We start from the raw sequence: 57,671 nt of genomic DNA, 5'->3' as shown, positions 1-57,671 counted from the left end.
TTCAACATCATTATTCTATCTGTGGATGATTTGTTTTACAGCAATGGCCCGCTGCTTGTGCACGTCGATGCTAGCCAAGCGCTGACCGCACTCACCGCTGTGATGATGAGCGCCCTGGTGGTCGTGGGCTTGATCTTCCGCTCGCAAAGGTATGCCGTGATGGGGCTGACCTGGGTGAGCTTGGGGCTGTTTCTTATGTACATCCTCAACACTTGGATTCTCTTTCAGCATGGACATTGACAATCGCCTCTGGCACACCTTGGTAAGACCACTATGACCGACGCTTTTCAGGAAATCGCTCTGCTGCTCGCCGCTGCCGCCAGTATCGGTGCCTTGGCGATCCGACTACGCCAGCCTTTGATCTTAGCCTATATTATGGTGGGTATTCTGGCCGGGCCGGTAGCTTTGGGCTGGATCACGGTGCATGATCCGCTCGACCTGCTGGCTCAGGTCGGAGTGGCAGTACTACTCTTTACAGTCGGTCTCAAGCTCGATCTGCATCTGGTGCGCCGTTTGGGCGCTGTGGCGCTGGCCACGGGACTGGGGCAGCTGTTTTTCACCATCCTGTTCGGTTACCTGCTGGGGCTTGCTTTGGGCATGGATCACCTCAAGGCCATTTACATAGCGGTGGCGCTGACCTTCTCCAGCACGATCATCATCGTCAAACTGCTGTCGGACAAAAAGGAACTGGACTCCCTGCACGGGCGCATCGCTGTGGGCTTCCTCATCGTGCAGGATATCGCCGTGCTCATTGCCATGATGACCATGAGCACCCTTAACATGGCGGAAGCAGACGGTATAGCCGCAACTCTGGGCATGATCACGCTGAAACTCGCCGTTGCCGGTCTGCTGCTGACCGCCGTCATGCGCTATGTGCTGCCGCGCCTGCTCGATCTGGTGGCGCGTTCGCAGGAACTGATGCTGCTGTTTGCCATCGCCTGGGGCGTTGCACTGGCGAGCCTGGGAGAAATGTTCGGATTCAGCAAAGAGGTGGGTGCTTTTCTAGCCGGCTTCGCGCTCGCGACTTCACCCTACCGCGAGGCCATGAGTGGCCGGCTCAACCCGGTGCGTGATTTTCTGCTGTTATTTTTCTTCCTCGATCTGGGGGCGAGGCTGGAATTCGAGGCCTTCGAGGGTCAGATTGTGGCGGCGCTGGTACTGTCTGCTTTCGTGCTGATCGGCAATCCCATTATTGTGATGGCTATCATGGGTTATATGGGCTACCGCAAGCGCACCGGTTTCATGGCGGGCCTCACGGTGGCGCAGATATCCGAGTTTTCCATCGTCTTCGTCGCCATGGGCATGAGCATGGGTCACGTTGGCGGCGATACCCTGGGCCTGGTCACCCTGATCGGTCTGGTGACTATCAGCGTCTGCACTTATCTGGTGCTTAACAGTCAGAGCTTGTACGAAAAACTCAAACTCTCATTGAGTGTGTTCGAGCGTCGGATACCGTTCCGCGAACAAATGACAATATCAGAATCGGAGCCGATGCCTACAGTTATTGTGTTCGGTCTCGGGCGCTACGGCGGTAGGCTGATGCAGCGCCTGAGCGATCAGGATATCAGTACGCTGGGTGTGGATTTCGACCCCGAAGCCGTGCGGCGCGCCCGCCATCATGGCCTCAATTCCCGCTTCGGCGATGCTGAGGATGCCGAATTTCCCGCCAGTCTGCCCCTAGCCGAGGTGCGTTGGGTGGTCAGCACCTTGCACGACACCAGCATCAACTGCGCCCTGATTAATGCCCTGCGCGAGCACGGCTACACCGGTCCGGTTGCGATCACTGCGCACAGTGAAGAAAGCATTGATATGCTGAACAAAGCCGGGGCGGAACTGATCTTTCATCCCTACTTTGACGCCGCTGAATACGCTGCTGATAAACTCCAACACATCCTACGAGAAAAGGAGACTCCCGTATGAAACCGATCACCACTTTCCTGGCCGCTACCGACTTTTCCACTACCGCCGGACGTGCTGAAGAACGCGCCGCGCTGCTGGCGGCAGAGCACGGTGCTTGTCTCACGATGCTGCACAGTTTGAGCGGCCTAGCGTTGGAACACCTACGCGGTCGATTGCTGCACGGTTACGCCAGTGCTGAAGCACAGTTGATCAGACATTACGAGGACGCTTTGCGCCTGTTGGCGGAAAATCTAGCCGAGCGCTGGCAGATCGAGGTGACGCCATTGATCACGGTCGGTCAGACACACTGCGAGATCAGCCGTGCCGCGCAGGAAATAGGCGCAGACATGGTGATTTTGGGCGCGATGGGCGAACATCCAGCCCGCGAATTCTTCCTCGGTGCTACCGCTGAACGGGTGATACGGGAAGCCGCCATACCCGTCTTGGTGGTGCGGAACGAACCAGACGGGCCCTACCAGCGCGTACTGGTGCCGCTCGATCTCTCAGCCCACAGCCTTGCGGTAGCCGAGCTTGCCCGTCGCGTTGCGCCCGAGGCTCATCTCACCCTGGCGCATGCTTTCGATGTGCCATTCGAAGGTAAGCTGAATTTTGCCGGTGTTTCCAATGAACACATTCATCGCTTTCGCCAGGAGGAACGCCAACACGCCCAAGATGCGCTACAAACGCTGGCGAACAGCCTGAAAAACGAGGAGCATTACGACATCCGCGTGAAACACGGTATGCCGGAAATTGTCATCCCAGAACTTCTACGTGAAAAGGCAGCGGACATGGTGGTGGTGGGCAAACATGGCCAATCGGAAATCGTCGATCTGCTCCTGGGTAGCATGACCAAGCATCTGTTACTGGAGGCACCATGTGACGTGTTGGTGATGCCGCCAGGCCAAAAGGCGAAGCCATGATTTCTGGCCGCAACTCGCACCCTGCTTCAATATTTGGCTGTAGTATCAACACGGACACTGAATAATGGACACTGAAACCCGTTCCTGGCTCACCCTGACACCCGAAGCCGCGATAGCGGCGCTTGATGTGAATCACCAGTAAGAAATGAAATGAACGCTTGGACTACAGCCGGAGGCTTGCTCGGCGGTATCGGCCTGTTCCTGCTCGGCATGGGGCTCATGACCGATGGTCTCAAGCTTGCCGCCGGCCCGGCGCTGGGGCGCATCCTTGCCCATTCCACCAAGACCCGGATGCGCGGGCTGGCTTCGGGTGTACTGGTGACTGCCTTGGTACAGTCTTCCAGCGCCGTGACAGTGGCCGCCATCGGCTTCGTCAATGCCGGTCTGCTCACACTGGGGCAGTCCATGTGGGTGCTCTTCGGTGCCAATGTTGGCACCACCATGACCGGCTGGTTGGTAGCGCTGGTGGGGCTGAAGTTCAAAATCGAGGTATTGGCGCTGCCGCTCATTGGTGTCGGTATGGCGCTACGCCTTTCCGGCGAAGGAAATCGGCGCGGTGCGCTGGGACAGGCTCTGGCAGGCTTTGGCGTACTGTTCCTGGGCATAGACATGCTAAAAGAGTCCTTTTCCGGGCTATCTACAGATTTCAAGCTACCAGAAGGAGATGGTTTCAAGGACACTGTGGTACAGGTGCTGATCGGCATCGTTCTCACCGTGCTGATGCAGTCCTCCAGCGCTGCCCTGACCATTGCGCTGACCGCCGCCCAGGGTGGACTGCTTACGGCTCAGGGCGCTGCCGCTGTGGTTGTCGGCGCCAACATCGGCACCACCGTCACCGCGCTAATCGCTTTCATCGGCGCCACGCCCAACGCCAAACGGGCCGCTGCCGCCCATATTCTGTTTAATCTCCTGACCGGTGCCGTGGCGCTGGCGCTGTTGCCCTGGCTGGTACCGGCCATCGGCGCGGCAGGCGAAGTACTGGAACTCGGCTCGGCACCCGCCGCCAAACTGGCCCTGTTCCACACCGCTTTCAATCTGCTCGGTGTGATGCTGGTCTGGCCTATCGCCGACCGCATGGCTCGGTTCCTCGAAGGGCTCTTTCGCACCGCCGAGGAGGACGAGGCCAGTCCGCGCTATCTGGACGCCAATGTCGCAACAGTACCGGTCTTGGCGCTGGATGCCATGGAACAGGAAGTGCGGCACATGGGCGGCATCGCCCTGCGCATGATGCGTGAGGCTATGACTGGCGCCTCTCAGGGCAAACTGGCGAAAGACCAGCAGATCGTGGCCCGATTGAATCAGACTGTCGCGAATTTTATCGCTCGCCTCAACCAGGCCGGCATGTCGCAGGACAGCGCCCGGCGTCTGCCGCATATCCTGCGCGTGGCTCGCTACTACGAGGCGATGGCGGAACTGGCCATGGAGGCTGCGGCCGCCGCGCGCGAAACGCCCCTGCCGGTGCTGATCGAAACAGGCGGCACTTTTTTCGATCAGGGAACACGGCTGCTTTCCCGTGTTGACCCCGAGGGGGTGCTGGCGCATGGCGCAGATGTCGAATCAGACTTACAGAGCCTGGAAGGGGACTATCAGATCCTGAAAAAGGAACTCCTGGAGGCGGGCGCTCAGGGTCGTTTGTCAGTGACGGACATGGATGCCCGCTTGCGCGCTGCGAGCGCCATTCGACGTGCTGTGCAGCAGGCCGTCAAGGCGACGCGCCTGCTCGACGGCGAAGCGACGGCAAGCGGAGCGGAATAAGTACCGCCAAGAACAACACGGATGCAAATGTGAAAGACCATCTGAAACTCATCCACGTCAGCGTCAATTAGATTTCACAGCGGTAGACAGTGACATTGGATTCAGACTTTACAAATCAATAACCTGGCCTGGATCGGGCACTGTGACGGTCCAGCCGTAGTCAGTTTGCAGGCGAGCAGCCAACGTTTGTGCTGCACTTTCTTCCCCATGTACTACAAACGTCTGGCGTGGTGGCCGCCGGAAACCGCCAGCCCAGGCGAGCAGTGCCGCCTGGTCGGCGTGTGCCGAGAAACCGCCCAGGGTGTGAATCGAGGCGTGCACCGAAATCTCCTCGCCGAAGATTTTTACTCGCTTTGCACCGTCCACCAACCGTCGACCGAGTGTGCCCTGTGCCTGAAAACCGGTGATCAAAACACTGTTCGCGGCATGTCCAAGATTATGGTGCAGATGGTGCTTGATGCGCCCCGCGTCGCACATTCCGCTGGCGGAAATGATGATGGCTCCTGAGCGAATTTGATTGAGGGCGATAGACTCCTCTGTACTGCCGATGAAGCGCAAGTTAGGCAGGCCGCGCCCCGCCGCTTGCCACTGGGTGAGTTGCTTCGCCTCGTCATCGAATAGCGCCATATGCTGCATGGTGACCTGGGTCACAGCCGTTGCCATCGGAGAATCTACGTAAATATCAAGATTGTGCAACCGCCCCTGACGTGTCAGCTCATACAGGTAATAGATGACCTCTTGCGTGCGACCGACCGCGAATGCCGGAATAATGACGTTGCCGTGCTTGACATTAAGCGTGTGCTCAATTACCTGTACGAACTCTTCCAAGGTAGCTGGTAAGTCCTTATGCATGCGATTGCCATAGGTGGACTCAATGAACAATATGTCCGCATTCTCAATCACTGTTGGGTCGCGCAAAATCACCCGATCCGGCTGACCGAGATCTCCCGACATAACGAGCTTCGTGGTCTTGCCGCCTTCCGTGATCTGAATTTCGATAATCGCCGAACCGAGGATATGGCCGGCATCTCGAAAACAACAACGAACATCAGGATGCGGTGTCAGCCACTCGTCGTATGCTACAGGGCTTAATTGTTTCAGGCAGGCTTCCGCATCCTGCAAGGTATACAGCACAGGCAGCGCAGCTTTGGTACGTGCAGAAGTTTTTCCACGGCGCTTTACGGCTCGAAGGGCATCCATTTCCTGAATGTGAGCACTGTCGGGCAACATGATGTCCAACAGTTGGGCTGTCGCCGTAGTGGTAAAGATTGCCCCATCGAATCCCTCGCGCGTAAGCCGGGGCAGCAGTCCACTATGGTCAATATGTGCGTGGGTGAGCAATACGAAATCGAGTGAGTGCGGGTCGAAATTAAATGTTTTTCGGTTGCGTGTTGGTGCTTCTCGTCCACCCTGAAACATTCCGCAGTCCACTAGGAAACAAACAGCATTTGTCTCAATTAGATAACACGAACCGGTGACTTCACGAGCTGCACCAAGAAAAGTGACTTTCATGATCTCATGCCTTTTGCAGCACAAATGGCGCATATTTTCCGGCCTCGATGCGCGCTGTATTGTCGCTGAAAAGGTCCGAGCTGCCTGTTTTGAGGATCAGCCGCCAGAAACCGATTGCAGCCAGAGAAATTGCACGGATAAAAAATCTGTTTTGTTGTGTCTGATTATTCATAAAATTGTTCCTGTGCTGTTAGACACGAAATCAAAGTGGATCACTGAGCTGCGTTATTCTTATCATAGAAACGCTTCGCGAACGGCTTGCGGAATTCTCTGTGGCAATTGTAGCAATTGGTCTGGTGTTTATGGCAGTAGTATAGCTATCTCATCAACAAAGGCGACAAACTTTAGGAAATGTCGGCATTTATATCGGCCCCACCATCGCACACAAAAGCCTTACGATCGTTGTTTGAGTTGCCATGTCGCGCCTCATTGCAAGTTTTTTTAGGATTGGTGGCCGCTCCGGTGACAGGTTCGTCGTTACAAAAAAACTGGGCAGTACTCCTATCCGGGTAATTCAAGGCAAATAATGGCCAGCATCTACACTTGTGTGCCAGTTCTAAGCTGGTCGCTACCAATAGTGGTATTCTTAATGAACATATTCTGATTTTAGGCATAGCGCGATTTGTATGGCACAAATACTGTGGCTAATTCAACGGACAGCTGTCAAATTTTGCGGTTTTTCGATGTAAATGAACTGCAAATTTTAGGTTGATAAAGCCAATGCTTGGCGAGTCCCTGGCAAAGCTGGGGGCTTACCTCACTGAATTAGCGGACTTATCATGAAGCCAATACACCCTTTAACACCCGATCACACACCCGCCAGGCACGCCCAACCCATAAATGAGGTGTTGCACACCTTGTCGGTTTCTGCCAACGCTGGCCTGAGCCACCGGGAGGCCACCCAACGTCTTGAACAATATGGCCGCAACAGCCTGCCGGCATCAAAACGACGCGGCCCTTGGATGCGCTTTGCGTTGCAGTTCCACAATCCGTTGATCTATGTGTTGCTGGTGGCTGGTGCCATCACATTCGCGCTCGAAGATTATGTGGACGCGGGGGTAATAGTTGGCGTGGTGCTCATCAACGCTGTGATCGGTTTTATTCAAGAAGGCAAGGCGGAGAAAGCGCTGGAAGCAGTGAGCGCCATGCTTGCCAGCCATGCTACGGTGCTGCGCGAAGGCGAGCGACACGAGATCGACGCCGCTCTCTTGGTGCCGGGCGATATCGTGCTGTTAGAGTCGGGTGCCCGGGTGCCTGCCGATCTGCGTCTTTTGCGCGTGAAGAACCTGCGCGTCAACGAGGCGGCCCTCACCGGCGAGTCTGTGCCCGTGGAAAAGAGCGCAGAGCCGGTGGCCAAAGATGCGTCCATCGGCGATCGGTCCTGCATGGCCTATGCCGGTACGGTAGTAAGCTTTGGCCAGGCGCAAGGTCTGGTGGTCGGCACTGGTCAGGCGACTGAGATCGGTTGCATCGGCAAGCTGGTCGGCGAGGTGCAGACGCTGGTCACGCCGCTTACCCGACGGCTTGATCAATTCGCTCGCCAGATCACGCTTTTCATCTTGGCGATGGGAGTGATCACGTTTTTCTATGGGCATTTCGTGCGCGAGATGCCGCCGCTGGAAATCTTTCTGGCGGTGGTGGGGCTGGCGGTAGCAGCTATCCCCGAGGGCTTGCCGGCAATCGTGACCATCGTACTGGCCATCGGTACCCGCGCCATGGCCCGTAATCACGCCATCGTGCGGCGGCTGCCGGCGGTGGAGACGCTGGGTTCGGTCACCGTGATCTGCTCGGACAAGACCGGCACGCTTACCAAGAACGAGATGACCGCCGTGCGGATCATGCTGCCCGCGCATACATTGGACGTGAGCGGCGCTGGCTATGCGCCCGAGGGCGGCTTCCATTGCGACGGCATGACTGTGGACTTTGTTCAGGATGTGGCACTGCAAGGGCTGGTTCGCTGCGCTCTGTTGTGTAACGACGCCCATCTCAAACACGATGACGCGACAGGCTGGCAGCTCGTGGGTGACCCTACCGAAGGGGCTTTGTTGACCCTTGCCCGCAAGGCCCGACTGGATCTTCTCGAAGTTGTTGCGGCAATGCCCCGGATTGATGAAATTCCTTTTGAATCGGAACATCGATTCATGGCCACACTGCATCACGATCATCAGGGTAACGCCTTCGTTCTGCTCAAGGGCGCGCCTGAACGCATACTCGACTTGTGTGAACGAGATGCCGGTGGCCAGGCGCTCAATCGCGCCGACTGGGAAGCACGCATGGAAGAAGCGGCCGGTGCCGGACAGCGCGTGCTGGCGTTGGCGCGCTGCGATATGCCTGCTGGTACCACAGCGCTCTCCATGGATGACATCATGCGGTGTTTCACCTTGCTGGGGTTGATTGGCCTAATCGACCCACCACGCGAGGAGGCGATCACAGCTGTGGCCGAGTGCCAGCGCGCAGGGCTGCGCATCAAAATGATTACCGGTGACCATGCCATCACCGCAGCGGCCATCGGCCGTCAATTGGGGCTGAACGCTGACAGCGTGCTGACCGGCGAAACTGTGGAAACGATGGACGACGAGGCGCTACGGCCCCGCGCTCTCGAAACTGACATAATTGCCCGCGCCAGCCCCGAGCACAAACTGCGACTTGTGGCCGCTTTGCAAGCCCAGGGTGAACTGGTCGCCATGACCGGTGATGGCGTCAACGACGCCCCCGCGCTCAAGGCCGCCAACATTGGCGTAGCCATGGGACAAAAGGGAACGGACGCCGCCCGCGAAGCCGCCGATCTGGTGCTCACCGATGACAATTTCGCCACTATCGCCCATGCCGTGCGCGAGGGTCGCGTGGTGTTCGACAACATCAAAAAATCGTTGCTCTTTATCCTGCCCACCAACGGCGGCGAGGCGGGCGTAATCCTGATCGCGGTGTTCGCCGGTCTGGAACTGCCGATTACCGCCGCCCAGATTTTGTGGGTCAATATGATTACAGCGGTAACGTTGGCATTGTCGCTGGCATTCGAGCCGGCCGAGCCAGGCGTTATGCTCCGCCCGCCACGCCGCCCCTTGGAACCCTTGATTACACGGGTGCTGGCTGCGCGTATCGCCTACGTCAGCTTGCTGATGATCATGGCGATCTTCATCGTGTTCGAATGGGAGCTCGCGCGCGGCAACAGCATCGAAGTGGCGCGCACAGCAGTGGTGAACATGTTGGTTGTCGGCGAACTGGCATATCTGTTCAACGCGCGCTACTTTACCGCTGCGGCCTTTACCCGGGACATCCTTACCGGCAATCCTGTGGCGTTCTGGATGAGTGTGGTGTTGATTGGTTTCCAGCTCCTGTTCACCTACGCACCCCCGATGCAGCAGATGTTCCACACTTCCGCACTAGACGCCGCGTCTTGGCTGGCCATCGTCGCATTGGGTTTCTTCATTTTTATCGCAGTCGAGGCGGAAAAGACCCTCCTGCGGCGTCTGCATGTCCGGAGTATGTGAATGAGTTTACGAGAACATTTACAACGCTATATACCGAGTCGGGAACAGATTTTCGGCAACCGCTGGCTCGTCTGGCTAAGCCCTTGGCTGCACGATCCCAAGTTATGGCATTGGTCGCGTCGCGGAGTCGCCTTGGGTGTGGCGTTAGGCGTATTTTTCGGTCTGCTTGTTCCTATCGCGCAAATTCCACTCACAGTGACTGCAGCCATAGTGATGCGAGCCAACGTCCCGGTTGCTGCAGCGAGCACCCTTATTACCAATCCGATCACCTTCGCCCCCATTTATTACGGCGCCTACCGGCTGGGCGCCTGGGTGACCGGCGAAGAGGTGCCAGTGACTTCAGCCGACAAACTAAGCGCACAGAAAATCGGTGCCGTCGAAGATGATGCGAATCTTTGGCAGCGCTTTATCGGTTTAGGTAAACCGCTGCTGGTAGGTCTGTCCATCACGGCCACGCTGATTGGATTTTGTACTTACGGGTTGATCTCCCTGATCTGGCGATGGCGAACCTTGTTTAAGCGGCGCGGCAGGATGCACTTATGAATCGACTATTCACCACTTTGATCTTCTCGGTCCTAGCTGTCGTCATGTTGTTTCTGCGTGGCTTTCAGCATTTTCCGAAGATATCGCGCACCCTGCCTCAACACTTGGCTGTTGAATCAAAACGGGCACTGAAAAATGGACATTGAAACCCGCTCTTGGCATACCCTGACGCCCGAAGCCGCGACAACGGCGTTTGATGTGAATGCGACCCGCGGTCTGGCCACCCCTGAAGCTGATGCACGCCTCGCCCGCTATGGCGAGAACAAGCTGATAGAGGCCAAACCGCGCCCGCTGTGGTTGAAGTTTTTCGACCAGTTCAAGAACATTTTGGTAATTGTGTTGTTATTCGCCGCCACTCTGGCTTGGGTGATCGGCGATCTCAAGGACGCAGTGGTAATTCTCGTCGTTGTGCTGTTCAACGCCAGCTTGGGTTTTTATCAGGAGCGGCGGGCGGAACAAACGCTGGCGGCGCTGAAAGACATGCTGGCGGCACGTACCCGGGTGCGCCGCAACGCGCGCATGGAGGAAATCGACGCGGCGTTGCTCGTTCCCGGCGATATCGTGCTGCTCGAAGCGGGTGACCGAATTCCTGCTGATGGTCGAATACTGGACGAGCACAGTCTCGAAATAGAAGAAGCGGCACTGACCGGCGAATCTCATGCCGTCTGCAAGTCGGTGGCAGCATTGGACCAAGCCGAACTACCCTTGGGCGACCGCGTCAACCTGCTCTATATGAACACGGTGGTAACGCGCGGTCGCGCCGAAATGCTGGTAACCGCCACCGGCATGACCACTGAAATGGGCAAGCTCGCCAGTATGATCGCCAGTGCCGAAGAGTCGGAAACCCCACTGCAAAAACAACTCGACACGCTGGGAAAAAAGCTGGCAGTGATTGCAGGTGTAGTGGTGACTGTCATCTTTGCGCTTGATTTTGCGCACGGCCTGCCTTGGATGGAGGCCGCGATGACTGCGGTAGCGTTGGCTGTCGCTGCCATTCCCGAGGGACTGCCAGCGGTGGTAACGGTGACGCTGTCCATCGGCATGTGGCGCATGGCACAGAACCGGGCCATCCTCAAGAAACTTTCAGCCGTGGAAACGCTGGGTTCTACCACGGTAATCTGCTCAGACAAGACCGGTACTCTCACCCTGAATCAGATGACCGCTCGCGCCGGCTGGTTCGCCGGACGGCGCTTTGCGGTCAGCGGCGAGGGCTATCGGGCGGAAGGCACAATCACGTTTAACCCCCTCACCCCTCCTTCGACAAGCTCAGAGCAGGCCGAGCCCTCTCCCGCCTGCGAAAGAGGGGAGCTTGAGCATTTACTATTGCCGATGACGCTCTGCACCGATTCACGTGTACGTGACGGGCAACTGATTGGTGATCCCACCGAGGGCGCATTGTGGGTGCTGGCGGAAAAAGGCGGTCTCGACCCGGAAGCGAAGCAGGAAAAGCAGCCGCGCATCGCCGAGATTCCTTTCGATTCCGGCCACAAGTTCATGGCCACGTTCCACCAAGTCGGCGCAACGGTAGAGATGTTCATCAAGGGTGCGCCCGATGTGCTGCTGGAGCGTTCTACCCTTAATCTGGCGGAAAATGGAGAGCAGCTTCTGGATGTGTCAGCGCGCGCCGCAATCGAGGCCGAGAACGAGTATCTCGCTGCACAGGCGCTACGTGTGCTGGCTGTGGCGCGCAAGATTATCCCCGCCGCCGACTTCGACCCGGCGGGCGACCTGTGGGCATGGGCAGAAGGCTGGACTTTCCTGGGGTTGGCCGGACTCATGGATCCGCCACGGCCCGAGGCGAAGGCCGCCATCGCTCACTGCGCCCGAGCCGGCATCCAAGTCAAGATGATTACCGGCGACCATAAAATTACTGCTACCGCCATCGGTCGCGAGTTGGGACTTATCGGCGAGGTAATCGAAGGCCGAGAACTTGATGTCATGAGTGAGACGGAGTTATCGCGCCGCATTAACGACATTTTCGTGTTCGCGCGCGTTGCCCCCGAGCACAAGGTAAAAATCGTCCGGGCGCTGCAAGTCGACGGCCACATCGTCGCGATGACCGGCGATGGCGTGAACGACGCGCCAGCCTTGAAGGCTGCCGATATCGGCGTGGCGATGGGCATCACCGGCACGGCCGTCACTAAAGAGGCGGCCGTCATGGTGCTGACCGACGATAACTTCGCCACCATTGTAAAAGCCGTGGAAGAAGGCCGTGTGATCTACGACAACATCGTTAAGTTTGTGCGTTTTCAGCTCTCCACCAACATCGGCGCCATTCTCACCGTGCTCGCCGCCACTTTGTTTGGATTGCCGGCACCTTTTACAGCGATCCAACTATTGTGGATCAACATCATCATGGACGGCCCGCCCGCGATGACGCTGGGGGTAGAACCGGCACGCGTCGGCATCATGCACGAGCGTCCGCGCCGCCAGGCAGCGCAGATACTCACTGGCCCGCGCCTCGCCAGACTAGCATTGTATGGGGTAACCATGATGGTTGGAACGCTTTACCTGTTCTGGCACGGCCTGGAAACGCATGGAAAAACTTATGCCCTGACCTTGGCCTTTACCACTTTCGTCTTATTCCAGTTCTTCAACGTGTTCAATGCGCGCGCCGAAACTGGCAGCACTTTCAATATGCACTTTTTCCGCAATGGCAAGCTGTGGCTGGCGCTGATCGGGGTAGTGGGGTTGCAGGTCGTGGTGGTGCACTGGAATCCGGCTCAAACCCTATTCAGCACCGTAGACTTGAGCCTGCATGATTGGGGCTTGGCTGCGTTGACCTCTTCTAGCGTGCTGGTGTTGGAAGAGGCGTACAAGCTCATCCAACACCTCAAACGCACGCAAACAAGATTCAATCCATGAACGAACCCCTTTATCTGGCCTCAGCGTGGGCGGTAAAACCATGATAGCCTCTCCGCATATGGCATGCTGGCTGAACAAGGCACGCTGAGCCATGCAAAATCCTCTGAATACTCCCCGGAAATATCCAATTAAAGTATTGGTTTGGCGCGCTACCTTATTCACCGCGCTGTGGTGGATTCTGACAGAAGGCAATTTCGTTGCTTGGGGCGTGGGGCTGGTGAGCGTCATTCTGGCCTTGGTGGCCAGTCTCATCCTGTTCCCACCTGGCACATCCCGACTGTCCTTGACCGGACTTGCGGGCTTTCTCGGTTTTTTTCTGGTGCAATCAGTAAAGGGCGGCGTTCAAGTGGCCCTCATAGCCCTGCGTCCCCGCCTCGACTTGCGCCCCGCCGTGCTCGATATTACGATGCGCTTGCCGGAGGGGCGTTCGCGCGTCTTACTGGCCAATACTCTGAACCTGCTGCCCGGCACTTTGAGTATCGGCTTGGAGGGCAGATATTTGCGGATGCACCTGCTGGACAAACGGATCCCGGTGGAAAGCGGAGTGCACGAGGCCGAGGTGTGCATCGCGCGCATGTTGAGCTTGCCTCTGGAGGAACTGTGACTGACCTTTATTTGATCCTTGCCGTATTCCTGCTCATAAACCTGCTGGCGGCGCTGTGGCGAATCGCGCGCGGGCCGACACCCGCCGATCGCTTGCTGGCCGCACTGCTGTTCGGCACCATGGGCGTGGCGGTGCTATTACTACTGGCTTATGCGGGGGGAGGGCAGACACTGGTAGATGTGGCACTGGTGTTCGCCCTGCTGGCTGTCATCACCGGCGCCGCCTTCGTTCGACGGGTATGGGGGAGGGAGAGCAATGGACATTCTTGATTTATCGAGCGCGGTGCTACTGATTATTGGCGCCGCATTTTTCCTGGCCGGTACGGTGGGCCTGCTGCGCTTTCCGGATGTGTACACCCGGCTGCATGCTCTGGCCAAGGCGGACAACCTGGGTCTGGGTTTCACTGTGCTCGGACTGGTGCTCCAGGCGCCCGGCGTGGCGGCGGGATTAAAGCTGATCCTGGTTTGGCTGCTGGCCTTGGCCGCCAGCGCTACGCTGAGTTTTCTGATCGCCCGACGCGCTTTCGCCAAGGGTATCTCACCTTGGAAACCCGAGGAGCACGAGCTGTGATCTTCGACCTGTTGCTGGTCGCCGCCCTATTGTGGAGTGCTGTGCGAGTGCTTACCACGCCAGACTTGTTTCGTGCAGTGGTGTTGTTTATCGTCTTCGGACTGCTCATGGCGCTGGCCTGGGCGCGCCTGGACGCCCCCGATATCGCCCTGGCCGAAGCAGCCATTGGCGCAGGCCTCACTGGGGCGCTACTGCTCGATGCAGTAGCGCATCTGCACAAGAAACGGCAGGAGCAGTCTCCATGAAAACCCTGTTGAATGTCGCGGTACTGTTTTTGGCCGGTGCGTTCGGCTTGGCCCTTGGCTGGGCAATACTGGACCTACCGGTTGCCGCCGTGAACCTGCCGGAACAGCTAACGGCGCAGCTCGACATGAGCGGCGTGGTGCACCCGGTGACTGCGGTGCTGCTCAATTTTCGCGGCTACGATACATTACTGGAGATAGCCGTATTGCTGCTGGCTCTGTTAGGCATTCTGGCCTTGCCGCGTCACGTGTCCGACCACCAACATCGCCCTTTCACCGCCAACCCGGTGCTGCAAACCCTGGCCCGGGTGCTGGTTCCACTGATGCTGCTGGTAGCAGGTTATATATTGTGGGCGGGGGCGCACCGGCCAGGCGGCGCATTCCAAGCTGGGGCGGTGTTGGCTGGGGCAGGGGTGCTTTTGCATCTGGCCGGCCTGCTGCCAGCTTGGGTCACGCCGGGTCGGACATTGCGCGCCGGGCTCGCGGTTGGCTTGTTGGTCTTTATCGCGGTAGCGGTAGCGCTCATGGCGCAAGGCACCCTATTGCAATATCCGCCCGGCTGGGCCGGTGCGCTGATCTTAATGATCGAGGCAAGCCTGACTTTTTCGCTTGGCCTCATACTGGCCGGGCTTTATCTCATACTGGCCGATTCGAGGGCTCAGGCATGAACGCTGCCTTGGTTTACGCCCTCACCGGCACGGCGCTGTTTGTCCTCGGCGTGGCTGGCTTAATACTACAGCCACATTTGTTGCGTAAGATTCTTGCCTTTAACATCATGGGCAGCGGTATTTTCTTGGTGATGGTTGGTCTGGCCCAGCGCGCCGGCACCCCCGACCCCGTACCTCAGGCTATGGTGCTGACCGGTATCGTCGTCGCTATCGCCGCCACTGCCCTGGCCTTGGCACTGGCGCGGCAACTGCTGGATATGAGCGGCGAGATGCGACTGCCGGAAGAAAAGTCGGGAAAGGACAGGCTGGATGTTTGATCCCATTCCCTGGCTGATCCTGTCGCCCTTGATCTGGGCGACCCTGGCCTTTGTGCATGGACCGGGGCAGGGTGGCCGACTGCCTGTGGCGGGCCTGATACTGCAACTTGCCTTGGCGGCAATGCTGGCGCAGCAGATCGTGGCCGGCGGCGTGCGCGTGTACGCCGTCGGCGGCTGGGGCGCGCCGCTGGGTATCGACCTAATGGCCGACGGACTCAGCGCGGTGATGCTGTTGCTGACCCAAACAGTGGCTTTGCCGCTCGTTTTTTACGCGCGCGCCTACTTCGCAGGTCATGCCAATTCCCTGCGATATTTCTGGCCGCTGACCGGTTATCTGTTGGCAGCCATGAACGCGCTGTTCCTGTCTGCCGATGTGTTCAATATTTACGTTACGCTGGAGTTGCTCGGTCTGGCAGCGGTGGGGCTGGTGGCATTGGCGGGCGGAGCAGGGCCAATCACGGCGGCCATGCGCTATCTTCTGGCCGCCTTGCTCGGTTCCGGCGCCTACCTTCTGGGTGTAGCGCTGCTCTATGGCGTTTACGGTAGCGTATCACTGGCGGCGCTGATACCCTTGATCGCTGCGGATGCGCCCGCAGTGGTGTCGCTGGCAGCGGCACTGATGCTACTTGGGTTGATGCTCAAGACCGCACTGTTTCCCTTCCACATCTGGTTGCCGCCCGCTCATGGCGGCGCGCCGGCGCCGGTGTCGGCCCTGCTCTCGGCCCTCGTAATCAAGGCCTCGTTCTATCTCATCTTGCGGTTGTGGTTCGATCTGTTTGAACCCATCACCAGCGTTGCGGCGGCACAGTTGCTAGGCGCGCTGGGTGCTGCCGCGATACTCTGGGGTTCGTTTCTGGCGCTACGGCAGACCCATCTGAAGATGTTGGTGGCCTATTCCACAGTGGCGCAGATAGGCTATCTATTTTTGCTTTTCCCGCTCGCTACAGGGGTATCGGCGGAGGTAGCGGCAAGCGCCTGGCAGGGTGGCGTGCTGCAGGTGGTTGCGCACGGGCTGGCGAAAGCTGCCATGTTCGCGGCGGTAGGGGCGATGATCATCGCCACCGGGCGCGACGAGATATCAGGCATCGCCGGCGTGGCTGCGCGCCTGCCACTGACCCTGTTCACCTTCGCGCTAGCCGGCGTGACGATCATGGGTCTGCCACCGTCGGGCGGTTTTGCTGCGAAGTGGCTGCTGCTGGGTGCGGCGCAGGCCAGCGGGCAATGGTGGTGGATCGTGGTGATGGTGGTGGGCGGCCTGCTCTCCGCAGCCTACATATTCAAGGTGTTGCGCCAGGCCTTTCTGCCAGTCGAGGAGACAGCGAATTTCAAACTTTTGCCGCGCATGTTGGAGTGGCCCGTTTTACTGCTCGCCCTGGCCAGTCTCGTTTTGGGGCTAGGCGGCGGCGAGGTATTGAGCTTGCTGGGGGCAACATGAGTCTCAACGAAACCCTGCCCCTGCTGGTGCTGGTCAGTTCTCTACTGCCAGGCCTGATCATCTTCACTTTGCCCGAGGAGCGGCGCGGCCTGCGTAACCTGTTCAACATGGTCGGCGCGACCTTGAAGTTACTGCTCATCTTTTACATACTGAGAGGTGTAATGCTCGGCGAGGAATATATCTTCCGCCATACCATCCTGCCCGGGCTGGATCTGGTTTTCAAGGCCGATGCGTTGGCTATGCTGTTCGTTACCCTTTCGGCGGCACTGTGGTTCCTGACCACGCTGTATGCCATCGGCTACATGGAAGGCTCGCCGCATCGCAGTCGTTTCTTCGGTTTCTTCAGTCTGTGCGTCACCGCCACCATGGGGGTGGCGATGGCAGGCAATCTGTTCACTTTTTTTGTTTTCTACGAACTTTTGACCCTGTCCACCTATCCGCTGGTGGTGCATCGCGGCACTGAACAGGCCATGCGTGCGGGACAGGTCTATCTCTCCTACACCCTCGGTGGTGGCGCGCTGCTCCTGATCGGCACCGTCTGGCTGTACGGCCTGGCCGGACAGGTGGAGTTTACCCAGGGCGGCATGTTAGCGGCTTTGGGGCCGGAATACACCGGCCAGTTGCAGGTCATCTTCTTTCTGCTCATCGCCGGGTTGGGGGTGAAGGCCGCTCTGGTTCCACTGCATGGTTGGTTGCCCCTGGCGATGGTGGCGCCGGCGCCGGTATCGGCGTTGCTGCATGCTGTGGCAGTAGTGAAAGCTGGTGCTTTCGGTATCGTGCGCGTGGTGTACGACGTCTATGGCGTGGAATTCGCCCAGTCGCTGCATTTGCTGATGCCGCTGGCCGTAATGGCCTCGGTTACCATCATTTGGGGGTCGTTGTGCGCGTTATTTCAGGACGATCTAAAACGGCGCCTGGCCTATTCCACCATCAGCCAGGTATCTTACATCGCTCTGGGAGTGGCCATCTTCGGCCCGATGGCCACCATCGGAGGCATGGTGCATCTGGTACATCAGGGCATCATGAAGATTACGTTATTCTTTTGTGCTGGCAATTATGCCGAGACCTTGGGCATCCACAAGATCAGCGAGATGGATGGCGTCGGCCGGCGCATGCCGTGGACCACTGCCGCCTTCACGATCGGCGCCTTCGGCATGATCGGCTTGCCGCCGCTCGCCGGCTTCATTAGTAAGTGGTATCTGGGCTTGGGTGCTCTGGAGGCGCAGATGCCCTGGGTGATTGCGGTGCTGCTGGCATCGAGCCTGCTCAATGCAGCCTACTTCCTACCGGTCTTGTACCGGGTCTGGTTTCAGCCGCGAACGGAAGCGTGGCCGGGGGAGCACATACCGATGCAAAACGGACGTGAGACCGCCTGGCTGCTGCTCGTCCCGCCACTCGTCACCGCCGTTGCCACAGTGCTTGTGGGTTTGTTCGCCGCCAGCGCGATGTCGCCTCTGAACTGGGTCAAGCTGATCGCCGATCGTGAATATCTGTATTGGCTGCCATGAACCTGTCAATTGTCCTCATTCTCCCACTGCTGCTAGCCGGACTGGTGCTGCTCCCGGCTACTCGGCGCATGGGTATGCTGCTGGCGCCTTGGGCAGCGTTACCGGGCCTGGCATTTTCGCTGGTGGCACCCGATGCTTACACGCTAGATATACCCTGGCTTCTGCTGGGCAGTCGTTTCGGTTTGGATGAAACTGGGCGCTTGTTTCTGTTTTTCACCGCCTTGTTGTGGTTGACGGCAGGGTTATATGCCCACAGCTATCTGGCCAAGGATCCGCGCCGACATATCTTTATCGCCTTTTTTCTGGCCACCCTGAGTGGCAACCTGGGGGTATGCCTGGCGATGGATGCGGCCAGTTTCTATCTCACCTTCGCGGTAATGACCTTCGCAGCTTATGGATTGGTGGTGCACGAGGGCGATGCCGAGGCGCGGCGAGCCGGGCGGGTTTATCTCATCATGGCGGTGCTCGGAGAAGCACTGCTTATCGCTGGTTTGCTCCTGCTGGCAGGGGCGGCGCAAACTCACTTTCTGCCGGAAATGGCGCGGGCAGCGGCAATGGAGATGCCCAATCTTGCCTATGCCTTATTGTTTCTGGGCTTTGGCGTCAAGGCCGGGGTGCCGTTGCTGCATATGTGGCTGCCACTTGCGCACCCAGTCGCGCCCACGCCGGCCTCCGCTGTGCTTTCCGGAGCCATGATCAAGGCAGGTTTGCTGGGTTGGCTGCGTTTCCTGCCTCTGGGCGAGGCGACCGTGCCAGCATTGGGTGCGGTGATACTGGGCCTGGGTCTTTTTGCGGCGTTCTTTGGGGTCGTGGCAGGGCTGGTACAGCGACAGCCGAAAACACTACTGGCCTATTCCAGCATCAGCCAGATGGGCCTCATGACCCTGGCCGTGGGTGCCGGCCTGTTGCTGCCGAAGGCATGGTCTCTGCTGCTGCCGGCGATTGGCCTATATTCCCTGCATCATGGTTTGGCCAAGGGCGCATTGTTCCTGGGCGTGGGGGTGGCGCAGCGGTTCGGTCGCAACGGCTGGGTGATGGCAGGCCTGCTGCTGCCCGCCCTGGCCTTGGCAGGCGCGCCGTTCACCAGTGGTGCGCTCGCCAAGACGCAATTGAAGGCTGCCTTGGCGGGACTGCCCACGCCCTGGCCGGAACTACTGGCCTGGACCTTACCCCTGGCCGCCGTGGGTACAGGTATGCTCATGGTCCGCTTTCTGCTGTTGACACCTAGTGGAGGCAAGCAGGATGACGGTATCGGCCTGTTGCCACCTTGGCTGGTGGTGCTGACGGCGGTAGCGGCACTGGCCTGGATGCAAGCCGATGACAGCACCGTGGTAGCAGTGCTGTCTGGCTCGGGTCTGGTATCTGCGGCTTGGCCGATGCTCGTGGTCGCACTTCTCGCCTATGCCGCTTGGTGGCGCGGATGGCGTGGCCCGGCCATCCCGCCGGGGGATGTGTTGGTGTGGCTGGAACGGGCGGCGGCTACCCTGCGCCGTGTTTCCTTACCCTATTCATTCCGATCAAAAAGAGTCTTTCCCGCTGCGCTGGTATATATCTCCAGAATCTGTCACTTGGAGAAAATTCTGTGCAACTGGCCGCTGGTTGGGGGCTTGTGGTTGTTTGTGCTTGTCGCCCTGGCATGTGCGCTGCTGCTGGTGGCGCACTCCCCGACAGTTTGATAGCAACACCGACAATATTTCGATTCAAAGAATACAAATAACGGAGATTGAATATTTGAATTTAGGATAAATTAGCTGCTGCCTGCCGCGCTTCTTCCGCCTGCTTGTTAATCTGCGTTATCAAGTCATCTGCCTTTGACGGATCAATGCCCAAAGCTTGCCACTCTCCAGGACTGATTTCGGTTGGCCCATGCTCTGGAATGCCGAAGGCGACTAGCACTTTTTCCGCGATGTTAACCATGCTGACCAACGGTTGGCCAATAGCCGCAAGCTCATTGTCAGGGTCATGGTGGTAGCGCAACACTGCAATGATGCTTTCCGGTAGATTCCAAAAGCGGGCTAGCTCGGCACCCAGTTCACAGTGGTTCATTTCCAGCAGTTCGGCTTCGATTTCAGCGGAAGGTCGATCCGGTTGAGAAATAAATTGGGTCTGTAATTCATCACTACGTTTCTGGTCGAGATAATTCAGCACCATATAGCCGATATCATGCAGCAGTCCCGCCAAAAATATTTCGTCGTCGAGAGGGCGTGTGTTGCGCGGCATAGCTTGTGAAATGATTCTCACAGCCAAAGAAATAGCCAAGCTGTGTAACCAGAGACCTTGAGCATCCAGCTTACCCACAGGTTCCTTTATCATTGATGACATCACCGCAATACCCAAGGTGACAGCTTTGACGCGTGTAATGCCAAGTAACATCGAAGCGTCTGTAACAGAGGAGACACGTCTGGAGGCACCGAATAAAGGCGTGTTTGCCAAGCCGATAAGCTTCGCAGCGATCTGTGGGTCTTTTTCAACTAGTTTGAGCATTGTCCGTTCACCCTCGTCGCTTTCAAGATCAAGGGCGAGAATCTTCTGAGCGATAGCTGGCATAGTTGGCAGCGTGTCCAGGCGTTGTATAGCGTCTTTCAGATTAACTGGTGAACTGCTGGCACTCATGTCGCCTCCTAATGGATTAATATTTAATAATAATTGTTCAAATGCTGCTACCGCAACTCTAGATCAAACAACTTGCTGGTCGCGTACATTGTGGATCTTCACGACAATCCGGTTTCAGACAGCGCACTTTCAACCATGAATAAAGGCTTACAGCAATAAGCGGAAATTGCAGATAGTAAAGCAACTGCTTTTCATTGCCTAGATTTAGTTTTTTGTGATCGCCAACAGCTCATCAGACGAAAACAAAAGGGAGCAAATTTCAAGTCCCGATTTTAACGGTAAGTGCTCAATTGAACAAAACTATCTGATGTCAAAATGAACGCAGCAAAGATTAAAGATATGGGAGCTACTTGAAAAGCCACCCGAAGATTGCACGGTTCAAGACGTGCGCTATCATCAATGAGTTACGTTTTAAAAATATTCGACCTTACGGCACAAGTCTCATTCTTGCTACAATTAGTTTTTGTAATACATACGGAATTAATCATGTGCGGAATAATTGGTGCAATAGCGCAACGTAATGTCGTCCCTATTCTTCTGCAAGGCCTGCAGCGCTTGGAATATCGGGGTTATGACTCGGCTGGATTGGTGGTCGTTGAGGACAATGCGTTGCAACGCATTCGCAGTATCGGACGAGTTGCGGAGTTATCCACGCAAAGCACGGCTACCAGCGGTTTTATCGGTATTGCACATACACGCTGGGCTACTCACGGTGTGCCCAGTGAGCGTAACGCGCACCCGCACTTGAGTAGCAATCTCATTGCCGTGGTACACAATGGCATAATCGAAAACTATGAAGCACTACGTACACGCTTGGCTGCGCAAGGTGCCGTATTCACGTCCGACACTGACAGCGAAGTTATTGCTCATCTTATTAACCATCACTATGCGCGCGGTAATAGCTTGTTGATTGCAACTCAGGCGGCGCTTGCCGAATTGGTGGGCGCTTACGCCATTGGCGTGGTGGCAGCAGACAATCCAAACCAGCTTATTTGTGCGCGCAAGGGTAGCCCGTTGTTGTTGGGTGTGGGAATTGAGGAGCATTTCGTCGCATCGGATGTATCAGCGCTGTTGCCGGTGACAAATAATGTGGTGTATCTGGAAGAAGGCGATGTGGCAGAAGTCAGCTTGAAAGGTTACCGGATTTTCGATGCCAAGGGACAATCTGTGGAGCGTCTGATGCACGTCAGTAAACTGTCTAGCGCAAGCATGGAGCTGGGCGAATATCGTCACTACATGCAGAAAGAAATTCACGAGCAGCCGCAAGCGCTTGCGGATACGTTGGAAGGTGTATGTAACAGCCAGTCGCTGATACCCGGCATTTTCGGTGCCGAGGCCGCAGCTGCATTCGCACAAGTTGAAAGCATCCTCATTCTCGCCTGTGGTACTAGTCACCATGCGGGGCTAGTGGCACGCTACTGGCTCGAAGAAATCGCCGGCATTCCATGTGTCGTGGAAATCGCCAGCGAATATCGCTACCGTGTGAGCGTGCCCAATCCCAAAGCGCTAGTAGTTACCATTTCTCAATCAGGTGAAACCGCCGATACTCTGGCTGCACTCAACCACGCTATAACATTAGGGCACCCACATACGCTTTCTATCTGCAATGTGCCGGAAAGCGCGCTGGTTAGACTCTCAAAGCTACATTTTTTGACGCGCGCTGGACCGGAAATTGGGGTCGCCTCAACCAAGGCATTTACCACACAATTAGCGGCTTTGTTCCTGCTTACTCTGGTTTTCGCCAAGTTGCGTGGCAAATTGAGTGTAGAAAAAGAACAGTACCACTTGCAAGCGTTGCGCCATTTGCCCAGCGCGGTTCAATTGGTATTGACACTCGAGCCTGATATTGCGCTGATGGCCGAGCGTTTTGCCAGCAAGCATCATGCTCTGTTCCTCGGGCGCGGGCTACACTATCCCATCGCACTGGAAGGCGCGCTTAAGCTTAAAGAAATATCTTACATTCACGCCGAAGCCTACCCCGCTGGTGAATTAAAGCACGGACCACTAGCCTTGGTGGACAAGGACATGCCGGTTATCGCCGTTGCCACTAACGACGCATTGCTGGAAAAACTCAAATCCAACCTGCAAGAGGTGCGCGCACGAGGTGGCGAATTGTATGTATTCGCCGATGCGGACACGCGTTTTCATTCGGGCGAGGGCGTACATCTAATGCAAATGCCCGAGCACGCCGGATATTTAAGCCCTATTCTGCACACCATTGCATTGCAACTGCTGGCATATTACGTGGCATTGCAAAAGGGAACTGATGTCGACAAGCCGCGCAATCTGGCCAAATCTGTCACGGTAGAGTGATAGGGCAGCTCGTTATGCTTGTTTCGCATCTGCCCATTACCATGGAGTTTTTCCAGAATGGCGGTTATCGCTGTATTCAATCAAAAGGGCGGGGTGGGCAAAACCACCACCTGCCTCAATCTTGCCGCTGCGCTGGCCAGGGGGCAGCGGAATCCCATCGTTCTTGATCTTGACCCCCAAGGACATTTAAGCTTGGCATGTGGGCTGAAGGATGTCACTTTAGCTGATGCCGGCATGGCTGCTTTTTTTAGGTTGAATACCCCGCTTGCCAACCTTCTGCGCGATACACCAGCTGGCTGGCAGATCATTTCTTCTTCGCTCGAGTTATCCAAGATCGACGTGCTTTATGGTAGCAATCCCAAGGCTGCAACCATGTTAAAAAAAGGCTTGAGTGAAGATTTGGCACTCACTGGCGCGCCTATCCTGATTGATTGTTGCCCTATGTTAGGCGTGCTAACGCTTAACGCGCTGCTCGCATCTGATCGAGTGTTGATTCCGGTTTCGGCGGACTTTCTTTCGCTACACGGCGTACATCTCCTGGATTCAGCACTTAATGTGCTTGAGGTCAAACTCAAACGTATATTCGAGCGTCGCATTGTGGTGACCCGCTTCGATGCGCGGCGTAAGCTTTCGTATGAAATTTTCGACAAACTTCGGGATCGTTATGGTTCATTGGTATGCAATACGCGCATTAGTGAAAACGTTGCGCTTGCCACGAGCCCAATGCATGGTAAAGATGTCTTTACTTACGCTCCGCACAGTCCCGGTGCAGCGGATTACAAGGCGTTAACAATAGAGTTGATTAAAAGCGGATTTTTTGAAGAAAGAGTGGCAGTTTGATTTTCAAACAGGACGCCTTAACCTGAAATAGAGTACCACTGCTTGCAGGTTGTTAGCTCACAATTTCACTCTACCAGCTTCCACTTCACCATTTCACTTGCTCTCAATGGCACTAATTGATGCTCTCCAAACCCAACTGTCGCAGGCACTTGCCATTCCTGCTTACGCAAGGTAATGCTTTGAGCGTTACGCGGCAGACGATAAAAATCAGCGCCATAAAAACTGGCAAAACCTTCTAACTTATCTAGCGCCCCAACCTGCTCGAAAACTTCTGCATATAGCTCGATGGCGGTGTGGGCGGTGTAAATGCCGGCGCAGCCGCAAGCAGACTCTTTGGTATGTTGTGCATGGGGGGCACTGTCGGTGCCGAGGAAGAATTTTTTGTTACCACTGGTAGCCGCTGAAAGCAATGCTTCACGATGTGTTTCGCGCTTCAACACGGGCAGGCAGTAATAGTGCGGATGGATACCGCCGCTGAGCATGGCATTGCGATTGTATAGCAGATGGTGCGCGGTGATCGTGGCGGCGACATTTTCTGGCGCGTTCTTCACAAACTGCGCGGCGTCTATCGTGCTGATATGTTCGAAAACTACGCGCAAATCGGGTAGGTCGTGCAGCAGTGGTTGCAGCACGCGGGCTATGAATACTGCCTCGCGGTCGAACATATCTACCGCTGTATCTGTTACTTCACCATGCATAAGCAACGGCATTCCACAATGCTGCATTTCTTCCAGAGCGGGATAGGTCTTACGAATGTCAGTGACGCCCGAATCGGAGTTGGTGGTGGCGCCTGCAGGATAATATTTAACTGCATGCACTATGCCGCTTTGCTTTGCTGACCGAATTTCTTGCGCAGTAGTGTTGTCGGTTAGATATAAAGTCATCAGCGGTTCGAAATGCGAACCTATAGGTAACGCGGCGAGGATACGCGCGCGGTAGGTCTGCGCCTGTTCGGTGGTTGTAATCGGTGGGCGAAGGTTGGGCATGACGATGGCGCGGGCGAATTGGCGTGCGGTGTCAGGTAGCACGGCGTGCATTAACGACCCATCGCGCAAATGCAGGTGCCAGTCGTCGGGTCGGGTTAGTTTTAGTTCCATGGCAGATATTTTATCCGATTGTCAAAATGATACTGAGTCCTGGATTAAGCTGAGGACTTGAGTGAAAGTGCGCGTTGATATAGTTCGTTACGTCCTGCCCCAGTAATACGCACAGCGAGCTGTACCGCCTGCTTAAGCGGTAATTCGTGCAACAGCGCCGCCAATACATGTTCAACGTCTGCATCCAACCCTTCCTGTCGCGCTACCGCGCCGGAAACCAGTAATACGAACTCACCCCGTTGACGGTTGGTATCACCATTCAGCCAAACCAGTGCCTCGGCGAGGGAACATCGTTGAATACTTTCGAAAAGTTTGGTTATTTCGCGCGCAAATACAATTTCCCGATCACCGCCGAAAATGCCTTGCAGGTCAGTCACGCATTCCAAAATGCGATGCGGAGCTTCATAAAATATCAAGGTATAAGGTAAGGCGATCAGCTCTTGTAACGCGCGGCAACGTGCAGCTGATTTGTTAGGCAGGAACCCATAAAACAGGAAGTGCGGTTCAGCCAGGCCGGCGGCAGACAGGGCTGCTAATGCGGCGTTCGCTCCAGGGATGGGGATCACGCGATAACCGGCGGCGCGCACTTCTGCCACTAATATCGCACCGGGGTCGCTTATCGCCGGCGTGCCGGCATCGGATACCAAGGTAACTGACTGACCTCTGGCCAGCAGCGAGATCACTTTTTCTGCCGCCCCCCGTTCATTGTGTTGGTGCAATGCCATTAACTTATTTGCCGCTATGGAGTAATGCATCAGCAGATTTGCAGTATTACGCGTGTCTTCAGCAGCAATGAAATCGGCCGATATCAGCACATCCAATGCGCGCAAACTGATATCTCGCAAATTCCCAATTGGGGTGGCAACCACATATAATGCACATTCTAATTTTTGTTTTTGGCCACTATGCACTGCACTTCCTTTTACTTGTTGCTTGTTAGCCGTCGTACTATACGTGAGCGTGGGAGGCTGTGCCACTCTCAAAGGTTCGGTCGTCCCTTATTTGAAACTTGACATGGATGATTGCCTGCATGCAAACCCACCATTACACCCTGAAATGGAACGTTTTTATGCGCTCGCGGTCAATACGTTTCGTATGCACAGAGATTTGTATGCACAGAGATCAGTACCGCAGCGAGTATGAGTACACGGGGAGTTCTGGCCGAGCAATTGGCGGCAGAGTTTCTGCAACGACATGGCCTCAAGTTGCTGCAACGAAACTATAGCTGCCGTTATGGCGAAATTGACCTGATTCTGCAAGATGGCGACACACTGGTATTTGCCGAGGTACGTTTGCGTAGTCGTGGTGATTTCGGGGGAGCTGCGGCCAGCATTAATGCGACCAAGCAGGCTCGACTGATACGCACCGCTCAGCATTACCTCGCCACACTGAGCCGTACTCCACCTTGCCGTTTTGATGCGCTGTTGCTTAATACGCTGGATAGCGCTCAAGTGGAATGGATCAAGAATGCTTTTACCGCCTGATTTCGGGTAACATTCAAATGTATCGCAGCAGATTTTTGGCACAATGGACTTAGATCAGCAGAGTCTGTCAGCACTTAGACGACATATTAGTGAGAGGGGAACATGCGTTATTTAAATTACCTATTACTGGCTATCTTGCTAGGTGCGATGCAAGGATGCTTTCCGATAATCGCTGCGGGTGTCGGCGCGGGTGCGCTAGTATCATCAGATCGCCGTACTGCCGGCATTATTCTTGAAGATCAAAACATCGAAAACAAGGCACTCCATCAAATCAATGCCCAATATAAAGACACCGTTTATGTGAATGTCACTAGTTTCAATCGCCGTGTGCTCATTACTGGCCAAGTACCTAACGAAACAATTAAAGCTGATGTTGAAAAAACAGTTTCAAGCTTGATGAATGTAAAAACGGTTAATAACGAACTGCAGGTATCCACTCTGACTAGTTTATCCTGGCGTAGTAATGACGGCATAATTACTAGCAATATTAAGCTGCGTTTCCTCAATAACCGCCAAGGATTTCAGCCTGAGCATGTCAAAGTCATTACTGAAAACAGCTCAGTATTCTTGATGGGTCTGGTCTATCACAAGGAAGCAGAAGCAGCCGCAGAGATCGCCAGCAACTCGCGCGGCGTGGAGCGTGTCGTAAAGGTATTTGAATACCTCGATTAAATGCCGCCTGTTTAGCTCGCCAAGTTTCAAACAGAAAAAATTTCTACGCAAAATTTGTGCTAGAAAAACCAAGGCGGCATGGAACACGACGTTCTATTGCTGCCCCACCTTTTTATGATTACGCTGCCGAACAAAATATGTGCGTCCATTTTAATGACCATGCTTAACCCCACAGAAATTACCCTGCATCAGCAATCGAAGCTGCTGGAAATCGCCTTCGATGACGGCTCACGCTACCGCTTGCCTTATGAATTTCTGCGCGTGCATTCGCCTTCTGCCGCCGTACGTGGGCACGGCCCGAGTCAGGAAGTGCTGCAGATCGGCAAGCAAGATGTGAGCGTGATTGACGTCCAACCCGTAGGTAGCTACGCCATCAAAGTGACTTTCGATGATGGCCACAATACCGGTCTTTATTCTTGGGATTACTTGCATGAGTTAGGGAAGTATCAGGATGCGTTGTGGCACGAATATTTATGCAAATTGGCAGAAGCGGGAGAGAGCCGTGTTCCACATCTTCCCGACGACGCACTCGATAAACCCGGAAAATAAAATGAACAAATCAACTCATTTCGGTTTCGCAACTATCGCGGAAACAGAAAAAGCCGAGCGCGTAGCTAAGGTATTCACATCCGTCGCCAGCAAATATGATGTTATGAACGACCTCATGTCAGTTGGTCTACATCGGCTATGGAAGCGCTTCGCCATCCAGATCAGCGGCGTGCGAGAAGGGGAACGAGTACTGGATGTAGCGGGGGGCTCTGGCGATCTCTCACGTCAGTTTGCCCAGCGTGTTGGCAACAGCGGCCAAGTTTTGCTCACCGACATTAACAACGCTATGTTGCGTGTCGGCCGTGACCGCTTGATTGATAATGGCCTAATTATGCCTGCTGTACAGTGTGATGCAGAGAATTTGCCATTTCCCTCTAATTATTTCAACTGTGTCAGCATTGCTTTTGGCCTGCGCAATGTGACTCACAAGGATGTTGCGCTACGTGAAATGCAGCGAGTACTTAAGCCCGGTGGTCGTTTGCTGGTGCTTGAGTTTTCCAAGGTATGGAAACCGCTGGAGCCGATGTATGATGCTTACTCGTTCAAACTGCTGCCCAAATTGGGTGAATTGATCGCCAAGGATGCAGGCAGTTACCGCTACCTGGCAGAATCTATCCGCATGCATCCATCGCAAGAGGAGCTTAAGCGCATGATGGAAGAAGCCGGGCTCTCTCGTGTTGAATATTTCAACCTAAATGCTGGAATAGTAGCGTTGCACAAGGGTTATAAAATTTAACATGAATGTTTCAAAAATTTCTGCAACGCACTCCATAAACGTTCAATATTTAACTTACCTCATGCAAGCTGACAAAGTTGAAACTCGGATTTAATATTCAAATATTTTAAGGACATAGAAAATTTTGTCTGCAAAATGCAACTTTACATTTTGCACGTGAACTAAAAATGTAGTGTTATACTTTATTCCCTTTTTTGTCAGCTATTAAATTAAGGTATTCCATGAAACGTTTCCTATTGTTTTTGACTTTTACCCTGGCTATTTTCTCCATGCTTACCGTAACCGCCGAGGCTAGGCGCATGGGCGGGGGCGGCAACATTGGTAAACAACGCACCATGAGTCCGCAGCAAGCGGCCAAGGCACCCGCTGCCGCACCTGCCCCGGTAGCGCCTGCGGCAGGTAATAAATGGCTTGGACCCTTGGCTGGTTTGGCAATAGGTGCAGGCTTGGGCGCTATGTTCGCTGGTGGTCTAGGCGGTTTAGGTGGCGTAATGGGTGCCATTCTGATGGCGCTACTGGCCGTAGGTTTGGTGATGTTCCTGATTTCCCGGTTTCGCAAATCGCAGACGCAGCAACCCGCCATGCAGTATGTAAGTAGTGGCACATCATCTTACCAGCCAGAATCTAGACAACAGCCGTTTGCAGGCGGTAGCGCAGCAAGCAATGCACCTTTATCCAATAGCAGTAATAACATTCCGGCAGACTTCCCGGTTGCAGCTTTCCTGCGTAGCGCCAAGACTTCATTTATCCGCCTGCAGGCCGCAAATGACCGTAAGGATCTCAATGACATTCGTGAATACACTACGCCGGAAATGTTCGCTGAAATTTCCTTGCAGTTACAGGAACGTGGTGATGCCCCCCAAAAAACAGATGTGCAGGCGATCGATACTCAGATTATTGAGGTGGTCAATGAAGGCGACTATGCCATTGCCAGTGTGCGTATGAGCGGCCAATTGAGCGAAAATAACGGCATGTCGGAGAGCTTCGATGAAGTGTGGCATGTGCAGAAAAACTTACGCGATGAAAAGGCAGTCTGGTTACTATCCGGAATCCAGCAAGTAGCTTAAACATGCTGTTTCAGCCGACCGTTTCTGCACTGAACCACTTGCTTACCCAAAGTGGCTGGGCGTTGCAGCGGATGGCAATCCATGCAGGCAAGACGGCGCGGTTCACCATCGCGCCGTTTATTTTTTCATATACTATTCAAAATGATGGCACGCTGTGCGCTGCCTCAACCGATGTAAGTGCCGATGCAAGCTGTGTCATTCCGCCTTCATTGCTGCCGCGTCTGGTATTGCATGATGAAGCTGCTTCCGCGCAAATTGAAAGTTGCGGCGATACCGCACTACTCACCGAAATTTTTTATCTCAGTCGTCATCTGCACTGGGATGCAGCAGAAGACTTAAGCCGGGTGACTGGCGATATTGCTGCCGAACGTATCGTGCTATATGCCAAGTCTGGCCAGCAACATGTACAGGATGCGGCATTTAACCTGTCGCAAGCGCTGGCAGAATACTGGACGGAAGAGTCCCCGTTGCTTGCTAAATCCACTCATATTGCAGATTTCGTCCAACAGACGGACAAGCTGCGCGACGACGTAGCGCGACTGGAGCAACGCATCAGTCGATTATCTAATTCCTGAAAACTCTTGCTAGTCTTTATAGTATGCCGCAAACCATTTAACTGTTCTTTAAAAGACACAAAGCTGATTTTCTTTCAAGGTATACAGCGGTCGTGTTTATGCGGCTTTGAGACGACTGGAATAAAATAAAACAAAGAGCAATTTTCTAAAATACGGCCGAATACTTCACTCGGACCACAAAACAATCAAATCTTCGTGAAATTTTCATGCGCCTGTTACGCCTACTAAAAATAATTTTTGTCGTACTGCGCTTCGGCTTGGATGAGTTTTTGCTTGCGCATTCACGCACGCGCTGGCTACTGGTGCCAATCAACCTGCTGCTATTCGCACGTGACACCTCTGCACCGCGTGCCGTGAGATTGCGCCATGCTTTGGAAAGCCTGGGTCCGATTTTTGTAAAATTCGGACAAATGCTTTCCACCCGCCGCGACCTAATTCCTGTCGATCTCGCCGACGAACTCGCCAAACTGCAAGACCAAGTGCCGCCCTTTCCTTCTGCACAAGCAGTGGCTTTACTGGAAGCTGCCTACAATAAAAACCTTAATGACGTATTTTACAGCTTTGAGGAAACACCCATTGCCAGTGCCTCGGTCGCTCAAGTACATTTTGCAGTGCTGCCGAATGGACGCGAAGTCGCAATAAAAATACTGCGCCCCGGCATCGCACCTGTTATTGCGCATGACATCGCACTACTTGAGATATGCGCCAGTTTAATTGAACGCTGGTGGGAAGACGGTAGGCGACTCAAACCACGCGAAGTGGTAGAGGAATTTGAAAAGCATCTGCGTAATGAACTCGATCTGATGCGTGAAGCCTCCAGTGCCAGCCAATTAAAACGCAACTTTGCCAATTCAAAACTGCTGTTAGTCCCGGAAATTTATTGGGATTGGTGTACAGAAGAAGTAATGGTGATGGAACGCATGGATGGCCTTCCCGTCAACCATGTGGACGCGCTACGTGCGGCCGGTATTGACCTTCCTACGCTGGCGGCCAATGGCGTGGAAATTTTCTACACCCAAGTATTTCGCGATGGTTTTTTCCATGCTGACATGCACCCCGGCAATGTGCAGGTAGCAGCGGATGGCCGCTACATTGCACTGGATTTCGGCATCATGGGTACTCTCACAGATTCCGACAAGCATTATCTCGCACAGAATTTCATTGCTTTTTTTCAGCGCGACTACAAACGTGTGGCAGAGGCACACATAGAGTCTGGTTGGGCACCTGCGAATACACGGGTTGATGAGCTGGAGGCCGCCATTCGAGCAGTGTGCGAGCCAATATTTGACCGCCCCTTGCGTGAAGTTTCTTTCGGACGTGTGTTGCTGCGCCTGTTTCAGACCTCGCGCCAATTCGGCATCGAAGTCCAGCCACAACTCGTGCTATTGCAAAAAACCTTGCTTAATATCGAGGGGCTGGGCCTGCAACTTGATCCAGAATTGGATTTGTGGAAAACCGCCAAGCCGTGGCTGGAGCGTTGGATGAGCGAACAAATTGGTTGGCGCGGTTTTCTTAATGCGCTAAAAATAGAGGCACCACACTATGCGATTCTATTACCGCAGCTACCGCGTCTGCTGCACCAGACCTTAAATGAAAAATCCGGTGTGCAAATTGCAAGCGTATTGCGTGAACTAGTGTCACAACAAAAACAAATAAACCAACTGGTTACATTGGTCGCGTTAATTTTATTCGGGCTGATTGTTTTGTATTTTGTGCGCGGTTAGGCAGAGTATTTTGATTGAGTAACTCTTCGGTTAACTTAGGGCGCCATTAAAAATGAGGCTTTTCAGGGACGACTAAGATTAATCAGTGTAGTGCTTTTGACGTATGGAGATGCTGACTGTTTCAACCTGAATTGCCCTGCCAGTTCGTGAAACCGCTTCAAAACCAAGCGGACTGCCCCACCCGATTGGTTTTGATAGTAGGTCAGCGGCATTCATGCAATTGTGTCACGCTTCTTTGTGATAACCCACCACACGCTCTACTTCATTCTTCGAGCCAAGAATCACTGGTACACGTTGATGCAATCCCGTTGGCTTAAGTTCCATTATGCGTCCGCGACCCGTGGAGCATACCCCGCCTGCTTGTTCCACGATGAAAGACATCGGATTGGCTTCATAGAGTAAACGCAATTTTCCTGCCTTGCCTACCTCCTTGTTGTCGAATGGATACATAAAGATGCCGCCGCGAATCAGAATGCGATGCACTTCTGCAACCATCGAAGCCACCCAGCGCATATTGAAGTTTTTTTCACGTCCCCCTGGCGTTTTACCCTTTACGCATTCATCCACATATCGCTGTACCGGAGCTTCCCAGAAACGCTGGTTGGACATATTGATGGCGAATTCCTGGGTATCGGCCGGAATGCTCATATTCGGATGAGTCAGCATAAACTCCCCAATGTCATTGTTCAGCGTAAAGCCATTTACCCCATGTCCGGTAGTAAGCACTAACATTGTGGAAGGGCCATATAGTGCATATCCAGCGCAGACTTGTTTAGTGCCCGGCTGCAAGAAATCCTCTGCAGTTGGGTTGGTCACTCCTTCGGGGCAACGTAAAATCGAAAAAATCGTGCCGACGGAGATATTTACGTCAATGTTGGATGAGCCATCCAGTGGATCAAATGTAAGTAAGTACTTACCTTTTGGATATTTAGCAGGTATTGGATAGATGTCATCCATTTCCTCAGATGCCATCGCGGCAAGATGGCCGTTCCATTGGTTTGCTGCGATGAAAATGTCATTGGTTATTACATCCAGCTTCTTCTGCGTTTCACCTTGAATATTCTCACTGCCTGCACTCCCCAGAACACCAGTCAAGGCACCTTTGTTAACACTATGGGCAATTTGCTTGCAGGCCAAAATGATGTCACTGAGCAACCCAGTGAAGTCACCAGTTGCACTTGACAATTGCCTTTGTTCTTCGATAATGAATTTCACCAGATTTTTGCTCATGTGTTTTCCTTACCTTAAATTAAGAGAGTTTTGAATTTCAACATTTTACAGGTTTTTGCATTCCCTCTCCACGCCTATAAGATACTTAAGCTTTGCATTTACAACATTAACTGAACTTTAGACATGCAACCCACAACCTTGCGTGCCCCGAAAGTTGTAGTGCTGAGAGAATAATGAAATAAAAGGTCAAGTTACTTGATTAATAATAAATTTACAAAAGTACTTCTGTTTAATTCGCGCGCGTCATTTTAGAGGTGCCCTTTAATTTATTTCACAAGTATATGAAGAATGCAATTCCTCGATTTCTGATAGCTGCGTTTAAGTCTTATCCAGTGCTTTTCAGGTATCAATGGCTTAAATTTGTTAATTACCATTGTTTTAATTTTTCTGATAATGAGATATAAAATAATTGCAAGATGATCTTTATTTGGAATGTACCTCCAAACGTAATAACGATTTATTGCTAACTCCCATAACTTGATTCTTGAAAAATATGGCAAGAGAATTTTGTCAGGATACGCGGAACTAATTGGATAAGGATGTTGTAATGTATGCCCATTCGAAAAGAATTTTTTAATTTGAACGGCGGGGTCATCCCCGAAAAATTTTGAGAAATCAACCCAAGCGGTAGGTCTCATGTCTGCTTCAATAAAATATAATTTTTTATCGTGATCTGATTTGATACAGGCAATATTCACGAAGCCATTTGCTCCAAGCGCCTCACCTAAACAAACTAATTCATCAAAAATATTTTTTTGTAGATGTGCTATTTGTACATACGTTCTTAGTACAGATGCGCCAAATTTGCTTTTAGCCCTCTCTATCCTTGAATAGCTAAAATGTATCAACTTGCTATTTTGATAAAAGCCACTTAAATCTAACTCAACGCCTTGAATCTTTTTTTGTATCAGCACAGGATATGTTTGCAATTTATTTAATAAAATTTCAACATCGTCATTGCTCGAACAATCAAATACGCCGAAACCTCCGCCTGAGGAATCAACCTTGACGAAAACTGGATATCCTAAAGTCTCAACGGATCGTTTTAACTCTGATTTATCATTTGCTATGCGGAATTCGGGCGTGTTAACTCCAAACTCTTGAAATACTCTGGAAAGCCCAATTTTGGAATATATGTGATCAAGATTTTTTCTTGTCTGAATTGGTAAGAGCTCTATTTTTTCTTCAGCTGACAAATCTGAATCCAAGATTTTTTTTAATGTTCCGTCGTCACCAATAACAATTAACGAGTAATTATTTTTGTTTTTTTCAGAAACAACTTTAGCTATGTCATCAGAGTTGGCTACAAATTCAAAATTTCTTATAGCGGGATGTTTTTTAAAAATATAGTTATTGGTTATGATGTCCACTGCAAAACCTGCCCTGCTCAATAAAGTTGGCACAGCTATCATTAATTCGGCATTTTCGCCCACTAGCAAAGCTTGTAAATTTTGCATTTTTTTGCTTTGGCTTTATAAAGCGTTAAAGATGTTGCAATACAGAATCATGTATAGCTTTATATATGATTTTCAGGCTTGCTTTGATGGGGTATCCAGCTATTTGCTGAAATTGTACAGTTATGCATTGTAATCAGAGAATGCTCAATCACAATCCTCGACTCCTCTGGCTGGGGCTGATTACACGCGCAACTATGCTGAATTTCTCGCTTATTTGTCGGTTGGTGTCGCCGGCCTTGACTACCTTGATTGGATTCGCTGGAGGGATGGGTTCTCCTGCACTATATGTCTTGGCATTCATGGTTGGCACATGAATATATAGAATACCCCTGGTGGTGATATGCGCGGACGTAAATGGGTGCCTGTCACGGCTGGCACGATTTTCATCGTGCCAGCACGCGAATTTGTGAAGTTTGCAGGTTATGTAATCATTCCCGCCGCAACGGTGTTATTCGTTGCCTCATCAATGACGATAAAGCTGCCGGTAAAACGGTTTTTGATGTAGCTATCAAATACCAGCGGCAGCTGCACCTTCATCGCCACGCGGGCAATGTCGTTCATATTGAGTGTGGCGCTACTGTGTTGTTCCAGCGTATTAACATCCACACGATAGTCAAGGCGCGCAAACGAACATTTCACTACACGCGTGGTGTGCTTGATTATGTATTTTCGATTCAGATCAAGCGGTAATTCAGACAGCCAGCACAGCATAGCCTCAAATTCCTTGGAAACTTGCGGCATAGTGGCAGACATCACGAACATATCGCCGCGCGAGATATCGATCTCATCCGTCAAGGTTAGCGTAACCGATTGTGGCGCGCGAGCGCTTTGCAGGTTGCCATCGTAGGTGACGATCTCCTTCACCTTGGTGGTGCGACCGGAAGGCTGGATAGTAATTTCATCGCCCACTGTGATAACGCCCGACTCAATACGCCCCATGTAACCGCGGAAATCGTGGTATTCCTGCGTTTGCGGACGGCATACCCATTGCACTGGGTAACGGAAATCGGTTGTGTTGATATCATAGTCAATCACCACATTTTCCAGCAGTTCCAATAGTGGGCTGCCTTGATACCAATTTAAATTTTCGCCGCGCTCCACCACCATGTCGCCATTTAATGCCGACATTGGAATGCAGGTCATATCATGCAGGCCTAGCTGGGCGGCAAATGCACGATACTCTGCGCAAATCGCATCGAACGTTTCTTCCGAATAATCCACCATATCCATTTTGTTAACGGCCAGCACAATGTGCGGCACACCTACCAGACTGGCGATATAAGTATGGCGGCGTGTTTGCGTAAGCACGCCCTTGCGTGCATCAATCAAAATGACCGTAAGGTTTGCTGTGCTGGCTGCAGTAACCATGTTGCGCGTGTACTGCTCATGCCCTGGCGTGTCACCGATGATAAATTTGCGCTTGGGCGTAGCAAAGTAACGATAAGCGACGTCAATGGTAATTCCCTGCTCACGCTCCGCCTGCAAACCGTCGGTGAGCAGTGACAAATCCACTGCGCCCATTCCGCCGCGCCGCTCGCTGGTTTTGGTAATGGCAGAAAGTTGATCCTCGAAAATAGATTTGGAGTCGTGTAACAAGCGGCCAATTAACGTGCTTTTGCCATCGTCAACGCTGCCGGCAGTGATAAAACGAAGTAGCTGTGTGGTATTGCTCATAATTAAAAATAACCTTCTTTTTTGCGCAGTTCCATGGATGCCTCAGAGGTCTGATCGTCCATACGTGTCGCACCGCGCTCGGTAATGCGTGTGATAGCCGTTTCTTCAATAATTTCCTGCGCGTTGCGTGCATGTGACGCTACCGGACAGGTGCAAGTCATATCGCCCACAGTACGGAAACGCACCATCATTTTTTCCACTTTTTCACCCGGCCTCGGTTGCACCAGATGGGACACGGGCAAAATCCCATTATCACGGTTAATCACCTCGCGCTCATGCGCGTAATAGATGTCGGGAATATATAGCTTCTCGCGTGCTATGTATTCCCAAATATCCATTTCCGTCCAATTGCTGATCGGGAACACGCGAATATTTTCCCCGGCATGCACCCGAGTGTTGTATGTATCCCACAACTCTGGACGCTGATTTTTCGGATCCCACTGACCGAACTCGTCGCGGAAAGAAAAGATGCGCTCCTTGGCTCGTGCTTTCTCTTCGTCACGGCGTGCACCGCCAATACAAGCGTCGAACCCAAACTCGGCAATCGTTTCCAGTAAGGTCACAGACTGAAAAGCATTGCGTCCCTGATCTGCATTTTTCAGCACAATCGTGCCCTTTTTGATCGAGCCCTCCAGCGAACGAACAATTAGCCGTTCGCCCAAATCTGCTGCCAGCTTATCGCGACAAGCGATTACTTCTGGAAAGTTGTGCTCAGTATCGATATGTACCAGTGGGAAAGGCAAGCGCGCCGGGCGAAAAGCCTTTTCTGCCAAGCGCAGCATAACGATGGAATCCTTGCCGCCTGAGAATAGCAACGCAGGATTTTTGCATTCTGCCGCCACCTCTCTCATGATGTGGATAGATTCACTTTCCAGCACATCCAGATGGGTAAAAGATTGATTACTCATTTTTCCTCAACTTCTAAAAATACAAACTCAAAATAACTGAATTTATGGTTCAACAAATAAAATGTCGCGAGCGGATAAGGCACACCTTTTTAGACACCTACCGAAGCCCGAAACAGACTATACCTGCTTGATCGGAGTGATCTTGTTCACGTGTAAACCGCACTCCTTATTTTGCGTATCCTCCCACCACCAGCGCCCGGAGCGGATATTCTCGCCCGGTGTGATAGCACGCGAACAGGGTGCGCAACCAATGCTGGGAAAAAAACGGTCATGCAGTTTGTTGTAGGGCACCTCAAACTGCTTGAGGTATTTCCACACATCAGCATTACTCCAGTCGAGTAGCGGATTGAATTTTTGCAATCCATTATCGGCATCAAACTCGGATACCTGCAAAACATCCCGCGTGGGCGCTTGCTCACGACGCATACCAGTAATCCAGGCACGTTTGCCGGATAGAGCGCGACGCAACGGCTCTACCTTGCGAATATGGCAGCAGCGTTTACGCAGCTCGACACTCTCATAAAAGCCGTTCACCCCATTTTGGGCAGCGTACTCTTCGACCCGCTGAGCCTCGGGGAAAAAAATTTGCAGCGGCACGCTGTAATGTGCACGAACTTCTTGCATCAGGTCGTAAGTTTCTTGCGGCAGACGGCCGGTGTCCAAGCTAAACATTTCGATCTCGGGCTGATATTTGTCGATCAAATCGGTCAGCACCATATCTTCCGCTCCCAAACTGTTAGCAAAAATAACGGGTGCGTAGTCGTGCACAGCATCCGCCAACACAGAGCGTACTTGATCAATTTTTTGTTGAAACTCAGTCATTTGCGGAACCTGCTGTTGCAATTCCATCGCGTTTTACACGACGGAATAGTGGTAATTTTTGATCCAAAGAAATTTGATAGATTTCTGAAAAGTCAGTCAAACCCTTTAGTGCATCATGGATGTTCTTGTCCGGGCGTGGCGCAAATGAATCAAAGCCGACGCGTTGCATGTAGAACATCTGGTCACGCAACACATCACCGATAGCACGTAATTCGCCAACATAGCCGAGACGGGCGCGTAAATTGTAAGCAATTGAATAACCACGGCCATCCCCGAATTTAGGGAAATCAACAGCGATGACATCAAATTTTCCCACCTCGCCTTTCAACTCTTCCGGCCTCTCATGACTGGCAAGCCAGACACCCAGCTCAGCACGAGCTTGCAGATTATCCCGTTGCGCCTGCCACACTGTGAGCGGAACAATCATTTTGCCGGCAGGAACGGTGATTGATTCTGGCGTCTCATTTTCACTCAGACGGAGGATGGTCCAATCATCGCTGACAATGGCTTTATTTTTAATAATCATGTTTGTTAAAACCTCGATTTACGTTGAACTGTATAATTATCTGGCTTATTTATAAACCCATAAGCATCTTTATCAATCGCACCTTCTGTATTGATCGGTGTTGCATACACATATTCTTTAAAAGGTGCCATGCCTATCCTGCGTACCGTGTCGATAAAAAGTTCTTCTTCAAAGCGCTCACGCACATAAACTTGCAGCAGCCGATCAATTACCTCAGGCATTTGTTGAAAGTTAAAGGATGGGCCAATTATTTTACCGATTGCCGTATCGTTACCCTGTGCACCACCAACCGACACCTGATACCACTCACCACCATCCTTCTTGTCGACACCGATAACGCCAATATTGCCAATATGATTATGTCCGCAAGCATTGACGCAACCTGAAATATTAAGCTCGATTTCACCAATGTCATGAAGAAAATCGAGGTTGTCGAAACGCTCTGCAATCAATTTTGCCAGCGGGATCGATCGAGCAAATGCCAAGGTGCAGAAATCTGCACCGGGGCAGCAGATGACATCGGTTAGCAAACCAATATTTGGCGACGCCATGCCATGCTCTGTTGATTCTTCCCAAAGGCGGATAAGGTCAGATTGTTTAACGTCGGCCAGCACCAAGTTTTGCTTATGCGTGACTCGCAGTTCGCCGAAACTGAAACGATCTGCCATATCTGCAACAACATCCATTTGCTCCGCGCTCGCATCTCCCGGCGCTATGTCCGTTTTTTTAAGAGACAGCACCACAGCTGCATAGCCAAGAATCTTGTGTGGCTTCACGTTGCGTTGTAACCAGTTTGCAAAAGCTTTGTTTTCGGCCTTGAATAACGCCACAGCAGGATCATTTTCCGGTAATGATTCATAAGCGGGCGCTGTAAAGTAGGCCGCGACACGGTTTAGCTCTTCCAGCGTCAAAGTGCCTGGACCATCTTTTATATCAGCCCAATCTGCTTCGACCTGACGTCTGAACTCTTCAATCCCGATGGCTTTAACCAGTATCTTGATGCGTGACTTGTACATATTGTCGCGGCGGCCATATTGGTTGTAAACACGCATTATGGATTCAATGTACGTCAACACATGCTGCCATGGCAAAAAGCCGCATATTTCGCTACCGACAATAGGTGTGCGTGCCGTGCCGCCACCTACCAACACCCGGAAACCAATTTCACCTTGCTCATTTTTGAGCACGGACAGCCCGATATCATGCACCGCGATCGCGGCGCGGTCTTCGGTTGCACCATTTATTGCGATTTTGAATTTGCGCGGCAAGTAGGCAAACTCCGGATGGAAAGTGCTCCACTGGCGAAGAATTTCGGCATACGGGCGCGGGTCAATAATCTCATCTGCCGCAACGCCAGCATATTCATCGGATGTGATGTTGCGGATGCAGTTACCAGAGGTCTGAATTCCGTGCATTTCAACTGAGGCAAGATCAGCTAAAATATCCGGTGTTTCCTCCAGTTTGATCCAATTAAATTGGATATTTTGACGCGTTGTGAAGTGACCATAGCCACGATCGTATTTGCGTGCTATGTGCGCAAACATGCGCATCTGTGCAGAGGACAGCATGCCATAGGGCACTGCGATACGCAGCATATAGGCATGGATTTGCATATAAAGTCCGTTCTGCAATCGCAGCATACGAAACTCATCTTCTGACAGTTCATCTGACAAACGGCGGCGCACTTGGTCACGATACTGGACTACGCGCTCATCAACAATTTGTTGGTCATAAAAATCGTATTTATACATTTTTCAATTTCCTTACATAACGGCGTATTATAAAGCCAAGTTAAGTAAACTTGCCTCTGCGGCCCATTTTAAAAACACATTTTATCAATCAAGTAATAATTTTCAGTACAGCATCAACTTGACACCAATAGCAGTCAACATGGTCGCCAGAATCGGGCGCAACACCTGGTCTGGGATCTTTATACCAATATGGCTGCCCAGATAAATTCCAGGCAACGAACCCAGCAACAAACTGCCCAGTAGCCCGTAATCTACCGTACCTAGCGCGGCGTGACCCAACCCGGCGACCAAAGTAAGCGGCACTGCGTGTGCAATATCAGTGCCGACGATCTTCGCCATAGGTGCGCGCGGATACAGGAACAACAACACCACCACGCCCAGCGCACCTGCACCAACCGATGAAATGGTTACCAGCACACCTAAAACCGCACCAGTTAATATAGTCGCACCGGTTAAATGATGCGCATGCAGTTCAAACATCACACCATCCGGGCGTTTCCCGAGCTTTGTCAAATATGGCTTGAACAGCAGTGCCATAGCAGTCAGCAGCAATGCAACACTCAATACGCTGGTAATCAGCGACTTCAGATGCTTCTCGTCTAACGCCAAATAATGAAGCAGCGCCATACTGAGCAACGCGGCGGGCAAGCTGCCCATAGCCAGCTGCTTAACCACCTTCCAATCTACGGTGCCGCGTCGCCCATGAACCCAAATGCCGCCCATTTTTGTCAACGACGCATACAGCAAGTCAGTGCCGACTGCCGTGGCCGGGGCAATGCCGAACACAAGCACGAGTAACGGTGTCATTAAGGAGCCGCCGCCAACACCGGTTACGCCGACGACAAAGCCGACCACAAAACCAGAAAATGTATAAAGCCAATCCATCTAAACTCCCTAAATCGGCGCGCATAGTAGCCTACCTCCATATGGTTATCAAATAACAATATGTTAGTATTTTATAATTTATTGTTATAAGAAAATTCGCCATGAATTTGCAACAATTGCGCTACCTGCATGAGATTGTTCACCAAGAACTAAATATTTCCGATGCAGCGAAAGCGCTTTACACCTCGCAACCCGGGCTGAGCAAGCAGATAAAATCTTTGGAAGAGGAATTGGGAATCGAGATATTTGTGCGTAATGGCAAACGCCTCACCGCAATCACCGAACCCGGCAAGGCCGTGCTCGAAATTGCCCAGCGCATGCTTCATGATGTAGGTAACTTAAAACAAGTGGGACAGGAATTCCGCAGCCAGAGTAGTGGCTCACTTACCATCGCTACCACTCATACCCAGGCACGCTATGCCTTGCCGCCAGTGGTCAAACAATTTATTAAGCGTTATCCAGAAGTTAAACTCAGCCTGCATCAGGGTAGCCCCACTCAAATTGCGCAGCAGGTACTTGATGGAGAAGCAGACATCGCTATCGCCACTGAAAGTCTTATTATGTACGGCGAGCTGACAACCTTGCCTTGCTATGAATGGCACCACTGTATCGTGGTGCCGATTGGGCACCCGCTATTGGCGGAAAAAAAATTGACGCTGAAAAAAATTGCTCAATATCCCATTATCACTTACGACTTCGCATTTAGTGGACGCGGTAAAATCAACGCCGCCTTCAATGCACACAACATAACGCCAAACATCGTACTCACTGCTATTGATGCAGACGTAATTAAAACTTATGTGGAATTAGGCTTAGGTATCGGCATAGTCGCCCAAATGGCATTTATTCCAGAACGAGATACACTTTTACGCACGATAGATACTGGCAATCTATTTCAATCCAGCACGACGCGCATTGCCATCCGTCGCAACGAGTTCCTGCGCGGCTTTACATATCACTTCATCGAGCTATTTGCCCCTCACCTTACCCGCGAAGTCGTGACTAAAGCCCTGCGCACTTAAGCAAGACAAGACATAAGTAAAAAAATTAAGTGCTACATATGCTTGATACGTAATTGATTATTTTTTTAGTAACGCCGCATTGTAATGAGGCGAGGTAAGCAGGCAAGCAAGCTGCAAAGCAGTTGCTCGCAAAATTGAATTTTTAGGGGGGCTCGTAACTGCGAATAAACGAAATGAGGTTATCATACGGCGGATGGCGCTTTGCTTTTCTGTCCTTTGCTGTGCCGGGTTACTTCAATGCGACAGTGGGCGTATCCGAAACCAATGACAACACAAAAGCGACACAACATTCTAAATATAGCAACACCACTCAAGGAAAATCATGCAACAAAAAAGTACGTACAAACGTTATAAACCGATGACGGCCATTTTGTTTGGGAGCCGCTGGCTGCAATTGCCGCTGTATCTTGGATTAATTATTGCTCAATGCGTTTACGTATTTCACTTCATGGTAGAGCTAATACACCTGGTTGAAAAAGTTCCGCACCTTGGTGAATCCGACATCATGTTAATCGTTCTCGGCTTGATCGATGTGGTGATGATTTCTAATCTCCTCATTATGGTGATCGTGGGTGGTTACGAAACTTTCGTTTCCCGCTTAAATCTAGAAGGCCACCCAGATGAACCGGACTGGTTATCGCACGTCAATGCAAATCTGCTTAAGATAAAATTGGCCACCGCCATTATCGGCATCTCATCCATTCACCTGCTAAAGGCATTTATCAATGCCCCGAACCTGGACGAAAAAACCTTGTTGTGGCAAACCATGATACACGTGACATTCGTGGCTTCAGCGATTGCGATGGCTTACATTGATCGCCTCATGTCGATACCCCACGTTGTACGAATAGCATCAGTGAGCACTGACAAATGATTATGTTGGAACACATACTCTCAAGGAGGATGCCATTGGTGGCGCGCTATTGTATTCGACGTCATCCAAAACTATGCTCAGAGGTTAGGCACGAAGCACCCGTGCTTTTTCGATCCTTTCTGGCTAGCATTCCGGCAATGATAGCTAAAACCTCTTGTTCATCTCGCACTTATCGAAGTGCTTACCCACTACCAGTCATGTAGTGCAAACACTCCTCGTTCAGACTAATTTCTTTAGGGTGCTTCTAAAAATTCAAATGTCCAAGCAAGACAAGGCACGCGTGAAAATTTGAGCGCGGCATATGGTTGATATGTTAGCGATCATTTTTTCCGAATAACGTTGTATTGTGACGAAGCGGGTAAGCAGGCTAGCCGCAAAGCGGCTGCCCGCAAAATTGGATGTTTATAAAATGCTCTGTATTAAAAAATACCGCTATGCTGGTTCTTGATCCAAATCGAATGCCTTGTGAAGCACGCGCACAGCCAACTCCAGGTATTTTTCATGAATAACAACGGAGATTTTAATTTCCGAAGTGGAAATCATCTGAATATTAATTCCCTCTTCCGCTAAGGTGCGAAACATTTTGCTGGCGATACCGACGTGCGAACGCATTCCGACGCCAACTACCGATACTTTGGCAGTCTTATTGTCGCCCACTACATCTCGTGCACCTATGTGACTTTGCACTTGGTTTTTTAGAATATCCATCGCTTTATCGAATTCATTGCGATGCACGGTAAAGGAAAAATCAGTAGTACCATCCACGCCGACGTTCTGAATTATCATGTCCACGTCAATATTGGCTTCACTTATGGACCCCAGTATCTGGTAAGCAATGCCCGGTTTGTCCGGTACGCCGCGTACGGTGATCTTGGCTTCGTCACGGTTGAAGGCTATACCTGAAATTATCGCCTGTTCCATCTTATCGTTTTCCTCAAAAGTGATCAGCGTACCATCGCCTTCTTCATCGAAGCTTGATAGCACGCGCAGCTTAACCCTATATTTCCCGGCAAATTCAACGGCGCGGATTTGCAATACCTTGGAGCCGAGGCTAGCCATCTCTAGCATCTCCTCGAAGGTAATGGTCTTGAGGCGGCGTGCTTCCGGCACTAGGCGAGGATCGGTAGTGTATACGCCATCAACATCGGTATAAATCTGGCATTCGTCTGCGTGAAGCGCTGCAGCAATAGCCACTCCAGTAGTATCAGAACCACCTCGTCCCAAGGTGGTAATATTTCCCTTGCTGTCTATGCCTTGAAACCCTGCCACTACAACCACATATCCGTTAGCCAAATCGGCGCGAATGTTTTGCTCATCTATACTAAGAATACGTGCCTTGGTGAAAGCGCTGTCGGTGATAATCTTGACTTGCGCACCCGTGTAGCTTTTAGCCTTCAATCCCTCCTGCATCAACCCCATCGACACTAACCCAATGGTCACTTGTTCGCCGGTAGAAATTACCATATCAAGCTCACGCGGATCAGGCTGTGCTTGCATTTCTTTCGCCAGCCCGATCAATCGATTGGTTTCACCGCTCATGGCGGAGACCACGACGACTATTTGATGTCCAAGTGCTTTAAATTTCGCAACGCGACGCACCACGTTCTTCATGCGTTCCGGACTGCCTACCGAAGTGCCACCATATTTCTGAACAATTAATGCCACGAATTCCTATACCCAGAAAAAAACCGAGTGAATTCTAACCTAAAACCAGAATGCAACCCAAGTTCCAAATGCTTCTGGCACAACAATATGCCGTTAAGCGCATGCGTCATGCTATCTGTTTTATTTAGAAAAACTGAAATGATTTTTTACAATTGACAAGCGACTCACTGATAATACTTTCTACAGTTGAATTTTCCACAAAGAATAACAATGGGGCGCCTCTAATAAATTCAATTTTTTAAGCAAGACAAGGCACGAGTATAAAATTTTAGTGCAGCATATATTTGATATGTAAGCGATAATTTTTTAGAGTAACGCCGAGCTGTGACGAAGTAGGTAAGCAGGCTAGCCGCAAAGCGGCTGCTCGCAAAATTGGAATTTTAGAGGTGCCCTATGGATTCAGTAAACCTTCAAGCTCAGCTGTTTTACTTTATTGACTTGTATGAACATGACATTTATCTCAACTTAGGAGTTCAAGTTCACTGCAGCGAATCAATTTAGCGCCGTGAAACTAATAGACCAAGTAAAAAACCAATTGCAGCTGCATATCCCACTGCTTGTAAAGGGTGTTCTTTAACATATCCTCTGGAGCAATCGACTCCATCATTGAAATGTTTGCGCGCATCGGCGGCCACGATTTTTGCAACTACTTTTGCAGATGCCATTTTCTCCATCAATTTATCCTTGGCCTCCTCTAAATCAACATCAGATAAGCTAGGCATGCGAGAAATTAAATCATCTAATTCGTCCCGCAGGTTGGACATTTCGCTACTTGCGACTGCTCCAACCTGCTTTCCGGCGGATGTTGTAGCATCCACAACATTCCCAACTGCGGTTCCCGTCCGATGAGCCAATTTTTCTGCGTTGGCCACTGTGTCTTCTACTTTAGTTGAAGTTGTATTTTGCATAATTACTATCTCCTTTAATTTTGATTAGAGTGAAATTGGCGGTAATAGAACTCAGTGGAAGTTTCTTACAATTTTTAATTTCGGTCTGTTCGCTAACGCACACACTTCAAAGACTAACTGGAAATTACAGTAGCCCTCCAACAAGATTTCAGAAAGCATCGAATTTTTTTAAGCGGTAATTTCTTTATGCAGCGGAACGGTACTGCCACAACATGCTGTACATTATGCATGCTCCGGCATTTAGCTGAATATCAGACACTGAAAATGTAGAAAACAAGTATTCATACCGAATTTAGAACAAAAATAACACCATTAGCAGGCAGTATCTCTAGAGTAAGCGTGCAAGGTTATTATTACCAAACACTATCCTTTAGCTTCTCAATTTCTCTTCGATCGCGTTTAGTTGGCCTTCCTTTGAGAAAAGTGGGTGTCGGTTGTGCTTTTAACTCATCAGATAGAGTTTTCCTCATCAGGAGACTTTCTTCCGTCTCACTGTAAAGCATCTGCGCTTGGGGAGCGGGCCCTCGTTTACTGGACAGAGCTAACACCTCTACTACGAATTGGTATGGCCCAAGGCGGATAGAAAGCACATCGCCTACTACAACCGATTTTGCAGGCTTAACACGCACGCCATTGCATAATACCTTGCCGCACGCTAAAGCATCCACAGATAATGATCGCGTTTTAAAAAAACGTGCAGCCCACAGCCATTGGTCTATACGAAACTTGGCGTTATCATTTTTTTCGTCCATGGCATTCATACCTTAGAGTCGTGATGGGTAGAAAACTTAGGCAGCATTCCAAATAATAATTCTGTTATCAACCCAGATTGTCCAATAGCGATATTTTTTTAGAATCAACCAGCAGTGACATAACCTAGTTACAAGTTACCTGATAAAAACTATAACATAGCATATTATTCAGGCACAACAATTCAAAGCCTGCGTATGTTTTTGGTCTTTTTTAAACTTAGAGGCGCCCTTAAATATCTGTTACCTGCTATCGTTTTGTGAAAATCAGGGGTTCAGGTACGTAGTTATTAGGATTGTGCGGCAGCTATATTTTGCGGGCGGGGAAGGGGCTGATTGCGATGCAGTCAGAAGTATCAATCAAACTTTAAAAGGCAATGAGAACGCCTGCTACAACCTATGTTTCACTTCGAACTTGAATCCGCCTGCTGAAAAATCATGCATAATTTATTTGTTACGGGACACATTAACGTTCACCAAAAACAGGGGCTAAAAACAGAAAAAAATTTGACAATTTCGCCAGTCTGCCTACAATTCGCCCCTCAGATTTTTCTATGGGTTGTTAGCTCAGTTGGTAGAGCATCGGACTCTTAATCCGTTGGTCGAGCGTTCGAGTCGCTCACAACCCACCAAATAAACATAAGGTTAGCGAATTTTGCTAGCCTTTTTGTTTTTGGATTGTGCCAAAATTGTGCTATCAAGGACATTTGAAACTAACTCGGAAAGTTCCATAAGTTGCGGTTTAGACAGATGAGCATACCGATTCACCATCACATCCGACTCCCATCCACTCAGTCCTTTGAGAACATTTAGGGGCGTACCTTGTTGCGCCAACCAACTCGCCCATGTATGCCGCAGATCGTGCCATCTAAATTCCCCAATATCAACACGCTTTAGAGCGCCCGCCATGCAAGTGTGTTTGCCCAACAATTGGGTTTCCCTTGAACGCGTGAATACCTTTGTGGTGTGTTTACCAACCTGCTGAAGTAATACAGCCATTGCAACCGAATTAAGCGGGACGTGAATTGCTTTTGTCGCTTTGGCTTGATCGGGATGTATTGCTGCGCGCCGCAGCATGTAAAGGCCAAATCTTCGGTTCTTCGCAGCCTTGACATGCTACCGCACTCCGCACTCTGGTCTTTATACGGAGTGCAGCTAGTTTGGTGAGAGTCTGTCCATTCTGCGTGCTTCTACCTCGTGCATCATCGTACGGTTCAAATGTAATGGTTAGGCCGACGAGCACCCAGCGCGCGCTGTCAAAAATCGTCTGCCTTGAGTTTTTAGTCTAGTAGCGAGGAGATTTTGCTGTTAGATTGTTGGGTAATGTATTTGGAGCCCCCCGTGTTACTTGAGCGGGAGAATTAATGAAGGATAAATAATGTCAGTACTTGAAGAGATTGAAGAATGGAAATTAGAAGCAAAATTGGAGGATAACGAGCGCTATTTTTATCACACACGTACAGTTGATCGTATTGTTAATGGGAAAAAACTTTATATAATTGGAAGGAAAGGCACTGGTAAAACCGCTATTACTGAAAATCTCATCACAAAGAAAGAAGCATGTACTTTTTCGCAAAAGCTGACCTTTAAAAACTTTCCATTCAATAAGTTCTATGAGCTGGAGGACAAAGGATTTACTTCGCCAAATCAATATATAACTTTATGGAAATATTTGATTTACTCTACGACTTGCAAGTTATTAATTGAAAACAACAGTGTTGCTGGCGATGTTAGAGATAAACTAAAAAATTTGTTTAATGATGATATTTCTAGCGCGTTACCTGCTGCAGTTGAGCGATGGACTGGTTTTAAGTTTGATGTAAAAATTTTAGAGATCGGTTTTGGTATCGGCGGAAACAAAAAGCACATAACAGTAGAAAATTCAAATTGGATTGAACGAGTTGATGTTCTTGAGAAGTTTCTAATTCAGAATCTTGGCGATTCGAAATATTTGATTATTTTTGATGAACTTGATGAAGATTATAAAGACATTGCCGAGCCTGAAAAACACATAAGGTACACTCAGTTATTGACTGGTCTTTTTAAAGCTGCTCAAGACGTTAGATCGAAGTTCTCAAAATGGGCATATTACCCAGTAATTTTCTTGCGGGATGATATTTACGAGATACTACAAGATCCAGACAAAACTAAATGGACTGATTATCGGATTGACCTAGATTGGGAACGTATTTCTATACAAAACATGCTTGCTTTCCGAATCTCACGTGCCATTGACCCAAATGGCTCGATTTTAACCTTCAATCAAGCTTGGATGAAAATTATGGAAAGTGGGGACGTGAAATATGGTCACCAAAAAAGAAGCGGAATGCCAATCTTTGACTATATTACCCGCAGTTCATTTCTACGACCTCGAGATTACATACGATATTTGCAAATATGTGCAGAAAAAGCCAATAACAAACATCTAAACAGAATAACACCTGCAATTGTGGCCGATGCCGATACAGCATTTTCCAATCATCTTCGCAGCGAATTAGAAGACGAAATTCATGGCGTTATACCGGACATTCACAAAATTTTAAATCTATTTACAATTCTACGAAAACAGACTATCAGGATAGAGGAATTTAAACAGCAATTTGAGCTTGCTGTGGCAGAAGGAAAAATAACATCAAACGATTATCAGCGCGTACTTGAAACCCTGTTTCACTTTAGTGTTATAGGCAATCAGCCTAAGCAACAAACGCACCAAGTTTTCCGGTATAAAAATAAAGATGCTCGACTGAACATGAAAGAAAATATTATTGTCCATCGAGGATTGTACCGTTCGCTTCAGATTTTATAAGCATGTTAACCAAAGTTACGGGTACTGCCGCAGTATTGTTGCCCATTGATTAGACTGATTATACATTATGATAATTTTACAGATACTTTCCATTGTCCAGATTTATCTCTTCCAGCGCACTACATAGCTTACGGAAACTATTAGTTTTAACATTATGGCAAGGCGCATATAACCGCCATAAATGCTAAATATCTAAAATGGATTTGTTACATACTTGGCAAGCTTGGACCATGGGTATTTAATAAACTTTATGGTGCCAAATTTGTGTCTAAGTGAGCGTTATAGACATTTATTTAGGCAGATTTGACATTGTTTTAAGCTGGAAATATTTTCAAGTTGTTGTTATATAATAGTTATTAATTTATTAATGCTGCCTTTTAATCCGTTGGTCGAGAGTTCGAGTCTTTCACAATCCACCAAATAAATTATAAAGTTTGCAGTAATGTAGGTCTTTTTTATGTGTAAAGTATAATTCTGGTGGCGGTCAAACAATGTAGCAAAATATTAGCCTTGTTTTTCTTGCCATATCTCGCTCTCTGAATCAATTTTTTCGTTGCTCGCTACCACGACCCGTGGTGGAAAATGATGCATCAGCATCGGTAGGATGCTGCTTGCCAGACTTGACCATTCACAGTAATCCTTGTGATTAGATGGCTCCGACCTGGGTGGTATGGAAAATGGCACTTACAGTAAGGCATAAACTGTTTGGTTTATGGGCAAACATTCTTGGCTTTTTTAGGTAAGTTCATAAAGCTGTTTCGGTGTGAACCATTGATTCTTTGCTAGAGTCTTAATACGGACAGGATAATCACATTGTTTTAAAGTTGATCCGTTAAGCCAGCTGCTGAAGACGCGGTTATTTTGATGGAAAACGAGTAATCTTATGATGGCTTTTATGCGCAAACCCGCACTGAACCTTACTCAGAAGCATAAGCGACAATTGCTTTCAATTGGCAAAATCGTTGTTATAGTTTTTCTCGTTTTAATCACACTTCTTTTTTTTGCCGGGCCACCAATCGTCAAATCATTTGTAGCCAAAAAAATTGGCGAAGAAATAGGACGAAAGGTTGATTTCGGCGAAGTCAATATTAACCCCTTTACGCTGTCAGCAACGATACGTGACATCTCCATCTATGAAGCGGGTCAACAACAAGAAAAGACTCTGGCGATAGATGAACTTTACGTGAATGCCTCGTTGGCTAGCGTTAGACGTTTGGCACCCGTAATCAATGAAATTCGAGTTACACAACCGGTTGTGCGCATCATCCGTCTAGAAGAAAACCGCTTCAATTTTTCGGACATAGTCAACAAAATTTTGGCTAATCCAAAATCTGATAATGCGCCTGCACGTTTCTCGCTAAACAATATTCACATCCAGCAAGGTCGCATTGATTTCGACGACCGTGTGCTGCAATCTCGTCACACCATTTCAGATTTCGACCTATCGATTCCCTTTCTTTCAAACCTGCCGCGCGATGTCGAGATTTTTACTTTCCCGGCGTTTAGCGCAAAACTAAATGGCACGCCACTCGCTATCAAGGCTAAAGCCAAGCCGTTTGCCACGTCACACGACGCTTCAGCACAGATCAACATCGATGGCCTGTCGCTGGCAACCTATATGCCATTTGTACCCGTTCAGTTAAATTTCAAATTGGTCTCCGGCTTGTTGGATACACGCCTGAATGTCGATTTTAAAACAAGCGATAGCACGCAAAGTGTCGTCATCAGCGGTGATGCCAGCGTCAGTAAATTACAGCTGCAGGAAAAATCGGGAGCACCGTTGGTGCAATGGGACAAACTATCGGTTGTGCTTGATAGCGTGGAGCCGTTGAACAGTGTGGTGCGTTTACGAGAAATTAAACTGGAAAAGCCAGATGTGCAAGTGAAGCGTCTGCAGGATGGTTCGCTTAATCTTGTGCATGCATTTACATCGCCTTCGACAGTTCAGCAAGAAAAATCCAGCAACAGCTCAGGTGTACCTTCAAGCAAACAGCCTGCCACAACCACCGAGTCCAAGCCATTTGAATTTTTGCTCGCCGGTGCCGAGATTGTGGACGGGCACATAAATTGGCAGGATGCCACGACTGACCCTGCGTTTGGCCCTGCGGCACTGACGATCAAGCGACTGGATGCCAGTCTGTCTAAATTCAGCACGGAAGGAAATACGCCAGCACTTGTAAATATCAAGTTAGAAACCGACGCGGGTGAAACCTTGAGTCATCAGGGAGCCCTCATGCTCAACGGTAAATCTTTACAAGGCGATTTGGAAATCACGGCTCTGCAGCCGCAACACTTTCGCACATATTTTGCCCCAGCTTTTGCCGCCGAACTGGAAGATACGCTGCTGGATGCCAAATTACCTTATCAACTGACTTGGCCGGAAAGCGGCGTTAATCTGGTGCTCACTAATGCCAGTGCCCACCTGCACAACCTGCAAGTGAAGCTGCCAAAAGAAAAAAACAGCAGCATCACTGCCAAAGACATCATGCTTGATGGCTTTCAGTTTGACCTCGTCAAACAAATCGCCGTGCTCGATGGCCTAGTCGTTAATGCTGCCAAAATAAAAGTCGAGCGCAACTCAAAAGGTGAAATAGATTTAATGGCAATGCTTGCAGGCAATCGCCGTGCAACAAAAACCCCCACGCCTAACCTCGATACGCCTGCCAAGCGCGGCGCTTGGGAGGCATCATTGAAGCAGCTGAAAGTCGAGCAATCCGATATTCACTTTAGCGACGCCAAGGTGGCACCTCAAAATGAGGGCAAGGCTGCAGTGCAGCAACTGAGTAACGTGGACTTCACACTTGAAAATATTGCCCTAATGACTGAAGCTGCCACTTCAACTCCCTCGCCATTGACCCTCAAACTTAGCCACAACAAGCGGGCCAATCTGAGTGCTAATGGCACCCTGACATTACGTCCGTTCGGCGTAACTCTTAAAATCGATAGCAAAAAGCTTGGTGTAAAGGCATTTCAGCCTTACTTCGCAGACCAGATCAATGCCATTTTTACCAGTGGCAATGTTAGTGCCAAGGGCGAGCTGATGGTGCAACTACCTGAACATCGACCGCTGCGCGCTAGCTACGTTGGCTCAATTAATCTGGCCGATATCCACACATTGGACAAAATCAGCGGCGATGACTTCATACGTTGGAAATCGTTGTACATCGGCAATATAAATGCACAGAACAACACACAGAAAAACCCCTTGGCAGTAACGCTAGGTAATATTGCGCTTTCTGACTTTTATGCACGGATTATTGTTAATGCCGACGGGCACATTAATTTACAGGATATCGCAACAAAAAATGGACAGGGACAGCTCACCCCCACCAGCCTGACGCAAGCTACACCCTCAAAAGACAATTCCTCAGAAGCGGCTGCCATTATCCCAGCGCAGGCGACAGGCGAAGCTCCGGCCATTCAAAAGGCAAGTGTAAGACCATTAATACGCATTGGACAAACTACACTACAAGGCGGCAACATCTCTTTTTCCGACAACTTCATCAAGCCCAGCTACAGTGCTAACCTGACTGGTCTGACCGGCTCAGTTTCAAAGGTTGCGTCTGACGACACCGCACCAGCTGACCTCGTTATGAATGGCAAAATTGACGATGATGGCGTATTGGAAATAACCGGCAAGATCAACCCGCTTGGTACCCTACTATTTCTTGACTTGGCAGCCAAAGCTCAGGGAATCGAACTGACTCGTCTAACACCCTATGCGGCAAAATATGCGGGGTATCCGATCACCAAAGGTAAGCTGAGAGTCGATGTAAAATATCATATCGAGAATGGCAAGTTGAATGCCAAGAACAACATATTTCTCGATCAGTTAACCTTCGGCAAAAAGGTGGATAGCCCTGATGCGCTCAAATTGCCAGTGTTACTTGCTGTCTCACTGTTGAAAAATAGCCGTGGTGAAATCGACATTAACCTGCCGATTTCTGGTTCACTATCCGACCCGAAATTCAGCATTGGCGGTATCATTTTCAAGGTCTTCATTAATCTGATAACCAAAGCCATCATTTCGCCGTTCTCGCTGCTGGCCTCAGCTTTTGGCGGTGGTGATGAACTGGGTTATGTAGAATTTGCACCCGGCATAAGCAGCTTGACACCGGAGGCACTGACCAAGCTCGCTACACTGGCCAAAGCACTTAATGATCGCCCTGCGCTTAAACTGGAAATCGCCGGCCGTGTTGACCCTGTCACCGATCGTGATGGCGCCCGTCGTGTCTATGTCACGCAAAAAATAAAGGCGCAAAAAATTCGCAGTCTGAAATCTGATGGCGCTACCGTCAACCTTGAGGAGGTGACTATCAGTCCTGAGGAATACCCAAAATTTCTTGAGCGAGCCTACAAGGCAGAGAAGTTTTCAAAACCGCGCAATTTTATCGGCTTTTTAAAATCCCTACCGCCGAAAGAAATGGAAAATTTAATGATATTAAACGCACCGATCGGCAATAACGAACTGAAGGCGCTAGCTGAGCACCGTGCATTGTTGGTCAAGCGACATCTGGAAGAGCAAGGTAAAGTGGCGAACGAGCGAATGTTCCTAGTGGCACCCAAATTGACGGCAGAAGCCATGAAGGATAAGGGTAAGCCTAACCGTGTCGATTTCACGTTGAAGTGATAAGTGTCATGTGCCGCATTAGCGTTATCTGAAAAAAAGTGACGTTACTGAATGACGATTAGCCTGAGCTGCTATTTTTCGTGCATACCTTTCTTTATCCGAAACAAAGCAGAAATATCTTCCTCTCCATGACCATCGTCCATAAGTTTTTGGTAATTGGATAAGGTCATTTCTACGGTGGGTAGTATCGTTCCAGAATTTTTCTCAGCCATATCCCGACAGATCATTAAATCTTTATGGTGCAAGGCGACCTTAAACCCTGTATCAAATTTATTCTGCAGCATTGTCTTGCCACGGTGATCCAGAAACCAGTTTGCAGCTGCCCCCGATCCAACCACGTCGACCACCTTATCCATATTTAGATTCATCGACTGACCAAACGCTAACGCTTCGGTCACAGCCTGGTTAATCCCGGCTGCCATAATTTGATTCACCGCTTTGGTCGCCTGACCGCTACCAGTCGGCCCCATATAAACGATATTGCCACCAATGGTTTCAAGTACGGGACGCACCGATTCAAGCACGGCTTCATCGCCACCGATCATCATCGCCATTGTGCCGTTTTTCGCACCTTCTACACCGCCTGAAACCGGACTATCAAGAAAGTCCGCACCAACTGTTTTTAACAGGGCGGCAACTTGTTTCGCTGTGTCAGAACTCACCGTCGAAGTGTCGATAACCACAGAGTTTTTTCGCACCCCTGATAACATCGCGTTGACTACTTCTAATAGATCAGTATCTCGTGACACACAAATAATGATTAACTCACATTGTTCAGCTACTTCAGCTGGAGAACCTGCAGCGACAAGGCCTGTTTGATCCGCCAGATTCTGTGCACGATCTGGACTTCGATTCCAGAAAGATTGAAGATGATTTGTTTTGTAAAGATTCATAGCCATGCCGATACCCATAGCTCCTAAACCGATGACGCCTGTTTTCATAATAATTTCTTGGATATGTAATTTACGTTGATTTTATTTTTTACCAATTGATAGAAAATAAAAATTAAGCTTGGATTTATAGCTTATCGCGGGAATGCGATTCGTTAAAGTCCAGCACTGGTCCTAAAGGCACTACACCGCTTGGATTGATAGTGGTGTGACTGCCATAGTAATGATTTTTAATATGGTGCATATTAATCGTTCCAGCAACGCCCGGCTGTTGATAAAGATCGCGCGTGTAGGCCCAAAGATTCGGATAATCAACCAGACGTTTTAAGTTACATTTGAAATGTCCAACATATACGGGATCAAAACGAGTCAACGTTGTAAATAAACGCCAGTCTGCTTCAGTGATTTGATTGCCGGTTAAATAGCGTTGAGTTGCCAGCCTTTGCTCTAACCAATCCAGAGTTTCGAATAACGGAGTCACCGCTTCCTCATAAGCTTCCTGCGTGGTGGCAAAGCCCGCTTTATAAACGCCGTTGTTTACTGTGTCATAGATACGGTCATTGAGAAGCTCAATATCTTCGCGCAATTTTTCAGGATAATAATCGCCATCGGCAGCCCCTAAATCATCAAAAGGACTGTTAAACATGCGGATGATTTCCGCCGACTCGTTGGAAACAATGGTGTGAGTCTTTTTATCCCAAAGAACGGGAACCGTAACACGGCCTGAGTAGCTGTTGTTAGCTTGTAGATAAATATCGCGTAAATAGGCTGCATTAAAAAGTGGATCGGCAATAACACCCTCACCGTCGTCAAAAGTCCAGCCTTCTTCAGCCATATGCCAATGCACGACGGATAAGGAAATCATTTTTTCCAGACCTTTAATTTTGCGAAAGATCAGGGTGCGATTTGCCCAGGGGCAGGCATAAGACACATATAAATGATAGCGTCCCGCTTCTGCTTTAAACCCCGCACGCCCACTTGGCCCAGCAGAACCATCTGCGGTAATCCAGTTACGAAACTGGGCCGCTGAACGAACAAAGCGCCCTTGGGTTTCCTCCGTCAGATACCAAATGTCCTGCCACTTCCCATCGATTAATATTCCCATCTTAATTCCTTATTTATACGCATCGTGCAAAATGTTTCCATCTACCTTCCCGGGCACTGCTTGGAGCATCTGCACAAATCCACGATCTTTTGAGCCAACCTGATCTCGTGCTCGCGCCGTTCAACCCTCTTCATCACCGGGCTGACCTTTACCTCTGAGCGTCTTTTGTCTGAATCGCCAAAACGCCGCAAAACCATTGATTTTTCGTGTTAACTGAGCCGGAATGCAGTTATTTGTAGATCGATTATTACCGTGTTTGACTGCTAAGCAAGCTTTAGTATATTCATAAACTTGGGAAAAGTGGTTCATTTTTCCTACACCAAACTGCAACATGAGACGATCATGCGATTGTTCTGAGCTGCAACCGTGTTGCCCTCAAGCGATCCCTTACGCTGTTACACTGTGCGTTTAAACGCCAGCCAGCCATCACGCCATGGACTCAAATACCTCGGACAAAAAAATCGTCGGTGCGCCGATCAATATCCGTAGTACCGCCCTCGCCACATTGACGATTATGGCGCTGATCGTATTTCTCGAATGGGCTCAAAGTTTTTTTGCACCGATTGTAGTTGGCATGTTGCTGAGCTACGCGTTGTATCCGATCGTTTCATTCCTCAAGCGCCGCTTGTGGCTACCGCACTGGGTGGGTGCTTTGCTGGTTGTGTCTGCACTGGTCGGAGCGTCCTGGTTTGCCGTCGGCTCATTGCAGGAACAAGCGGTTTCCCTCCTCGACAAGCTGCCGAACGCCGTCAAGAAATTCACTCGCGAGAACGACGTCGCACGCGACAAATCGCCTTCAGTACTGGAAAAACTGCAATCTGCCGCAGTTCAAGTCGAGAAAGCGGCCGGTGCCGACGCCGCAAAGGCTGACAAGGTGACGTCAAATGACGTAGTGAAAGTACAAATTCAGGACGATCCGTTTGACTTTCGGGAGTATTTACTTGGTGGATCGATGAATGCAGTGGTATTCATGAGCCAGTATATTTCGGTTCTGCTGCTGGTATTTTTTATCCTCGCCTCCGGCCGACTGTATAAAGAAAAGTTGGTGAAAATATCCGGTAATACGCTTAGCAAGAAGAAACTGACGGTTGAAATTCTTGAAGACATTAACCGCCAATTGCGTCTGTTTTTCTTTGTCATGCTGTTCGGTGCGGTATTCGTCGGGGTTGGCACTTGGCTTGCGTTCATTTGGTTGGGCGTGGAGCAGGCCGCCTTGTGGGGTGTGCTTGCCGGCATTGCCAGCATGGTTCCGTATCTGGGTCCTGGGGTGATCTTTTTCGCCACCGGCTTGGTCGCTTTTCTGCAATTCGCCACCCTGGGGATGGCGTTGATCGTGGCCGCAGTCTCGCTGGCCATCACCAGCTTTCAAGGGAATATTTTGACGCCCTTGATGACCAGTCGCACATTGGCCATGAATGCTGCAGTGGTTTTTATCAGTTTATTGTTCTGGGGCTGGTTATGGGGGCCGATCGGACTTGTCGTTGCGACACCCGCGATGCTCGTTGTCAAATGCGTCTGTGATCATGTAAAAAATTTGCAGAGTTTCGGTGAGCTGTTGGGCGGCTGATTTCGAACTGTAGAACCAACGCAGGAAGCAAAACCTGAACTTTCAGTGTGAACCTTGAGGGGACAGACCATGGTTTGAGATACAGTTAAATCTGGCTGTTGCACTTCTAACTTGAATCCGCCATCTGTTAGAAGCCGAATAGGTTAGATCAGTAGAGTCCGGAGATTTAATTAAATAGATTCAATTGGTTGTTGTTTTGCTGT

The 57,671-nt window shown here is 50.6% G+C and carries 51 protein-coding genes, 1 tRNA gene and 1 pseudogene (1 of these 53 running past the window's edge); 33 read left to right on the top strand and 20 right to left on the bottom strand.

Features of this window, described 5'->3' with window-relative positions:
* From MJ769_RS07545 to MJ769_RS07530, 4 genes are all read left to right on the top strand, one after another.
* A protein-coding gene (locus MJ769_RS07545; RefSeq protein ID WP_239235857.1) for a sodium:calcium antiporter crosses the window boundary here: on the top strand, positions 1-240 show its 3' end. Its footprint begins 765 nt before the window's first position; 240 of the gene's 1,005 nt are visible here — the last part of the coding sequence; its start codon lies beyond the left edge, outside the window; it ends in the stop codon at positions 238-240.
* 33 nt (positions 241-273) lie between these two features.
* Positions 274-1,920: a cation:proton antiporter gene (locus MJ769_RS07540; RefSeq protein ID WP_239235855.1), complete on the top strand. Its 1,647-nt coding sequence runs from the start codon at positions 274-276 to the stop codon at positions 1,918-1,920.
* The gene (locus MJ769_RS07535; RefSeq protein ID WP_239235853.1) at positions 1,917-2,819 is read left to right on the top strand and encodes a universal stress protein; all 903 of its coding nucleotides are present in this window, start codon (positions 1,917-1,919) and stop codon (positions 2,817-2,819) included. The genes MJ769_RS07540 and MJ769_RS07535 overlap by 4 nt, the downstream gene beginning before the upstream one ends.
* Before the next feature lie 150 nt (positions 2,820-2,969).
* Positions 2,970-4,574, top strand: a complete 1,605-nt coding sequence (locus tag MJ769_RS07530; RefSeq protein ID WP_239235846.1) for a Na/Pi cotransporter family protein — start codon at positions 2,970-2,972, stop codon at positions 4,572-4,574.
* A gap of 108 nt (positions 4,575-4,682) precedes the next feature.
* On the opposite strand, the gene MJ769_RS07525 is transcribed toward MJ769_RS07530, so the two are convergent.
* Positions 4,683-6,086, bottom strand: coding sequence for an MBL fold metallo-hydrolase RNA specificity domain-containing protein (locus MJ769_RS07525; RefSeq protein WP_239235844.1), 1,404 nt, complete (start codon positions 6,084-6,086; stop codon positions 4,683-4,685).
* A gap of 4 nt (positions 6,087-6,090) precedes the next feature.
* Complete coding sequence (locus tag MJ769_RS07520) at positions 6,091-6,258, bottom strand: hypothetical protein (RefSeq protein WP_239235842.1); 168 nt, start codon at positions 6,256-6,258, stop codon at positions 6,091-6,093.
* A gap of 607 nt (positions 6,259-6,865) precedes the next feature.
* On the opposite strand from MJ769_RS07520, the gene MJ769_RS07515 reads away from it, so the two are divergent.
* The 13 genes from MJ769_RS07515 (at position 6,866) to MJ769_RS07455 (ending at position 20,005) form a co-directional block, all read left to right on the top strand.
* On the top strand, positions 6,866-9,577 hold the full coding sequence (locus MJ769_RS07515) for a cation-translocating P-type ATPase (protein WP_239235841.1): 2,712 nt from the start codon (positions 6,866-6,868) through the stop codon (positions 9,575-9,577).
* On the top strand, positions 9,578-10,120 hold the full coding sequence (locus MJ769_RS07510) for a DUF2062 domain-containing protein (protein WP_239235839.1): 543 nt from the start codon (positions 9,578-9,580) through the stop codon (positions 10,118-10,120).
* Complete coding sequence (locus tag MJ769_RS07505) at positions 10,117-10,266, top strand: hypothetical protein (RefSeq protein WP_239235837.1); 150 nt, start codon at positions 10,117-10,119, stop codon at positions 10,264-10,266. Before MJ769_RS07510 ends, MJ769_RS07505 begins: the two co-directional genes overlap by 4 nt.
* Positions 10,256-12,985: a cation-translocating P-type ATPase gene (locus MJ769_RS07500; RefSeq protein ID WP_239235835.1), complete on the top strand. Its 2,730-nt coding sequence runs from the start codon at positions 10,256-10,258 to the stop codon at positions 12,983-12,985. The genes MJ769_RS07505 and MJ769_RS07500 overlap by 11 nt, the downstream gene beginning before the upstream one ends.
* A gap of 91 nt (positions 12,986-13,076) precedes the next feature.
* Positions 13,077-13,589 (top strand): Na+/H+ antiporter subunit E, encoded by a 513-nt coding sequence (locus MJ769_RS07495; protein ID WP_239235833.1) that lies wholly within the window; start codon positions 13,077-13,079, stop codon positions 13,587-13,589.
* Positions 13,547-13,858 carry a monovalent cation/H+ antiporter complex subunit F gene (locus MJ769_RS07490; protein WP_239235831.1) on the top strand — a complete coding sequence of 104 codons (312 nt, stop codon included), beginning with the start codon at positions 13,547-13,549 and terminating at the stop codon, positions 13,856-13,858. Before MJ769_RS07495 ends, MJ769_RS07490 begins: the two co-directional genes overlap by 43 nt.
* Positions 13,845-14,159, top strand: a complete 315-nt coding sequence (gene mnhG, locus MJ769_RS07485) for a monovalent cation/H(+) antiporter subunit G (protein ID WP_239235829.1) — start codon at positions 13,845-13,847, stop codon at positions 14,157-14,159. The genes MJ769_RS07490 and mnhG overlap by 14 nt, the downstream gene beginning before the upstream one ends.
* A complete protein-coding gene (locus MJ769_RS07480; RefSeq protein ID WP_239235827.1) occupies positions 14,156-14,404 on the top strand; it encodes a Na(+)/H(+) antiporter subunit B in 249 nt (82 codons plus the stop codon). Before mnhG ends, MJ769_RS07480 begins: the two co-directional genes overlap by 4 nt.
* 125 nt (positions 14,405-14,529) lie before the next feature.
* Entirely contained in the window at positions 14,530-15,069 is a 540-nt protein-coding gene (locus tag MJ769_RS07475) for an MnhB domain-containing protein (protein WP_239235826.1), read from the top strand.
* Entirely contained in the window at positions 15,066-15,386 is a 321-nt protein-coding gene (locus MJ769_RS07470) for an NADH-quinone oxidoreductase subunit K (RefSeq protein ID WP_239235824.1), read from the top strand. The genes MJ769_RS07475 and MJ769_RS07470 overlap by 4 nt, the downstream gene beginning before the upstream one ends.
* A complete protein-coding gene (locus MJ769_RS07465; protein WP_239235822.1) occupies positions 15,379-16,821 on the top strand; it encodes a complex I subunit 5 family protein in 1,443 nt (480 codons plus the stop codon). Before MJ769_RS07470 ends, MJ769_RS07465 begins: the two co-directional genes overlap by 8 nt.
* Complete coding sequence (locus MJ769_RS07460) at positions 16,818-18,329, top strand: proton-conducting transporter transmembrane domain-containing protein (RefSeq protein ID WP_239235820.1); 1,512 nt, start codon at positions 16,818-16,820, stop codon at positions 18,327-18,329. The genes MJ769_RS07465 and MJ769_RS07460 overlap by 4 nt, the downstream gene beginning before the upstream one ends.
* A complete protein-coding gene (locus MJ769_RS07455) occupies positions 18,326-20,005 on the top strand; it encodes a complex I subunit 5 family protein (protein WP_239235818.1) in 1,680 nt (559 codons plus the stop codon). Before MJ769_RS07460 ends, MJ769_RS07455 begins: the two co-directional genes overlap by 4 nt.
* A 61-nt stretch (positions 20,006-20,066) precedes the next feature.
* Here the strand turns inward: MJ769_RS07455 and MJ769_RS07450 are convergent, their stop codons facing one another.
* Complete coding sequence (locus tag MJ769_RS07450) at positions 20,067-20,942, bottom strand: HDOD domain-containing protein (RefSeq protein ID WP_239235817.1); 876 nt, start codon at positions 20,940-20,942, stop codon at positions 20,067-20,069.
* Positions 20,943-21,428: 486 nt separating this feature from the next.
* Here MJ769_RS07450 and glmS point away from each other — a divergent pair, with 486 nt between their 5' ends.
* A complete protein-coding gene (gene glmS, locus MJ769_RS07445) occupies positions 21,429-23,255 on the top strand; it encodes a glutamine--fructose-6-phosphate transaminase (isomerizing) (protein ID WP_239235815.1) in 1,827 nt (608 codons plus the stop codon).
* Between the two features lie 57 nt (positions 23,256-23,312).
* Complete coding sequence (locus MJ769_RS07440; RefSeq protein ID WP_239235813.1) at positions 23,313-24,095, top strand: ParA family protein; 783 nt, start codon at positions 23,313-23,315, stop codon at positions 24,093-24,095.
* A 65-nt stretch (positions 24,096-24,160) separates the two neighbouring features.
* On the opposite strand, the gene pyrC is transcribed toward MJ769_RS07440, so the two are convergent.
* Both pyrC and rsmI read right to left on the bottom strand, forming a co-directional pair.
* Positions 24,161-25,192: a dihydroorotase gene (pyrC, locus tag MJ769_RS07435; RefSeq protein ID WP_239235804.1), complete on the bottom strand. Its 1,032-nt coding sequence runs from the start codon at positions 25,190-25,192 to the stop codon at positions 24,161-24,163.
* A 44-nt stretch (positions 25,193-25,236) separates the two neighbouring features.
* Entirely contained in the window at positions 25,237-26,061 is an 825-nt protein-coding gene (gene rsmI / locus MJ769_RS07430; RefSeq protein WP_239235802.1) for a 16S rRNA (cytidine(1402)-2'-O)-methyltransferase, read from the bottom strand.
* Between the two features lie 270 nt (positions 26,062-26,331).
* Here rsmI and MJ769_RS07425 point away from each other — a divergent pair, with 270 nt between their 5' ends.
* From MJ769_RS07425 to ubiB, 7 genes are all read left to right on the top strand, one after another.
* Complete coding sequence (locus tag MJ769_RS07425) at positions 26,332-26,676, top strand: YraN family protein (RefSeq protein ID WP_239235800.1); 345 nt, start codon at positions 26,332-26,334, stop codon at positions 26,674-26,676.
* A 102-nt stretch (positions 26,677-26,778) separates the two neighbouring features.
* Positions 26,779-27,348, top strand: coding sequence for a BON domain-containing protein (locus MJ769_RS07420; protein WP_239235798.1), 570 nt, complete (start codon positions 26,779-26,781; stop codon positions 27,346-27,348).
* A gap of 153 nt (positions 27,349-27,501) precedes the next feature.
* Positions 27,502-27,897 carry a gamma-butyrobetaine hydroxylase-like domain-containing protein gene (locus MJ769_RS07415; protein WP_239235871.1) on the top strand — a complete coding sequence of 132 codons (396 nt, stop codon included), beginning with the start codon at positions 27,502-27,504 and terminating at the stop codon, positions 27,895-27,897.
* 1 nt (position 27,898) lies between these two features.
* On the top strand, positions 27,899-28,633 hold the full coding sequence (gene ubiE / locus MJ769_RS07410) for a bifunctional demethylmenaquinone methyltransferase/2-methoxy-6-polyprenyl-1,4-benzoquinol methylase UbiE (protein WP_239235797.1): 735 nt from the start codon (positions 27,899-27,901) through the stop codon (positions 28,631-28,633).
* 221 nt (positions 28,634-28,854) lie between these two features.
* Positions 28,855-29,700 carry a Tim44 domain-containing protein gene (locus MJ769_RS07405; RefSeq protein ID WP_239235788.1) on the top strand — a complete coding sequence of 282 codons (846 nt, stop codon included), beginning with the start codon at positions 28,855-28,857 and terminating at the stop codon, positions 29,698-29,700.
* A 2-nt stretch (positions 29,701-29,702) separates the two neighbouring features.
* Positions 29,703-30,275, top strand: coding sequence for a ubiquinone biosynthesis accessory factor UbiJ (locus MJ769_RS07400; RefSeq protein WP_239235787.1), 573 nt, complete (start codon positions 29,703-29,705; stop codon positions 30,273-30,275).
* A 206-nt stretch (positions 30,276-30,481) separates the two neighbouring features.
* Entirely contained in the window at positions 30,482-31,999 is a 1,518-nt protein-coding gene (gene ubiB / locus MJ769_RS07395) for a ubiquinone biosynthesis regulatory protein kinase UbiB (protein WP_239235786.1), read from the top strand.
* Positions 32,000-32,224: 225 nt separating this feature from the next.
* Here ubiB and MJ769_RS07390 read toward each other — a convergent pair whose 3' ends face one another.
* On the bottom strand, positions 32,225-33,229 hold the full coding sequence (locus MJ769_RS07390) for a class 1 fructose-bisphosphatase (protein ID WP_239235785.1): 1,005 nt from the start codon (positions 33,227-33,229) through the stop codon (positions 32,225-32,227).
* 266 nt (positions 33,230-33,495) lie between these two features.
* Entirely contained in the window at positions 33,496-34,686 is a 1,191-nt protein-coding gene (locus MJ769_RS07385) for an ATP-grasp domain-containing protein (protein ID WP_239235784.1), read from the bottom strand.
* A 166-nt stretch (positions 34,687-34,852) separates the two neighbouring features.
* Between MJ769_RS07385 and MJ769_RS07380 the strand changes: the two are divergent.
* Positions 34,853-34,999: pseudogene (locus MJ769_RS07380) on the top strand (IS1595-like element ISCARN11 family transposase); the annotation flags it as partial.
* Positions 35,000-35,106: 107 nt separating this feature from the next.
* Here the strand turns inward: MJ769_RS07380 and cysN are convergent.
* The 6 genes from cysN to MJ769_RS07350 form a co-directional block, all read right to left on the bottom strand.
* Positions 35,107-36,360, bottom strand: coding sequence for a sulfate adenylyltransferase subunit CysN (cysN, locus tag MJ769_RS07375; protein WP_239235782.1), 1,254 nt, complete (start codon positions 36,358-36,360; stop codon positions 35,107-35,109).
* Between the two features lie 2 nt (positions 36,361-36,362).
* Complete coding sequence (gene cysD / locus MJ769_RS07370) at positions 36,363-37,268, bottom strand: sulfate adenylyltransferase subunit CysD (protein WP_239235780.1); 906 nt, start codon at positions 37,266-37,268, stop codon at positions 36,363-36,365.
* A gap of 117 nt (positions 37,269-37,385) precedes the next feature.
* Positions 37,386-38,090, bottom strand: a complete 705-nt coding sequence (locus MJ769_RS07365) for a phosphoadenylyl-sulfate reductase (RefSeq protein ID WP_239235778.1) — start codon at positions 38,088-38,090, stop codon at positions 37,386-37,388.
* The gene (locus tag MJ769_RS07360; protein WP_239235776.1) at positions 38,083-38,616 is read right to left on the bottom strand and encodes a DUF934 domain-containing protein; all 534 of its coding nucleotides are present in this window, start codon (positions 38,614-38,616) and stop codon (positions 38,083-38,085) included. Before MJ769_RS07360 ends, MJ769_RS07365 begins: the two co-directional genes overlap by 8 nt.
* 5 nt (positions 38,617-38,621) lie before the next feature.
* A complete protein-coding gene (locus tag MJ769_RS07355) occupies positions 38,622-40,367 on the bottom strand; it encodes a nitrite/sulfite reductase (protein ID WP_239235774.1) in 1,746 nt (581 codons plus the stop codon).
* Between the two features lie 102 nt (positions 40,368-40,469).
* Positions 40,470-41,252, bottom strand: coding sequence for a sulfite exporter TauE/SafE family protein (locus tag MJ769_RS07350; protein ID WP_239235772.1), 783 nt, complete (start codon positions 41,250-41,252; stop codon positions 40,470-40,472).
* A 101-nt stretch (positions 41,253-41,353) separates the two neighbouring features.
* Between MJ769_RS07350 and cysB the strand changes: the two genes are divergently transcribed.
* Positions 41,354-42,274, top strand: a complete 921-nt coding sequence (gene cysB, locus MJ769_RS07345; protein ID WP_239235770.1) for an HTH-type transcriptional regulator CysB — start codon at positions 41,354-41,356, stop codon at positions 42,272-42,274.
* Positions 42,275-42,596: 322 nt separating this feature from the next.
* On the top strand, positions 42,597-43,148 hold the full coding sequence (locus tag MJ769_RS07340; RefSeq protein WP_239235768.1) for a TIGR00645 family protein: 552 nt from the start codon (positions 42,597-42,599) through the stop codon (positions 43,146-43,148).
* Positions 43,149-43,580: 432 nt separating this feature from the next.
* Here the strand turns inward: MJ769_RS07340 and MJ769_RS07335 are convergent, their stop codons facing one another.
* The 3 genes from MJ769_RS07335 to MJ769_RS07325 form a co-directional block, all read right to left on the bottom strand.
* On the bottom strand, positions 43,581-44,813 hold the full coding sequence (locus MJ769_RS07335) for an aspartate kinase (RefSeq protein ID WP_239235766.1): 1,233 nt from the start codon (positions 44,811-44,813) through the stop codon (positions 43,581-43,583).
* 497 nt (positions 44,814-45,310) lie between these two features.
* Entirely contained in the window at positions 45,311-45,721 is a 411-nt protein-coding gene (locus MJ769_RS07330; protein ID WP_239235765.1) for a DUF883 family protein, read from the bottom strand.
* A gap of 353 nt (positions 45,722-46,074) precedes the next feature.
* Positions 46,075-46,473, bottom strand: a complete 399-nt coding sequence (locus MJ769_RS07325; RefSeq protein ID WP_239235764.1) for an RNA-binding S4 domain-containing protein — start codon at positions 46,471-46,473, stop codon at positions 46,075-46,077.
* A gap of 553 nt (positions 46,474-47,026) precedes the next feature.
* Here MJ769_RS07325 and MJ769_RS07320 point away from each other — a divergent pair.
* Positions 47,027-47,102, top strand: a tRNA-Lys gene (locus MJ769_RS07320).
* A 13-nt stretch (positions 47,103-47,115) separates the two neighbouring features.
* Here MJ769_RS07320 and MJ769_RS07315 read toward each other — a convergent pair.
* Complete coding sequence (locus MJ769_RS07315) at positions 47,116-47,547, bottom strand: tyrosine-type recombinase/integrase (protein WP_239235762.1); 432 nt, start codon at positions 47,545-47,547, stop codon at positions 47,116-47,118.
* 301 nt (positions 47,548-47,848) lie between these two features.
* Here MJ769_RS07315 and MJ769_RS07310 point away from each other — a divergent pair, with 301 nt between their 5' ends.
* Positions 47,849-49,276: a P-loop ATPase, Sll1717 family gene (locus tag MJ769_RS07310; protein ID WP_239235761.1), complete on the top strand. Its 1,428-nt coding sequence runs from the start codon at positions 47,849-47,851 to the stop codon at positions 49,274-49,276.
* A gap of 883 nt (positions 49,277-50,159) precedes the next feature.
* Entirely contained in the window at positions 50,160-53,906 is a 3,747-nt protein-coding gene (locus tag MJ769_RS07305; protein WP_239235759.1) for a DUF748 domain-containing protein, read from the top strand.
* 71 nt (positions 53,907-53,977) lie between these two features.
* On the opposite strand, the gene MJ769_RS07300 is transcribed toward MJ769_RS07305, so the two are convergent.
* The 3 genes from MJ769_RS07300 to MJ769_RS07290 all read right to left on the bottom strand — a co-directional run bounded on the left by MJ769_RS07300 (position 53,978) and on the right by MJ769_RS07290 (position 56,234).
* Complete coding sequence (locus tag MJ769_RS07300) at positions 53,978-54,847, bottom strand: NAD(P)-dependent oxidoreductase (protein ID WP_239235758.1); 870 nt, start codon at positions 54,845-54,847, stop codon at positions 53,978-53,980.
* Positions 54,848-54,923: 76 nt separating this feature from the next.
* Positions 54,924-55,901 carry a glutathione S-transferase family protein gene (locus tag MJ769_RS07295; RefSeq protein ID WP_239235756.1) on the bottom strand — a complete coding sequence of 326 codons (978 nt, stop codon included), beginning with the start codon at positions 55,899-55,901 and terminating at the stop codon, positions 54,924-54,926.
* A 120-nt stretch (positions 55,902-56,021) separates the two neighbouring features.
* Complete coding sequence (locus MJ769_RS07290; protein ID WP_239235755.1) at positions 56,022-56,234, bottom strand: hypothetical protein; 213 nt, start codon at positions 56,232-56,234, stop codon at positions 56,022-56,024.
* A 100-nt stretch (positions 56,235-56,334) separates the two neighbouring features.
* On the opposite strand from MJ769_RS07290, the gene MJ769_RS07285 reads away from it, so the two are divergent.
* Positions 56,335-57,468: an AI-2E family transporter gene (locus MJ769_RS07285; RefSeq protein ID WP_239235753.1), complete on the top strand. Its 1,134-nt coding sequence runs from the start codon at positions 56,335-56,337 to the stop codon at positions 57,466-57,468.
* The last annotated feature ends 203 nt before the right edge of the window (positions 57,469-57,671 follow it).

This window comes from Candidatus Nitrotoga sp. BS, from assembly GCF_927797785.1.
Classification (GTDB): domain Bacteria; phylum Pseudomonadota; class Gammaproteobacteria; order Burkholderiales; family Gallionellaceae; genus Nitrotoga.
Note: the sequence above shows the minus strand (reverse complement) of the source record. Positions and strands in the feature narration are given on the sequence as shown.

Coding starts and splice junctions, on each gene's coding strand:
- MJ769_RS07540 (WP_239235855.1), top strand. CDS start 274: ATGACCGACGCTTTTCAGGAAATCGCTCTGCTGCTCGCCGCTGCCGCC.
- MJ769_RS07535 (WP_239235853.1), top strand. CDS start 1,917: ATGAAACCGATCACCACTTTCCTGGCCGCTACCGACTTTTCCACTACC.
- MJ769_RS07530 (WP_239235846.1), top strand. CDS start 2,970: ATGAACGCTTGGACTACAGCCGGAGGCTTGCTCGGCGGTATCGGCCTG.
- MJ769_RS07525 (WP_239235844.1), bottom strand. CDS start 6,086: ATGAAAGTCACTTTTCTTGGTGCAGCTCGTGAAGTCACCGGTTCGTGT.
- MJ769_RS07520 (WP_239235842.1), bottom strand. CDS start 6,258: ATGAATAATCAGACACAACAAAACAGATTTTTTATCCGTGCAATTTCT.
- MJ769_RS07515 (WP_239235841.1), top strand. CDS start 6,866: ATGAAGCCAATACACCCTTTAACACCCGATCACACACCCGCCAGGCAC.
- MJ769_RS07510 (WP_239235839.1), top strand. CDS start 9,578: ATGAGTTTACGAGAACATTTACAACGCTATATACCGAGTCGGGAACAG.
- MJ769_RS07505 (WP_239235837.1), top strand. CDS start 10,117: ATGAATCGACTATTCACCACTTTGATCTTCTCGGTCCTAGCTGTCGTC.
- MJ769_RS07500 (WP_239235835.1), top strand. CDS start 10,256: ATGGACATTGAAACCCGCTCTTGGCATACCCTGACGCCCGAAGCCGCG.
- MJ769_RS07495 (WP_239235833.1), top strand. CDS start 13,077: ATGCAAAATCCTCTGAATACTCCCCGGAAATATCCAATTAAAGTATTG.
- mnhG (WP_239235829.1), top strand. CDS start 13,845: ATGGACATTCTTGATTTATCGAGCGCGGTGCTACTGATTATTGGCGCC.
- MJ769_RS07475 (WP_239235826.1), top strand. CDS start 14,530: ATGAGCGGCGTGGTGCACCCGGTGACTGCGGTGCTGCTCAATTTTCGC.
- MJ769_RS07470 (WP_239235824.1), top strand. CDS start 15,066: ATGAACGCTGCCTTGGTTTACGCCCTCACCGGCACGGCGCTGTTTGTC.
- MJ769_RS07465 (WP_239235822.1), top strand. CDS start 15,379: ATGTTTGATCCCATTCCCTGGCTGATCCTGTCGCCCTTGATCTGGGCG.
- MJ769_RS07460 (WP_239235820.1), top strand. CDS start 16,818: ATGAGTCTCAACGAAACCCTGCCCCTGCTGGTGCTGGTCAGTTCTCTA.
- MJ769_RS07455 (WP_239235818.1), top strand. CDS start 18,326: ATGAACCTGTCAATTGTCCTCATTCTCCCACTGCTGCTAGCCGGACTG.
- MJ769_RS07450 (WP_239235817.1), bottom strand. CDS start 20,942: ATGAGTGCCAGCAGTTCACCAGTTAATCTGAAAGACGCTATACAACGC.
- glmS (WP_239235815.1), top strand. CDS start 21,429: ATGTGCGGAATAATTGGTGCAATAGCGCAACGTAATGTCGTCCCTATT.
- MJ769_RS07440 (WP_239235813.1), top strand. CDS start 23,313: ATGGCGGTTATCGCTGTATTCAATCAAAAGGGCGGGGTGGGCAAAACC.
- pyrC (WP_239235804.1), bottom strand. CDS start 25,192: ATGGAACTAAAACTAACCCGACCCGACGACTGGCACCTGCATTTGCGC.
- MJ769_RS07425 (WP_239235800.1), top strand. CDS start 26,332: ATGAGTACACGGGGAGTTCTGGCCGAGCAATTGGCGGCAGAGTTTCTG.
- MJ769_RS07420 (WP_239235798.1), top strand. CDS start 26,779: ATGCGTTATTTAAATTACCTATTACTGGCTATCTTGCTAGGTGCGATG.
- MJ769_RS07415 (WP_239235871.1), top strand. CDS start 27,502: ATGACCATGCTTAACCCCACAGAAATTACCCTGCATCAGCAATCGAAG.
- ubiE (WP_239235797.1), top strand. CDS start 27,899: ATGAACAAATCAACTCATTTCGGTTTCGCAACTATCGCGGAAACAGAA.
- MJ769_RS07405 (WP_239235788.1), top strand. CDS start 28,855: ATGAAACGTTTCCTATTGTTTTTGACTTTTACCCTGGCTATTTTCTCC.
- MJ769_RS07400 (WP_239235787.1), top strand. CDS start 29,703: ATGCTGTTTCAGCCGACCGTTTCTGCACTGAACCACTTGCTTACCCAA.
- ubiB (WP_239235786.1), top strand. CDS start 30,482: ATGCGCCTGTTACGCCTACTAAAAATAATTTTTGTCGTACTGCGCTTC.
- MJ769_RS07390 (WP_239235785.1), bottom strand. CDS start 33,229: ATGAGCAAAAATCTGGTGAAATTCATTATCGAAGAACAAAGGCAATTG.
- MJ769_RS07385 (WP_239235784.1), bottom strand. CDS start 34,686: ATGCAAAATTTACAAGCTTTGCTAGTGGGCGAAAATGCCGAATTAATG.
- cysN (WP_239235782.1), bottom strand. CDS start 36,360: ATGAGCAATACCACACAGCTACTTCGTTTTATCACTGCCGGCAGCGTT.
- cysD (WP_239235780.1), bottom strand. CDS start 37,268: ATGAGTAATCAATCTTTTACCCATCTGGATGTGCTGGAAAGTGAATCT.
- MJ769_RS07365 (WP_239235778.1), bottom strand. CDS start 38,090: ATGACTGAGTTTCAACAAAAAATTGATCAAGTACGCTCTGTGTTGGCG.
- MJ769_RS07360 (WP_239235776.1), bottom strand. CDS start 38,616: ATGATTATTAAAAATAAAGCCATTGTCAGCGATGATTGGACCATCCTC.
- MJ769_RS07355 (WP_239235774.1), bottom strand. CDS start 40,367: ATGTATAAATACGATTTTTATGACCAACAAATTGTTGATGAGCGCGTA.
- MJ769_RS07350 (WP_239235772.1), bottom strand. CDS start 41,252: ATGGATTGGCTTTATACATTTTCTGGTTTTGTGGTCGGCTTTGTCGTC.
- cysB (WP_239235770.1), top strand. CDS start 41,354: ATGAATTTGCAACAATTGCGCTACCTGCATGAGATTGTTCACCAAGAA.
- MJ769_RS07340 (WP_239235768.1), top strand. CDS start 42,597: ATGCAACAAAAAAGTACGTACAAACGTTATAAACCGATGACGGCCATT.
- MJ769_RS07330 (WP_239235765.1), bottom strand. CDS start 45,721: ATGCAAAATACAACTTCAACTAAAGTAGAAGACACAGTGGCCAACGCA.
- MJ769_RS07325 (WP_239235764.1), bottom strand. CDS start 46,473: ATGGACGAAAAAAATGATAACGCCAAGTTTCGTATAGACCAATGGCTG.
- MJ769_RS07315 (WP_239235762.1), bottom strand. CDS start 47,547: ATGCTGCGGCGCGCAGCAATACATCCCGATCAAGCCAAAGCGACAAAA.
- MJ769_RS07310 (WP_239235761.1), top strand. CDS start 47,849: ATGTCAGTACTTGAAGAGATTGAAGAATGGAAATTAGAAGCAAAATTG.
- MJ769_RS07305 (WP_239235759.1), top strand. CDS start 50,160: ATGATGGCTTTTATGCGCAAACCCGCACTGAACCTTACTCAGAAGCAT.
- MJ769_RS07300 (WP_239235758.1), bottom strand. CDS start 54,847: ATGAAAACAGGCGTCATCGGTTTAGGAGCTATGGGTATCGGCATGGCT.
- MJ769_RS07295 (WP_239235756.1), bottom strand. CDS start 55,901: ATGGGAATATTAATCGATGGGAAGTGGCAGGACATTTGGTATCTGACG.
- MJ769_RS07290 (WP_239235755.1), bottom strand. CDS start 56,234: ATGTTGCAGTTTGGTGTAGGAAAAATGAACCACTTTTCCCAAGTTTAT.
- MJ769_RS07285 (WP_239235753.1), top strand. CDS start 56,335: ATGGACTCAAATACCTCGGACAAAAAAATCGTCGGTGCGCCGATCAAT.